Source organism: Nonomuraea sp. NPDC050691 (assembly GCF_040654455.1).
Lineage (GTDB): Bacteria > Actinomycetota > Actinomycetes > Streptosporangiales > Streptosporangiaceae > Nonomuraea.
Window position 1 is genome coordinate 1 of sequence record NZ_JBFAIA010000049.1, and the last position, 48,351, is coordinate 48,351.

General features: G+C 72.7%; 42 protein-coding genes. 25 read left to right on the forward strand and 17 right to left on the reverse strand.

Annotated features, from left to right (window positions below; translation table 11 throughout):
- The 6 genes from AB0H81_RS19700 to AB0H81_RS19725 all read left to right on the forward strand — a co-directional run.
- Positions 1-316 (forward strand): hypothetical protein (locus tag AB0H81_RS19700; RefSeq protein ID WP_358376227.1); only part of this gene is annotated, 316 nt, incomplete at its 5' end.
- A 31-nt stretch (positions 317-347) separates the two neighbouring features.
- A complete protein-coding gene (locus AB0H81_RS19705; protein ID WP_358376228.1) occupies positions 348-1,175 on the forward strand; it encodes a DUF3027 domain-containing protein in 828 nt (275 codons plus the stop codon).
- Positions 1,176-1,279: 104 nt separating this feature from the next.
- Complete coding sequence (locus AB0H81_RS19710; protein WP_358376230.1) at positions 1,280-4,426, forward strand: hypothetical protein; 3,147 nt, start codon at positions 1,280-1,282, stop codon at positions 4,424-4,426.
- 937 nt (positions 4,427-5,363) lie between these two features.
- Positions 5,364-5,858: an RICIN domain-containing protein gene (locus AB0H81_RS19715; RefSeq protein ID WP_358376232.1), complete on the forward strand. Its 495-nt coding sequence runs from the start codon at positions 5,364-5,366 to the stop codon at positions 5,856-5,858.
- A gap of 22 nt (positions 5,859-5,880) precedes the next feature.
- The gene (locus tag AB0H81_RS19720) at positions 5,881-6,285 is read left to right on the forward strand and encodes a hypothetical protein (RefSeq protein WP_358376234.1); all 405 of its coding nucleotides are present in this window, start codon (positions 5,881-5,883) and stop codon (positions 6,283-6,285) included.
- 83 nt (positions 6,286-6,368) lie between these two features.
- Entirely contained in the window at positions 6,369-8,054 is a 1,686-nt protein-coding gene (locus AB0H81_RS19725) for a hypothetical protein (protein ID WP_358376236.1), read from the forward strand.
- Positions 8,055-8,190: 136 nt separating this feature from the next.
- Here the strand turns inward: AB0H81_RS19725 and AB0H81_RS19730 are convergent, their stop codons facing one another.
- Both AB0H81_RS19730 and AB0H81_RS19735 read right to left on the reverse strand, forming a co-directional pair.
- Positions 8,191-9,702, reverse strand: coding sequence for an alpha/beta hydrolase (locus AB0H81_RS19730; protein ID WP_358376238.1), 1,512 nt, complete (start codon positions 9,700-9,702; stop codon positions 8,191-8,193).
- A 114-nt stretch (positions 9,703-9,816) separates the two neighbouring features.
- Positions 9,817-10,032 carry a DUF2530 domain-containing protein gene (locus tag AB0H81_RS19735; RefSeq protein ID WP_358376240.1) on the reverse strand — a complete coding sequence of 72 codons (216 nt, stop codon included), beginning with the start codon at positions 10,030-10,032 and terminating at the stop codon, positions 9,817-9,819.
- A gap of 81 nt (positions 10,033-10,113) precedes the next feature.
- On the opposite strand from AB0H81_RS19735, the gene AB0H81_RS19740 reads away from it, so the two are divergent.
- The 4 genes from AB0H81_RS19740 (at position 10,114) to thpR (ending at position 14,035) form a co-directional block, all read left to right on the forward strand.
- A complete protein-coding gene (locus AB0H81_RS19740; protein WP_358376242.1) occupies positions 10,114-11,556 on the forward strand; it encodes an NCS2 family permease in 1,443 nt (480 codons plus the stop codon).
- A 139-nt stretch (positions 11,557-11,695) separates the two neighbouring features.
- Positions 11,696-12,148, forward strand: a complete 453-nt coding sequence (locus tag AB0H81_RS19745; protein WP_358376244.1) for a MarR family transcriptional regulator — start codon at positions 11,696-11,698, stop codon at positions 12,146-12,148.
- A gap of 23 nt (positions 12,149-12,171) precedes the next feature.
- Positions 12,172-13,395: an MFS transporter gene (locus tag AB0H81_RS19750; protein WP_358376246.1), complete on the forward strand. Its 1,224-nt coding sequence runs from the start codon at positions 12,172-12,174 to the stop codon at positions 13,393-13,395.
- Between the two features lie 82 nt (positions 13,396-13,477).
- Positions 13,478-14,035: an RNA 2',3'-cyclic phosphodiesterase gene (thpR, locus tag AB0H81_RS19755; protein WP_358376248.1), complete on the forward strand. Its 558-nt coding sequence runs from the start codon at positions 13,478-13,480 to the stop codon at positions 14,033-14,035.
- Positions 14,036-14,156: 121 nt separating this feature from the next.
- On the opposite strand, the gene AB0H81_RS19760 is transcribed toward thpR, so the two are convergent.
- On the reverse strand, positions 14,157-15,125 hold the full coding sequence (locus tag AB0H81_RS19760) for an aldo/keto reductase (RefSeq protein ID WP_358376250.1): 969 nt from the start codon (positions 15,123-15,125) through the stop codon (positions 14,157-14,159).
- A 180-nt stretch (positions 15,126-15,305) separates the two neighbouring features.
- On the opposite strand from AB0H81_RS19760, the gene AB0H81_RS19765 reads away from it, so the two are divergent.
- Both AB0H81_RS19765 and AB0H81_RS19770 read left to right on the forward strand, forming a co-directional pair.
- Positions 15,306-16,580, forward strand: coding sequence for an MATE family efflux transporter (locus tag AB0H81_RS19765; RefSeq protein ID WP_358376252.1), 1,275 nt, complete (start codon positions 15,306-15,308; stop codon positions 16,578-16,580).
- A 7-nt stretch (positions 16,581-16,587) separates the two neighbouring features.
- Positions 16,588-17,658: a hypothetical protein gene (locus tag AB0H81_RS19770; protein WP_358376254.1), complete on the forward strand. Its 1,071-nt coding sequence runs from the start codon at positions 16,588-16,590 to the stop codon at positions 17,656-17,658.
- A gap of 15 nt (positions 17,659-17,673) precedes the next feature.
- Here AB0H81_RS19770 and AB0H81_RS19775 read toward each other — a convergent pair whose 3' ends face one another.
- From AB0H81_RS19775 to AB0H81_RS19785, 3 genes are all read right to left on the reverse strand, one after another.
- The gene (locus AB0H81_RS19775) at positions 17,674-18,048 is read right to left on the reverse strand and encodes a hypothetical protein (RefSeq protein ID WP_358376256.1); all 375 of its coding nucleotides are present in this window, start codon (positions 18,046-18,048) and stop codon (positions 17,674-17,676) included.
- A gap of 51 nt (positions 18,049-18,099) precedes the next feature.
- Positions 18,100-18,552, reverse strand: coding sequence for a DUF1801 domain-containing protein (locus tag AB0H81_RS19780; protein ID WP_358376258.1), 453 nt, complete (start codon positions 18,550-18,552; stop codon positions 18,100-18,102).
- Positions 18,553-18,633: 81 nt separating this feature from the next.
- Positions 18,634-19,089, reverse strand: coding sequence for a carboxymuconolactone decarboxylase family protein (locus AB0H81_RS19785; RefSeq protein ID WP_358376260.1), 456 nt, complete (start codon positions 19,087-19,089; stop codon positions 18,634-18,636).
- A gap of 175 nt (positions 19,090-19,264) precedes the next feature.
- On the opposite strand from AB0H81_RS19785, the gene AB0H81_RS19790 reads away from it, so the two are divergent.
- Positions 19,265-21,712, forward strand: a complete 2,448-nt coding sequence (locus AB0H81_RS19790; protein WP_358376261.1) for a tetratricopeptide repeat protein — start codon at positions 19,265-19,267, stop codon at positions 21,710-21,712.
- 18 nt (positions 21,713-21,730) lie between these two features.
- On the opposite strand, the gene AB0H81_RS19795 is transcribed toward AB0H81_RS19790, so the two are convergent.
- Together AB0H81_RS19795 and AB0H81_RS19800 are read right to left on the reverse strand one after the other, a co-directional pair.
- Positions 21,731-22,921 (reverse strand): CU044_5270 family protein, encoded by a 1,191-nt coding sequence (locus AB0H81_RS19795; protein WP_358376263.1) that lies wholly within the window; start codon positions 22,919-22,921, stop codon positions 21,731-21,733.
- Complete coding sequence (locus AB0H81_RS19800) at positions 22,914-23,480, reverse strand: RNA polymerase sigma factor (RefSeq protein WP_358376265.1); 567 nt, start codon at positions 23,478-23,480, stop codon at positions 22,914-22,916. Before AB0H81_RS19800 ends, AB0H81_RS19795 begins: the two co-directional genes overlap by 8 nt.
- Before the next feature lie 166 nt (positions 23,481-23,646).
- On the opposite strand from AB0H81_RS19800, the gene AB0H81_RS19805 reads away from it, so the two are divergent.
- From AB0H81_RS19805 to AB0H81_RS19835, 7 genes are all read left to right on the forward strand, one after another.
- On the forward strand, positions 23,647-24,654 hold the full coding sequence (locus tag AB0H81_RS19805) for an NAD-dependent epimerase/dehydratase family protein (RefSeq protein WP_358376267.1): 1,008 nt from the start codon (positions 23,647-23,649) through the stop codon (positions 24,652-24,654).
- Positions 24,651-25,841, forward strand: coding sequence for an L-2-hydroxyglutarate oxidase (gene lhgO / locus AB0H81_RS19810; RefSeq protein WP_358376268.1), 1,191 nt, complete (start codon positions 24,651-24,653; stop codon positions 25,839-25,841). Before AB0H81_RS19805 ends, lhgO begins: the two co-directional genes overlap by 4 nt.
- Positions 25,842-25,858: 17 nt before the next feature.
- Positions 25,859-26,551 (forward strand): response regulator transcription factor, encoded by a 693-nt coding sequence (locus AB0H81_RS19815; RefSeq protein ID WP_235995810.1) that lies wholly within the window; start codon positions 25,859-25,861, stop codon positions 26,549-26,551.
- The gene (locus tag AB0H81_RS19820) at positions 26,551-27,972 is read left to right on the forward strand and encodes a HAMP domain-containing sensor histidine kinase (protein WP_358376270.1); all 1,422 of its coding nucleotides are present in this window, start codon (positions 26,551-26,553) and stop codon (positions 27,970-27,972) included. Before AB0H81_RS19815 ends, AB0H81_RS19820 begins: the two co-directional genes overlap by 1 nt.
- A gap of 65 nt (positions 27,973-28,037) precedes the next feature.
- Positions 28,038-28,694 (forward strand): response regulator transcription factor, encoded by a 657-nt coding sequence (locus tag AB0H81_RS19825; RefSeq protein ID WP_358376301.1) that lies wholly within the window; start codon positions 28,038-28,040, stop codon positions 28,692-28,694.
- Positions 28,695-28,703: 9 nt separating this feature from the next.
- Positions 28,704-30,488 (forward strand): ABC transporter, encoded by a 1,785-nt coding sequence (locus AB0H81_RS19830; protein ID WP_358376272.1) that lies wholly within the window; start codon positions 28,704-28,706, stop codon positions 30,486-30,488.
- Positions 30,485-32,695: a YfjP family GTPase gene (locus AB0H81_RS19835; protein WP_358376274.1), complete on the forward strand. Its 2,211-nt coding sequence runs from the start codon at positions 30,485-30,487 to the stop codon at positions 32,693-32,695. The genes AB0H81_RS19830 and AB0H81_RS19835 overlap by 4 nt, the downstream gene beginning before the upstream one ends.
- Before the next feature lie 213 nt (positions 32,696-32,908).
- Here AB0H81_RS19835 and AB0H81_RS19840 read toward each other — a convergent pair whose 3' ends face one another.
- Together AB0H81_RS19840 and AB0H81_RS19845 are read right to left on the reverse strand one after the other, a co-directional pair.
- Complete coding sequence (locus AB0H81_RS19840; RefSeq protein WP_358376276.1) at positions 32,909-33,787, reverse strand: hypothetical protein; 879 nt, start codon at positions 33,785-33,787, stop codon at positions 32,909-32,911.
- Positions 33,784-34,752, reverse strand: a complete 969-nt coding sequence (locus AB0H81_RS19845; protein ID WP_358376278.1) for an RNA polymerase sigma factor — start codon at positions 34,750-34,752, stop codon at positions 33,784-33,786. Before AB0H81_RS19845 ends, AB0H81_RS19840 begins: the two co-directional genes overlap by 4 nt.
- Before the next feature lie 90 nt (positions 34,753-34,842).
- Here AB0H81_RS19845 and AB0H81_RS19850 point away from each other — a divergent pair, with 90 nt between their 5' ends.
- Both AB0H81_RS19850 and AB0H81_RS19855 read left to right on the forward strand, forming a co-directional pair.
- Positions 34,843-35,271 carry a hypothetical protein gene (locus AB0H81_RS19850; RefSeq protein WP_358376280.1) on the forward strand — a complete coding sequence of 143 codons (429 nt, stop codon included), beginning with the start codon at positions 34,843-34,845 and terminating at the stop codon, positions 35,269-35,271.
- Positions 35,268-35,519, forward strand: coding sequence for an ATP-binding protein (locus AB0H81_RS19855; protein WP_358376282.1), 252 nt, complete (start codon positions 35,268-35,270; stop codon positions 35,517-35,519). The genes AB0H81_RS19850 and AB0H81_RS19855 overlap by 4 nt, the downstream gene beginning before the upstream one ends.
- A gap of 225 nt (positions 35,520-35,744) precedes the next feature.
- On the opposite strand, the gene AB0H81_RS19860 is transcribed toward AB0H81_RS19855, so the two are convergent.
- Complete coding sequence (locus AB0H81_RS19860; protein WP_358376284.1) at positions 35,745-36,638, reverse strand: hypothetical protein; 894 nt, start codon at positions 36,636-36,638, stop codon at positions 35,745-35,747.
- Positions 36,635-37,213 carry an RNA polymerase sigma factor gene (locus tag AB0H81_RS19865; protein WP_358376286.1) on the reverse strand — a complete coding sequence of 193 codons (579 nt, stop codon included), beginning with the start codon at positions 37,211-37,213 and terminating at the stop codon, positions 36,635-36,637. The genes AB0H81_RS19860 and AB0H81_RS19865 overlap by 4 nt, the downstream gene beginning before the upstream one ends.
- 175 nt (positions 37,214-37,388) lie before the next feature.
- Between AB0H81_RS19865 and AB0H81_RS19870 the strand changes: the two genes are divergently transcribed.
- The gene (locus tag AB0H81_RS19870) at positions 37,389-40,664 is read left to right on the forward strand and encodes a S8 family serine peptidase (protein WP_358376288.1); all 3,276 of its coding nucleotides are present in this window, start codon (positions 37,389-37,391) and stop codon (positions 40,662-40,664) included.
- A 66-nt stretch (positions 40,665-40,730) separates the two neighbouring features.
- On the opposite strand, the gene AB0H81_RS19875 is transcribed toward AB0H81_RS19870, so the two are convergent.
- The 5 genes from AB0H81_RS19875 to tdh form a co-directional block, all read right to left on the reverse strand.
- Positions 40,731-41,600 (reverse strand): hypothetical protein, encoded by an 870-nt coding sequence (locus AB0H81_RS19875; protein ID WP_358376290.1) that lies wholly within the window; start codon positions 41,598-41,600, stop codon positions 40,731-40,733.
- On the reverse strand, positions 41,597-42,178 hold the full coding sequence (locus AB0H81_RS19880) for a sigma-70 family RNA polymerase sigma factor (protein WP_358376291.1): 582 nt from the start codon (positions 42,176-42,178) through the stop codon (positions 41,597-41,599). Before AB0H81_RS19880 ends, AB0H81_RS19875 begins: the two co-directional genes overlap by 4 nt.
- Before the next feature lie 81 nt (positions 42,179-42,259).
- Positions 42,260-43,165: a LysR family transcriptional regulator gene (locus AB0H81_RS19885; RefSeq protein ID WP_358376293.1), complete on the reverse strand. Its 906-nt coding sequence runs from the start codon at positions 43,163-43,165 to the stop codon at positions 42,260-42,262.
- Between the two features lie 100 nt (positions 43,166-43,265).
- On the reverse strand, positions 43,266-44,435 hold the full coding sequence (locus tag AB0H81_RS19890; RefSeq protein ID WP_358376303.1) for a glycine C-acetyltransferase: 1,170 nt from the start codon (positions 44,433-44,435) through the stop codon (positions 43,266-43,268).
- Positions 44,435-45,538 carry an L-threonine 3-dehydrogenase gene (gene tdh / locus AB0H81_RS19895; RefSeq protein WP_358376295.1) on the reverse strand — a complete coding sequence of 368 codons (1,104 nt, stop codon included), beginning with the start codon at positions 45,536-45,538 and terminating at the stop codon, positions 44,435-44,437. The genes AB0H81_RS19890 and tdh overlap by 1 nt, the downstream gene beginning before the upstream one ends.
- Positions 45,539-45,737: 199 nt before the next feature.
- Here tdh and AB0H81_RS19900 point away from each other — a divergent pair, with 199 nt between their 5' ends.
- Positions 45,738-46,871 (forward strand): ROK family transcriptional regulator, encoded by a 1,134-nt coding sequence (locus AB0H81_RS19900; RefSeq protein ID WP_358376297.1) that lies wholly within the window; start codon positions 45,738-45,740, stop codon positions 46,869-46,871.
- Positions 46,872-47,017: 146 nt separating this feature from the next.
- Positions 47,018-48,277, forward strand: a complete 1,260-nt coding sequence (locus AB0H81_RS19905) for a sugar ABC transporter substrate-binding protein (protein WP_358376299.1) — start codon at positions 47,018-47,020, stop codon at positions 48,275-48,277.
- Positions 48,278-48,351: the final 74 nt, after the last annotated feature.

The window sequence follows — 48,351 nt, forward strand, 5'->3', positions numbered from 1 at the left end:
CAACCGGGCGCTGCTCGGCAAGTACCCGCCCGGGTCCACGTTCAAGGTCGTCACCGCCTCCGCACTGGTCGCGGACGGCGCGAAGCCCGACGCGCCGCGAGACCCGCCGCGCCCTGTCCCAGCCACCCTCCACGGTTACCAGTCATACCCGATGGACGTCGGCTGCCGGGCGATCACGGTTCACCGTTGGGTCTTCCGGCGCTATCGACATCTTTTGCCGAACATCGCTCACGGCCCGGACAGAAACCGGGTTCGCCTGGGGAGATCCGCGCAGTCGGCACCTTCAGGTCCGGTCATGGGTGAGAATGAGGTGTGAGCGAACAGCACCTTTCGGCGGAGGCGGTCCGATGAGCCGCACCCGGACCCGCGTCTCCGCCCCCGACCAGGCCTGCGCCGCCGCGGTCGACCTGGCGCGCGCCGCCGCGGAGGAGCTCGCGCGACCCGGCGAGCCCGGCGAGCACCTCGGCTTCGAGGCCGAGGGCGACCGGGTCGTCACTCACTACTTCGCCTGCCTCGACCGCGCCTACCGGGGCTGGCGCTGGGCGGTCACCGTCACCCGCGCCTCCCGCGCGAAGAAGGTCACGGTGAGCGAGGCCGTCCTGCTGCCCGGCGCGGGGGCCCTGCTCGCGCCCGAGTGGCTGCCGTGGAGCGAGCGGCTGCGCCCCGGCGACCTCGGCGTGGGCGACCTGCTGCCGACCTCGGACGACGACGACCGGCTGGAGCCGGGTTTCACCGAGACCGACGAAGACGTCGATCGCCAGATGGTTTTCGAGTACGGCCTGGGCCGGGCACGTGTGCTCTCGGCCATCGGCAAGGACCAAGCTGCCAGGCGCTGGCACTCGGGCGAGCACGGGCCGCACACTCCGATCGCACACGCCGCTCCCGCGCAGTGCTCCACCTGTGGCTTCTACTGGCTGCTCGCGGGTGGGCTCCGGCACATGTTCGGGGTCTGCGCGAATGAGTACGCCCCCGACGACGGCAAGGTGGTGGCCGCCGACCACGGGTGCGGGGCCCACTCCGAGGCGGCGGTCATGCCGCCGCCGGTCGAGCAGGCCACGCCGATCCTCGATGACCTCGGCTACGACCTGATCGAGGACGAGCAGGGCGTGAAGGAGCAGGACGAGGAGAAGGGGGCGGCGGACGAGCCGGCCTCTGAGGAGCCGGGCCACTCCTGAGCCGCCCCGGCGGCTCCGGTCCCGTGATCGTCCACGGGACCGGGAGTGTCGGTGAGGGCCGCTAACCTACGGTGGCCCCCTACTCCCAACCAGGATCGTGATCCATGACCGACACCTTCGGCACCGACCGGATGCGGGCCGCCGTGCTCGCCGCCTGGACGGCCTCGCCCGCCCGTTTCCGCGAGGATGCCAACGCCGAGGAGGACTTCGCCCTCGGCGGCTACCGCGACCGGCTGATCGTCGAGCTCGCCCAGAACGCCGCCGACGCGGCCCTGCGCGCCGGCGTGCCGGGAGTGCTCCGGCTGACCCTGCGCGACGGCGTGCTGACGGCCGCCAACACCGGCGCGCCGCTCGACGCGACCGGCGTGGAGAGCCTGTCCACGCTGCGGGTCTCCGGCAAGCGGGGCGAGACGGGCACCGCGGGCCGGTTCGGCGTCGGGTTCGCCGCGGTGGTGTCGGTGTGCGACGAGCCGTCCGTCGGCTCGCGGGAGACGGGCGCCGTCCGCTGGTCGCGGGCGGAGACGGCCGCGCTGGTGTCGCAGACGCCCGCGCTCGCCGACGAGCTGGTCTCCCGCGCCGGCCACGTGCCCCTGCTGCGTCTGCCGTTCGCCGCCGGGCCGCTGGAGGTGCCGGAGGGCTTCGACACGCTCGTCCGCCTCCCGCTGCGCGACGAGGCGGCGGTCACTGCCGTACGCCGCATGCTGGAGGAGACCAGCCCGGCGCTGCCGCTCGGCATGCCCGCCCTGACCGCGATCGAGATCGACGTCGACGGCGCGACCCGCACGGTGGCCGCCGACGGCTGGCACGTGGTGTCCGACGCGGGCGACTTCGGGCCCGAGCAGGTGGCCGAGCTGTTCGCCGACCGGCCGACCGAGGAGCGCGCCCGGCCGTACTGGTCGGTCCGCTGGGCCGTGCCCGTGGCGGCCCCCAGCGGGGCCGGGTCGGGGGGCGTCGGGGAGCCGAGGCCGCTGCCCGGCACGGTGCCGCCCGTGGTCCACGCGCCGACGCCCAGCGACGAGCCGCTCGACCTGCCGGCGCTGCTCATCGCCTCGTTCCCGATGGCCACCGACCGGCGCCACGTCGCCAAGGGGCCGCTGACCGACTTCCTGGTCGAGCGGGCCGCCGACGCCTACGTCCGGCTGCTCCAGGAGCTGCCGCGCACGCCCGCGCTGCTCGACCTCGTGCCCGCGCTCATGGGCAAGGGCGAGCTCGACGCCCGCATCCGCCGGGCCATCCTGCGCCGGCTGCCGGGCACGCCGCTGCTGCCCGCCCTGTCCGCGCCCGCGCCCGCCGTGCAGACGCCGTCGTTCGCGGACGCCGAGGTCTACGAGCCCGACGCCGAGTGGCAGGTCGAGCACCCGGCGCCGGAGCGCGAGGGCGACGGCTGGGTGGTCGCGGGCCGCGAGGCGGCCGTGGTGGCGGGCTCCGGCGAGCTGCTGGCGGCCGTCGCCGACTTCGTGCCCGGCCTGCTGCCGACCGGCTGGCCCGCCCGGCACCCGGCCATGGCCTCGCTCGGCGTGCGCCGGGTGGAGCTGGCCGAGGTCGTCGACCTGCTGTCGGGCGAGGCCGTGGAGGGGCGCGAGCCGTCGTGGTGGCGCTCGCTGTACGACGTGCTGCCCGCCGACGACCCCGAGTCGCTCGGGGCGCTGCCGGTGCCGCTGGCCGACGGCCGCCTGGTGCGCGGCCCGCGCGGCACCCTCATCCTCGACCTGGGCGGCTCGGGCGGAGGGAGCTCGGCCGGTGCCGCCGGTTCCGGCGGCGGGTCCGGATGGGGCGACCGCGGCTCGGGCGCTCCCGGCGGCTCGGCGGGAGCGGGGCTGGACCTGACGCCGCTGGGCCTGCGCATCGTCCACCCCGAGGCCGCCCACCCCGCGCTGCTGCGACTCGGGGCGGCCGAGGCCACGCCGCGCACGATCCTGGAGGACCCGCTCACCAGGGAGGCCGTCTCCCAGTCGCTCGACAGCCCCGATCCCGAGCCCGTGGCCCGAGCGGTGCTGTCGCTCGTCGAGGCCGCCGGCCTGGCTCCCGGCGAGGCGCCGTGGCTGGCGGAGCTGGCCCTGCCCGCCACCGACGGCGAGCTGTACCCCGCGGGCGAGCTCATGCTGGCCGACGGCGCGCTGGCCCGGCTCGTCGAGCCCGGCGGCCACCTCGGTGTGGCCGCGGCCGAGCTGGAGGAGACCTACGGCTCGCGCGTGCTGGCCGCCGCCGGGGTGCTCGACGGGTTCGCCGTGGTCCACGACTCCGACGTGCTGCTCGACCACGACGACTGCGACCACGACCTCGACGGCGAGGACGACTGGCTCGACCACGTCCTCGACCTGCTGCCCGACCTCGACGTGCCGCCGGTCGTGCCGGAGTTCGCGGCGGTGCGCGACCTGGAGCTGGTCGCCGACTGGCCGGCCGCGCTGGCGCTGGTGGCCAGGCCGCCGCTGCGGGCCGCGCTCCACCCGCTGCGCGTCGAGGGCGTCGAGGTGCCGTCCTACACGGCGTGGTGGCTGTCCAACCATCCCGTGCTGGACGGGCGGCGGCCGCGCGAGCTGCGGCTGCCCGGCGCCGACCCGCTGCTCCAGGGCCTGTACGCCGACGCGCCGGCCGGGCTCGACGAGGGCGCCCTGGCCATGCTCGGGGTACGCACCACGCTGCCCGAGCTGCTCGCCTCCCACGGCGGTCCGGAGGAGCTGCTCGACCTGATGGCCGACGCGTCCGTCGAGGTCGACCGGGCCCAGCTGCGGGCGCTGTGGATGGCCCTGGCGACGGTCGACCCGGCGCGGGTCGAGCCGCCCTCGCGGGTGCGGGCGGTGCTGCGCGGCGACATCGTGGTGGCCGCCGCCGACGACGCCGTGGTGGTGGAGGCGCCCGACCTGCTCCAGCTCGTCACGGACCGTCCCCTGGTGCTGGCCTCGTACGACATGGCCGAGGCGCTGTCGGAGCTGCTCGACCTGCCGCTGGCGGGCGAGCTGACCAGCGGGGAGGTCACCTCCGTGGGGGAGACCCGGCCGGTGCCGCCCGAGGTGCGCTCCCTGCTGCCGACGGCGCCCGAGACGTACGTGGAGCACGAGAAGCTGCTGGTCGACGGGGTGGCCTGCGCGTGGCGCTACTTCGAGGGCATGGTCCACTGCACCGGGGTCGAGGGGCTGGCGCGCGGGCTGGCCTGGGCGACGGGGCAGTGGAACGACCGGCTCGCGGTCGCCGCACTCCTGCGTGACCCGTCCGCCGTCCCCCTCCTGCTCGCCGAGGCCGACCTGTCCTGACATGTCCCGGCGCTCCGGCCCGCCCGGTCGGAGCGCCCCTGGTGGCCTCTCGGCCCAGCGCGTGCTCTGCCGTTCTTCGGTCCGGGCCTCGGCACGGCACGCGGCTCGCTGGGCGGGCCGGGAACCCCGCCGTGAGCCATCACGGCGGCCCGCCCCGCTCCGGCCTGGTGGTGGCGGGGCCCGGATCGACGGTGATCTCATATAACGTCCCGTCGTCGGATGAGACGACGAGAGCCGCAGCTCCAGGTCGTCGAGCGCCTCTCTGTCATGCGGGTCCGGGTTGAGCGGGATGAAGGCAACGGTCCTGCCGTCGGGGGAGACGGTCGAGGACCTGACTCCGTCGGCTCCCTGGCTTCGGACGCGGAATGCGCCGATGCCGCGGCCGTTCGTGACGTCCCAGGTCGCCATGTGACCGCGAGGGGGCGCCCATCGGGGCTGAACGTCCAGGACGTTCACCGTGCCGTACTGGGCAGTCACCCGGAGAACCCGGCGGGGAAGCCAGACGCTCAGCCGCCGCCACCTGCGACAGCGTGGTGACCGAATACCCACTGCCGGATGCACCGGACCTTCACGACGGCCCACCACCGATACGGGACTCCGTCCGCTGGACGACGAAGACGTTCGGACGCGCTCGTTGAGCACATCAACGGTGGACCCCGGCTCGCCGATCGCGGCGAGAAAGTAGCCATTCGCCGAGAAAAGCCTTGTTTGCCTGCCTGATGAGGGGTGCCGAACAATCCTGCCGTCACGATCCTGGTGTCACAGGCCTCGGCGGGCAAGCGGTCATGGGACCGCCTGCCGCCGAGAACCGCGGGGAGCCGGCACGCGCACGTATGACCCCGTCCCGGACTGCTCGCAGGCCGGGGATCCGCGCCTGCTGATGATCGCGACCCACCTCGTGATCCCCCTTCCATCGACCACCTGTGAAAGGACACCCATGCGCACGAGTTCCAAGACCGCCGCCGTGGTCGTGACCGCTCTGACCCTGCTGTCCCTGTCGCCCGCCGCGTCCGCGCGAGCCGCCGTCGCCTCTGCCGCGCCCGGCCTGGAGTACGTCAACGGCGCGACCGGCATGTGTCTGGCCGTGGGCCAGGGAGAGGTGAGGGCCGGCAAGCCGGTGATCCAGTGGCCCTGCATCGGGAGCAAGTCTCAGCGCTGGATCCACCGGTCCGACCACCGGCTCGTGAACGCCAAGACCGGGCTGTGCCTGGCCATCGGGCGCGGCGAGAAGAAGCAGGGGAAGGTCGCGATCCAGTGGCTGTGCACGGACGGCGGACCGGCGCAGCAGTGGGATTACGACGGTCGGCAGCGGGTTCGGAACAGGGCCACCGGCATGTGTCTCGCCATCGGGCAGGGCGAGGCGCGCGAGGGCAAGAAGGCGATCCAGTGGCCCTGCACGAGCTCCGCTTCGCAGGCATGGCGCCGGTGGTGAGCGATCCCGCGCAGCTACTCGTATGACAGCCTCGCAGCCCCTGGCGGACTACCTGGCGGAATGGTCGCTCCAGAGCGGGATCTCGGTGGAGGTATGGGCTCTGCCGAAACAGCCGCTTCCCGCCCTGATCGCCGAGATCGTCCATGGCACGATCCGTGACGTCCTGCAGGAGGTGGAACGGCAGCCCTCGGCCCGCACCGTGTCCATCGCCCTCACCGTGGCTGCCGGCAGGCTGCGCCTGACCGTCCGCGATGACGGCTCCGGGATGTCGGCGGAGGTGCTCGAGGCCCGTCTGCGCGGCCGGCGGGCTGAGGTCGCCGGACTGGGCGGCCGCCTCACCGTCAACGGCCTACGGGGAGAAGGCACCACGACAAGCGCCGTCTTTCCGTTGGGAAGGCGTCCGCGGATGCCGTCTTTCCTCGCCTGATTCACCAATCCGGCGAACCGACTACGAAAGGCGCACGTATGCATGCTGTCCCTGCTCGCCCGCCCGGGCGTGCCGTCACAGCGGTGGCGACCGTCCTCGTCCTGCTGGCCTCGTTGATGGCGGTGCTCTCGTCGGCCCGGCCGGCCAGAGCCGACGAGGCTGCGGACAACCAGTTCGTGGCCGTGCCCCCGGCCGTGCTCGCGGACACCCGCGACGGGACCGGTGGTGTCGGCTCCGCCAAGGTCCCGGGCAAGGGCCGGATCACCTTCCGGGTCGCCGGCCAGGCGGAGGTGCCGGCTTCCGGGGTGTCGGCGGTCGCCCTGAATCTCACCGTGGTGGGAGCGGAGCAGGCCGGCTGGCTGACCGTCCACCCGTCTGACGTCCCGGCCACCGTGTCGGCGCTGACCTTCTACCCGGGCGAGAACGTCACGGGCGAGGACTTCACCCGCCTCACCGGTACGGGCATGGTGTCCGTCGTCAACAACAGCGACAGCCCGGTGCACATCGTCGTCGCGGTCCGCGGCTACTTCCTCAGCGCCGCCGACACCCAGGCGGGCAACGAGTACTACCCGGTCGAAACCGAGTACCTCTACGACACCAGGCCCGGGCATGTCACGGGCTCCCCGGCCCGGGAGGCGATCCCCATCCCGGCCAACTCGTCGGTGACGATCGACGTCGCCGGACAGCGGAGCATTCCGGCCACCGGCGTCAACGCGGTCGCGCTGAACGTCGTGGCCTGGTCCCAGGGCCAGAAAGGCTGGCTGAGCCTCCACCCGTCCGATCAGCCGGCCGGCAACGTGGCGACAGTGGACTACGTCCCCGACGAGACCGACAGCAGCTTCACCGTGGCCCAACTGACCGGCAGCGGCAAACTGATCCTTGAGAACCGCGGCAGCGGCCCGGTCCACGCAGCCCTCACCCTCCGCGGTTATTTCGGGGGCACCGCGGAGGAGGGCGGCGCGGGGTACACCGCCGTCCCGTCCAAGGTCATCGTCGAGACCCTCACCGGCACCGGCGTGCCGGGCGGAAGCACCCAGGCCCTCGCCCCGGGCCAGTCCGTCACCTTCGACGTCACGCAGGGCATCGACCTGGGCGAGAAGATCATGGCTTCGGCGGCGCTCACCATCCAGGCTCGCCAGCCCACGGACAAGGGCTGGCTCACCGCCTACCCGGCCGAGGACGGCGACCCTGACATCTCCAGCGTCAACTACGACGCGGCGGAGAGCACCACCGGCTTCGACCTGGTCATCCCCGACTCCCAGGGACGTGTGACCGTCACCAACCGCGGCCCGGGCACCACCCACGTCCAGGTGTCGATGCGCGGCTACTTCACCGACCCCCCGATACCCGCCGAATACGACAACCCCCCGGAACTGCCCGTCACGGAAACCATGCCCGAAGAGGACGAGGCGGCCACCACGGGCGCACCAAGCCGCCACTTCGAGGCAAGGGCTCGACTGGGATTCGATCGACTCACGCTCCCCGGCGTCTTCGACGGCAGGGTCTGGTGGCATGGAAGAGCGCCCTATGAGCTCTACATCAACGCCGAGGTCACCGACAACCGGGCCGACGGGCGCTGCATCGGCGCGCTCGTCCGGATGGACGGCAAGGTCTACAGCAGCTGGAAGAATTGGGTGGCCTGCGGCAACCAGAAGAGTCGAACACTCAAGGGCTGGTTCCCGAGGACCGCCAGCCGGATCGACTTCAAGGCCTGCCAGGTCCACCCGAAGACCCGGCGCTACACCTGGTGCACCACCCAATGGAAATAAGAGTCCGGATCTCCCGGACAGGACCCGGTCGGGCCTCTGAGGCCGCGTCCGCGGGCCTCCGCCCGGAGGCCGGGCACGCGTAGATCGGCCGGTGAGCGCGGGGGCGCGCTCACCGGCCGATGCGAGAACCAGGAGGTCAGGCGGCGGGGCAGCTCGTGTCGCGGGCCGGGAGCTTGCCCGTCAGCAGGTACGTGTTGACGTGCTGCGCGACGCAGGCGCTGCCGCTGAGGTAGGCGCCGTGCCCCTCGCCCTCGTACGTGAGCAGCGAGCCCGTCTTGAGCCGAGCCGTCAGGCTCACCGCCCACCGGTACGGCGTGGCCGGGTCACCCTTGGCGCCCACCACCATGATGGGCGCCGAGCCCGTCGCGTCGATCCGCTTGGCCTCGTTGTCTCCCCGGACCGGCCAGTGGGCGCACGGCGCGACCGTGCCGTTCATGGCCAGGATCGGGAAGATCTTCTTGATCTTGCGGTTGACCGCGGCGGCCTGGGCGGAGGTGGGCCGCTCGGACGTGTCCGCGCAGGTGATCGCCTGCATGCTGGTGAGCGTGGTGGCGTACGTGCCGTCGGCGCGGCGTCCGGTGTAGGTGTCGGCCAGCGCGAGGAGCATGGTGCCGTCGCCCTTGACGGCGGCGGCGACCGCCTGCTCCAGCACCGGCCACGTGGCCTTGGCGTACAGCGGGGTGATGACGCCGAGCTGGCCCAGCGCGTGCGGGAGCGTGCGCTTGCCGACCTTGAGCGGCTTGTCCCGCAGGCCGTCCACGAACGTCTGGACGGTCTTCTTCACCTCGGCGGTGTCCTGGCCGAGGTCGCAGCCCTTGGCGACGCAGTCCTTGGCGAAGGCGTCGAAGGACTTCGCGAACCCGGTGGCCTGGATGACGGCCCGGTCCGCGAAGGTGCCCGTCGGGTCGTAGGCGGCGTCCAGGACGAGCCGGCCGGTGTTCTTGGGGAAGTGGGTGGCGTAGACGGCGCCGAGCTGCGTGCCGTACGAGAGGCCGAAGTAGTTGAGCTTGGCGTCGCCGAGCGCGGCGCGGATCCGGTCCATGTCCCGGGCGGCGTTGACCGTGCCGACGTACGGCAGCACCTTGCCCGAGTCCTTCTTGCACGCGGCCACGTACTTCTTGACCGCCTTGTCGCCGCCCGCCCCGTCGGTCGCTTCGAGGATGGCCTCGAGGTCGCCGCCGCAGCGGACGCCGGCGCTGCGCTCGACGCCGCGCGGGTCGAAGCTGACCAGGTCGTAGCGAGTGCCGAGGGCGGCGAACGCCCGGGCGGCCATGGCGAGCGTGTCGACGCCGGAGCCGCCGGGGCCGCCGAAGTTGAAGACGAGGGAGCCGAGCCGGTCGCCGGTGGCCTTGATCCGGATCAGCGCGAGGTCGATCCGCTTGCCGCCGGGCCTCGAGTAGTCGAGGGGCACGGCGAGCGTGCCGCACTGGAGGGCCGGGTCGGGGGCGGCGGGCTTGCCGTCGGGGCCCGTGAGGCCGGTGCAGGTCTTCCAGGCGATCGCGCCGCTTCCCTGCCCGGCTCCCGCGGTCGTCGCCGCCGCGGTCTTCGCGGTGGTCGTCGCGGTGGTCGAGCCGGCGGCCGCGGTCGGGCCGGCGCATCCGGCGAGGGCGGTCAGGCAGAGGGCGGAGACGAGGGCGGTCTTCTTCATGCCCATCAGCATGGTCTTGCCGATCTCGCCCAGGTAGTGCCGGGAAACAGCTCTTAGGGGTGACTTCGGGGACGACCGGGACATGACGAATGTCAGCCCGGGGAGCCGCTGATGTCAGCTCCGGGAGGCCCGCCGGTGGACGTACCAGAGGCCCATCAGGCCGAGGACGACGCCGGCGACGCACGTCCAGACCCACCACATGCGGGCCGGATCGGGACGCAGCACGAGCAGCACGACCAGCGCCAGCGCCCACAGGCCGGTGCCCACGGCGACGGTCACGGTGTCGTTGGTCTCGATCGGCTCAGGGTCGGGGTGCCACTCCTGCTTCACGGGTCCAGCCTAGCTTCCAATCCGGTCTCGATCCGATCACCAGCACTTTTACCGGAACGCCGCTGCTGTCACTCTTCGCCCGTGAGTGACAGAACTACCGCTATTGACAGATTCTTCGCAATCTCCGCACGAGGCTCGACGGTCTCCCGAGAGGTACGCGGCGGCCTGGCCACCTTCTTCACGATGGCCTACATCGTCGTGCTGAACCCGATCATCATCGCCAACGGCCAGGACGTCGAGAAGCAGTTCATCGGCGACGGGTCGGCGCCGAACGTGGCGCTCGTGGCCGCCGGGACGGCGTTCGTGGCCGGCGTCATGACGATCCTCATGGGCGTCGTGGGCCGCGTGCCGTTCGCCATGGCGGCCGGGCTCGGGCTGAACACCTTCGTCACCTTCAACATCGCCGGGGTGATGAGCTGGGAGGAGGCCATGGGCCTGGTCTTCCTCGAAGGTGTCATCATCGCCCTGCTCGTGCTGACCGGCTTCCGGGTGGCGGTCTTCAACGCGATCCCCGCCCAGCTCAAGACGGCCATCAGCGTGGGCATCGGCCTGTTCATCGCGTTGATCGGCTTCGTGGACGCGGGCTTCGTGCGCCGGGTCGCCGTGGGGCCGCCGCTGGAGATGGGGATCAGGGGCACGCTCACCTCGTGGCCGATCCTCGTGTTCGTCGTCGGCCTGCTCGCGACGGCCGCGCTGGTGGCCCGCAAGGTCAAGGGCGCGATCCTCATCGGCATCGTCGGCACGACCGTGCTGGCCGTGATCGTGGAGGCGCTGGCCAAGGCGGGGGCGGCGTCGGCGAAGAACCCGGGCGGCTGGCAGCTCAACGTGCCGGTCATGCCGAAGAAGATCTTCGACTTCCACAACCCGCTCACGCTCTTCACCGAGTTCGACCCGTTCGGCGCGTTCAGCCGCGTCTCGGTGCTGCTCGTCGCGTTGCTCGTCTTCACCCTGCTCATCACGGACTTCTTCGACACGATGGGCACGATGGTCGGCGTGGGCCGCCAGGCCGGCCTGGTCGGCGAGGACGGCGCGCTGCCCCGCACCCGCGAGATCCTGCTCGTCGACTCGCTCGGCGCGGTGGCGGGCGGCGCCGGTTCGGTGTCGTCCAACACCACCTACATCGAGTCGGCCGCGGGCGTCGGCGAGGGCGCCCGGACCGGCCTGGCCAGTGTCGTCACCGGCGCGCTGTTCCTGGTGGCGATCTTCTTCGCCCCGCTCGTCGAGGTCGTCCCCTACGAGGCCGCCACCCCCGCCCTGGTCGTGGTGGGCTTCCTCATGATGACGTCCATCCGCGAGATCGACTTCAGCGACTACGAGGTGGCCATCCCCGCCTTCCTCACGATCGTCGTCATGCCGTTCACGTACTCGATCTCGAACGGTGTCGGTGCCGGCTTCGTCAGCTACGTGCTGATCAAGGTCGTGCGGGGCAAGGTCAGGGAGATCCACCCCCTCATGTGGGTCGTGTCGGCCATGTTCCTGCTCTACTTCGCGCTCGGCCCGATCCGCGCGCTGCTGGGGGTCTGAGCACGTACCATTTGCCGAGCTGACCAGCCATGAGGCCGCCCCTCGCAAGGGGGGCGGCCTCGGTGTATCAAGGGGTGGGACAACTCGTGAGTTGGAGAAATATCTTGGTTTCCCCTATAGTTAGCAAAGGTAATGAGACGTGGTAACAAAAACCCAGCAGCAAGCAGATCTGCGCAGCGACGCGGGCTTGGCATCGGCCCTGCGCGTATCGCTCGCCCGACTGACCCGACGACTGCGCCGGCAGGCGGCGGCGCACACCCTGACGCCCACCCAGTTCGCGACCCTCGCCGCCGTGGAGCGACACTCTGGAATAACGCCCGGCGAGCTCGCCGAGCTGGAGAAGGTGCAGCCCCCCTCGATGACGCGCGTGATCGCCGCGCTAGAGGAACGCGGGCTGGTCTCGCGCACACCGCACCCGACCGACCGGCGCCAGGTGACCGTGACCGTGACCGAGGCCGCCCAGAAGCTGCTGAAGGAGGAGCGCCGCCGCAAGGAGGCGTGGCTGACGCAGCGGCTGAAGGAGCTGACACCCGAGGAGAGGTCGATCCTCAGGCAGGCGGCGCCGATCCTGGAGAAGCTCAGCAGGATATAGAGCCTGAACAACCTGGGACCGGGATGTTCCGGTCGCTCAGAAATCGCAACTACCGCATGTTCGTGGCCGGTGGCGCCGTCTCCAACGTCGGCGGCTGGCTGCAGCGCACGGCCCAGGACTGGCTGGTCCTGGAGCTCACCCACGGCAGCGCGGCGGCGCTGGGAACAGCGACCGCCCTGCAGTTCCTCCCCATGCTCTTCTTCGGCCTGTTCGGCGGCGTGCTGGCCGACCGCTACCCCAAGCGGCCCATCCTCATCGTCGCCCAGTCGCTGATGGCCCTGCTCGCGCTCACCATCGGCCTGCTCACGGTGACCGGCTCCGCCGAGGTCTGGCACGTGTACGTGATGGCGTTCACGCTCGGCGTGATCTCCTGTGTGGAGGTGCCGACCCGGCAGGCGTTCGTCGTCGAGATGGTCGGCCGGCGCGACCTGTCCAACGCGATCGCGCTCAACAGCTCCTCCTTCAACCTGGCCCGCGTGGTCGGCCCGGCCATCGCCGGTGTGCTGATCTTCGTGCTGGGCGGCACGGGCCCGCTGTTCCTCATCAACGCGCTGACCTTCGCCGGGGTGATCTCCAGCCTGGTCTTCATGCACAAGTCGGAGCTGCACCTGTCCGAGCCGGTGCCGAGAGCCAAGGGCCAGCTCCGCGAGGGGCTGCGGTACGTGATGGAGCGCGAGGAGCTCCTCATGCCGGTGCTGCTGATCGGGTTCGTGTCGATGTTCTCGCAGGCGTTCTCGATGTCGATCGCGCTCATGGCGCGCGAGGTCTTCGCCGCGGGGGCGTCCTCGTTCGGCCTGGCGTCCAGCATGTTCGCCGTCGGCGCGCTGGGCGGCGCGCTGCTCGCGGCCCGGCGGTCACGGCCGTCGCGCAAGGTGCTGATGGCGGGCGCGATCGGGTTCGGCCTGTTCCAGGTCGCCACCGGGCTCGCGCCGTTCTACCCGCTGTACCTGCTGCTGCTCGTCCCCGCGGGCGTCGCGCTCATCACGGTCAACACGGCCGCCAACGCCAGCGTCCAGCTCGCCTCCTCGCCCGAGATGCGCGGCCGGGTCATGGGCATCTACATGCTGGTGTTCACCGGCGGCGCGCCGGTCGGCGCCACGCTGGTCGGCTGGCTGTCCGACCTGGGCGGTCCCCGGGCCGGCGTGATGCTCTCCGGTGTGCTCGCGCTCGCGGGCACCGGCCTGGCGCTGCTGGTGACGAGGCTGATCGGGTCCCGGGTACGCCGCACGGTGCCGGCCACCGCCTGAGCGTCCCGGGAGTCGGCGCAGAACCGGCCCGGAGTCGGCGCGGAACCGGCTCGGCGTGGAACTCGGTGCAGAATCGGATGGCATGAGGCTCTTCGCGGCCGTGGTGCCGCCCGCCGAGGCGCTCGACGAGCTCGAACGCGCCATCGCGCCGCACGTCGGCGAGGTGCCCGGGCTGCGTTGGCCGGACCGTGCCACCTGGCACATCACGCTGGGCTTCTTCGGTGAGGTGCCCGAGGCGGTCGTGCCCGAGCTGGAGACGCGCCTCGCCCGCGCCGTACACCGCCATCACGCCCTGGACCTGGCCTTCACGGGGTTCGGGGCGTTCTCGTCCGTACGGCGGGCCCGGGTGTTCTGGGCCGCCGTCTCCGGCGACCCCATGCATCGGCTGGCCGACTCGGTCAGGGCCGGCGCCCGCCGGGCCGGGGCGGTGCAGGTGGACGACAAGCACTTCCACCCGCACCTCACGCTGGCCCGGTCGCGGGCGGAGACGGATCTCCGCCCGCTCGTCGAGGCGCTGTCGGGCTTCAGCGGGTCGCCGTGGCGGGCCGAGGCGGTCCGCCTGGTGCGCAGCCACACCGGGCCCCAGGTGAGGTACGAGTCACTGGGGGAGTGGGCGCTGGCACCCTCGCGGCCCGATTAGGCTCCAGAGCGTGGACCGTCCTCGCTCCTGGCTGCTGCCGACCGTACTCGGCCTCCTGCTGCTGATCGTCGTCATCGGCGCCCTGCTCCGCTGACGCGCCCTCCGGCGCGACCCGGCGGGTCTACCAGGCGTAGTCCTCCGGCGCGGGGCGGTGCCCCGGGAACAGCTCGTCCAGCCGCGCCAGCGCCTGCTCGTCCAGCGTGATCTCCAGGGTCCGCAGGCTGCCGTCGAGCTGCTCGATCGTGCGCGGGCCGATGATCGGCGCGGCGACCGCGGGGCGCGTCAGCAGCCAGGCCAGCGCCACGTTCGCGGGCTCCTCGCCCAGCTCGTCGCAGAACTTCTCGTACTGCTCGATCGCGTCGCGGTACTTCTCCAGCTGCTTGACCATGTGGTCGCTGGCCGAGCGGCCCTTGTCGATCTTGCGGAGCACGCCGCCGAGCAGGCCGCCGCCGAGCGGGCTCCACGGGATGACGCCGAGGCCGTAGTCCTCGCAGGCCGGCAGCACCTCCAACTCGACCGCGCGGGTGAGCAGGTTGTAGTGGCTCTGCTCGCTGACCAGGCCGAGCGTGTTGCGGCGGGCCGCGGTCTCCTGGGCCTTGGCGATGTGCCAGCCCGCGAAGTTGGACGACCCGACGTAGAGGATCTTGCCCTGCTGGCGCAGGATCTCCATGGCCTCCCAGAACTCGTCGAACGGGGTGTCCCGGTCGACGTGGTGGGCCTGGTAGATGTCGATGTAGTCGGTCTGCATGCGCTTGAGCGAGGCGTCGCAGGCGCGGCGGATGTTGAGCGCGGAGAGCTTGTCGTCGTTGGGCCAGTCGCCCATCGAGCCGTAGAGCTTGGTCGCGATGACCGTCTTCTCCCGGCGCCCGTCGCCCTTGGCGAACCAGTTGCCGATGATCCGCTCGGTGACCCCCTCGCCCTTCTTCCAGCCGTAGACATTGGCTGTGTCGAAGAAGTTGATGCCCAGCTCATGGGCCCGGTCCATGATCGCGAAGGAGTCCTCCTCGCTGGTCACGGGACCGAAGTTCATGGTACCGAGGCAGAGCGGGCTGACCTTGAGCCCGCTACGTCCGAGGTTCACATAATCCATAGGTCTCAGGCTAAATACCTGGAGCGCACTCCAGGCTAGGACCCCGGGAGGACTTCGACGAGGACGTGGGAACGGCCGCCCTCACTCTCGGCCGTGGGCCACGTCCACGGGCGTGGCGCATCGGGCGCCGCCGCTCGGCCCCTGACGGGCTCGAGAACGCCGCCTGTTAGGGTGACGCGGGTGGGTGCGGGGATCATCAGATCGGCGGTTCCCCTGTTCCTGTCGATGGTGACCGGAATGATCGGCACCCTCGTCGTCACCTCGGTGCTCGGCCGGCACGCCACGGTCACGCTGGCGGCCTTCGCGGTCATGACCGCCGTGCTCAACCCCGCCACCGCCGCCGTCACGGGCGCGTTACGCGGTCTCGCGCCGTTCGTCGCGCCCCACCGCGACGAGCCCGCCCGCGCCGTCCCCGTCCTGCGCGACGCCCGCTGGCTCACCCTCCTCGTCGGTACGGCCGGCGCGCTGGCCGTCCTCGCGGTGCCCCCGCTCGCCCGGCTCACCGGCGTGCCGCCGGAGGTGGTCGCCGAGCTGGGACCGCTGCCCTGGCTGCTCGCGCTCTACCTGCTCGTGTACGCCTCCAGCGGCGGCGCCACCACCGTGCTCGTCGCGCTCGGCCGCAGCCGGCAGGTGCTCTGGTCCAGCCTGGCGGGGACCGCCGTGATGGCCGGCTGCGCGCTGGTCCTGGTGCCGCGCCTCGGACTCACGGGCGTGGGCGTCGCCTGGCTGTCGTGGGGAGTGGTCGGCGTGGTGGTCGCCAACGTCTGCCTGCGGCGCGCCATCGGCGTGCGGGTGGGCCGGGCCCGGCCCCGGCCCGCCAAGATCGCCGAGCTGGGCAGGGTGAGCCTGCCGCTGGCCGCCACGGTGCTGATCAAGTTCGGCGGGCTCGGCGTCGTCACGTTCGCCGCGAGCACGACCAGCGCCCGGGACGCCGCCGCCCACGCCGTGCTGACCACGCTCACCGGCCTCATCATGCTCGCCTCGCTGTCCGTGGCGCAGGCCTCGGTGCCGGAGGTGGCCCGCGCCGGGGACCCCGCCGGGGCGCGGCGCGCCAACCGGATCGCGGCGCTGGTCGCGCTCGGCGGCACGGCCGTGGGCGCGCTCGTGCTGCTCGTCCTTCGTGACCCGGTGCTGGCGGCGTTCACCGACGACCCCGGCGTGCGGGAGCGGGCGGGCGAGCTGCTGCCGCTCATGCTGCTCGCCTCGGCCGCCGACGGCGCGCAGGCCGTGCAGGGCATCGGGCTGACCGCGCTGAAGAAGTCGGCGGCCAGCATGCTCTACTTCGCCGCGGGCTACGGGCTGATGGTGCTCGCCGCCGTGCCGGTGGCCGCCACCTGGGGGATCACCGGGCTGTGGACAGCCGTGGCCGTGACGAACCTCGTCCTGGTCGTCCTGCAGGGCACGGGTTTCCACCGGCACAGCGCTCAGGTCGGAAAGGTGGCCGTTGAGGCATGATGGCGGCGTGGGGGACCTGAGACGCGCGGTCATGACGGCCGCGGCGACATGTGCGGTGCTGGGTGCCTTTGCGGCGCCCCCGGCGGCCGGAGAGACGGGGAGACCGCGATCCGCGGCCGACGACGTGGGGGAGCGGCTGTTCCGGTTCAAGGACAAGAGGATCACCGAGTCGAGCGGCCTGGCGCTGTCGCCGACGCACGCCGACGTCTACTACACGCACAACGACAGCTCCGCCGCCCCGGTCTTCTACGCGGTGGGCGGCGACGGGCGGACACGGGCGACGTTCCACGTGAGCGGGGCGAAGGCGCGCGACTGGGAGGCGATGGCCGCATCCAAGGACCCGGCGACCGGACGCGGGGTGCTCTGGTTCGCCGACATCGGCGACAACCTCGACGGCGCGTGGCCCGACGTGTCGGTCTACAAGGTGATGGAGCCGGAGACCCTGCGGGACGCCACGCTGCCCGCGGTCCGCTACCGGTTCCGCTACGAGGACGGCGCCCGCAACGCCGAGGGCCTCATGGTCCACCCGGTCACCGGGCGGCTGTACGTGGTGTCCAAGGAGTTCGCCGGGTCGGTGTACGCCGCACCGGCCAAGCTGCGCACCGGCCGGGTGAACGTCCTGCGCAAGGGGGCCGCCGCACCGCTGATGGCCACCGACGCCGCGTACGCGCCCGACGGCTCCTCGTACGTGGTCCGCACCTACTTCTCGGCCACCGTCTACCGGCCGAACGGCGACATGATCGCCAAGGTGTCGATGCCGGAGCTCGACCAGGCCGAGTCGATCACGTACACGGCCGACGGCCGGGCGCTGCTGACAGGCAGCGAGGGGGTGTCGAGCCCGGTCTACCGGGTGCCGCTGCCGGAGGCGGCGCTGCGCGGCGTCCGCGCGTCGGCGCGGCCGTCCACGACCCCGAGCGCCCGGGCGCCGCAGCGGGCGACCCGCACGGCCTCGCCCCGGCCGGAGGCCTCGGGCAGCGGGGCGGAGCGCGGCTTAACCGTCCGCGACGTGCTCATCTGGCTGCTCGCCGCCGCGGGCGCGACCGGCGTGATCACCTTCATCGCCCGCCGTACCCGCTGACCGCCCGGGACGGGGTCAGCGGTGGTGGCGCATCGTGGCGGTGAACATGTCCCCGCGCAGGGCCTGCTCGACGACGCTGATGGCGCGGGCCAGACGGACCAGGCGTGGTCCCTCCGCGCGATAGACGTCGAGCACCGCCTCGACGGCGTGCGGCGGCAGATGACTCTTGAGATCGACCGCCGCGCTCCGGTATCCCGCCCTGGCGGCTTCGACGTCCGCGTTGACGTGGTGGATCGCCATCCTGGCCAGGGCGATCGGATGGCGCCTGAGAACCTCGTACGCGCGGTAATCGGGCGGGACGGCGTCAAGGAGCCAGGCCACTGCCGAGGTCTCCCAGTCGGGAACGCTGGGCGGGCGGACCTCGGCCGGCCACTCCGGCGGCAGGTACATGAAGCCATCGTACTCACGTTCGATTGACTGCCGCCGTGGTGGCAGGCGGCCTCAGCTCGCCGCTCGCTTCACGAGCTCGGCGATCCGCGCCTCCTCGGCGGCGTTCAGCCCGGTCAGGGCGAAGGCGGTCGGCCACATGGTGCCGTCGTCGAGGTTCGCCGGGTCGTTGAAGCCGAGCGTGGAGTACCTCGTGTTGAACTTCTGCGAGGGCTGGTAGAAGCAGACGATCTTGCCGTCCTTGGCGTACGCGGGCTGGCCGTACCAGAGCTTCGCCGCGAGCTCCGGCGCGTTCTCCTTGACGATGGCGTGGATCCGTTCGGCCATGTCCCGGTCCGAGCCCTCCATCTCGGCGATCTTCGCGACCACGGCGGCCTCGTCCTCCGCCGCCTTGTCACGCGATCCGCGGCGTGCGGACGACGCCCGCACCTCCTTGGCGCGCTCCTTCATCGCGGCGCGCTCCTCGGCAGTGAAGCCCTCGGACGTCGTGTCGGTCTTCTTGGTCATTGCGGGGTCCTTCCGGTATGTGGATTGATGGGGGGCAACGTCATGCTAGGGAATGGCGCTGGTGTAGCGGGGGGAAGCCCGTCAGCCCCACGCGCCGGCGATCTGACGGGTCGTGGCGTTGAGCCGGTTGAACAGGTTGGTGAGGCCGATCATCATGACGATCGCGGCGAGCTGCTTCTCGTCGAAGAAGGTGGCGGCCCTGTCCCAGACCTCGTCGCTCACCGGGTCCGGACGGTCGGCCAACCGCGTCGCGGCCTCGGCCAGCGCGAGGGCCGCCCGCTCCGCGTCGGTGAAGTAGGGGGTCTCACGCCAGGCGGCGACCGTGGCCAGCCGCTCGTCGCTCACCCCGGCCTTGCGGGCCGTCTTGGCGCCGCCGTCGACGCAGGCGCTGCAGCCGTTGATCTGGCTGACCCGCAGATGCACCAGCTCCAGCGTCTGCGCGTCCACCCCGCCGGAGTGCACGGCCTTGAAGATCTCCTGAATGGGCTGCATCGCACCGGACAGCACGACGGCGGGGTTCTGCATACGAGACTGCATTTCTGTCTGTCCTCTTCCCGTCAGTGCCCCGTTCCGTCGGGGCGTGACACCATGACAGCCGAACCGGATCGCCACGACCACGGCGGTGGGACACCGTGGGACAGCCGGAACGGTGTTGACCAGCGACGACCAGGCCCGGGAAACTTCTGTCGGAATGGGACAAGAAGGCGGGGGAATGGTGGATGTGCAACAGCGGTCGGTGAAGGCCGACCCGCAGGACGAGCTGGCCGAGCAACTGCGCCTGCTCCAGAAACTGTCCGGGCTCGGCGTCCGGGCCCTCGCGAAGGACACCGGCCTCAGTTCCTCGTCGCTGTCGCGCTACCTCAACGGCCAGATCGTGCCGCCCTGGCCGGCGGTGATCGCGCTCTGCCGCCTCGTCAAGCGCGACCCCCGGCCGCTGCGCCCCCTGTGGGAACGGTCCTCGAACCCCCTGCCGGCGCCCCCGAAGGCCAGCCGCCAGGTCCACCCGCAGCCCCGCAACGACCTGCCGCGCGACGTGGCCGACTTCACCGGGCGCGAGGCCGAGCTCGCCGCCGTGCTCGCCGCCGTGGACAGCCACCGGATCGTCGCCGTCGACGGCATGGCGGGCGTCGGCAAGACCTGCCTGGCGGTGCACGCCGCGCACCGGCTCGCCACCCGCTACCCGGACGCCCAGCTGTATGTGGACCTGCACGGGTTCACCGAGGGCCGGCCGCCGCTCGATCCCGACTCCGCGCTGCGGATGCTGCTCGGCGCGCTCGACGTCCCGTCCGAGAGGGTCCCGCAGGAGGGCCTCGAACAGCTCGCCGCCTGCTGGCGCTCCGAACTGGCCCGCCGGCGGGTCGTCGTGGTCCTCGACAACGCCGCCGACGCCGAGCAGGTCCGCCCGCTGCTGCCGGGCGCCGGCCCCTCCGTCGCCCTGGTCACGAGCCGCAACCGGCTGCTGGGCCTGGAAGAGGTGCCCCCCGTCTCGCTGGACGTGCTGAGCCCGCAGGAGAGCGCGGAGCTGCTGGCCCGTGCCAGCGGCGACCCCAGCGGCCCCGACGGCCGGCTGGCCCGCGACCCGGAGGCCGCCGCAGAGGTGCTGCGGCTGTGCGGCCATCTGCCGCTGGCCCTGCGGCTGGCCGCGGCCCGGCTGCGGCACCGTCCGGGCTGGACCGTGGGCATCCTCGTCGAGCGTCTGGCCGAGGGCGCCAGCGAGTTCGACACCGCGTTCGCCATGTCCGTGCGGCAGCTGGACCGGGCCCAGGCCCGTCTGTTCCGGTTGCTGGGCCTGCTGCCCGGGGCGTCCTTCGACGAGTACGTGGCGGCGGCCCTGGCCGACATATCGCTGCGCAGCGCCCGGGCGATGCTGGAGGACCTGCTCGACGCGCACCTCGTCCAGCAGCCGACCCCCGGCCGCTACCGGCTGCACGACCTGGTGCACCAGCACGCGCGCCGGAGCACCGCGGAGCAGGACTCGCCCGCCGAGCGGGAGCGGGCGCTGGGAAGGGTGCTCGACTACTACGTGCACGCGGCGGCCGCCGCCGACGCCGCGATGCCGTTCCTGTCGGCGGGCCGGCCGGCCTCCGCGGGGCGGCCTCCGGCCGAGCTGCCGCGGTTCACGGACAAGAACGCGGCCTTCTCCTGGCTGGTCGCGGAATACGGCAACCTGATCGGCGTCTTCGAGACGGCGGCGGCGACCGGGGCCGACGCGCACGTGTGCGAGCTGCCGCGCTTCCTGCGCGCGTACTTCGCGCGGCGCTGCGGCACGACGCATCTCAACGTCCTCTTCGAGCGGTCGCTGGTGGCCGCCGAGCGCCTGGGCGATCCGCTGCAACTGGCCGAGGCGCACAGCGACCTGGGCTTCGCGCGCTACAACGCGGGCCGGATGGCGGAGGCCGCCGCCGCGTACGAGGCGGCCGGCCTCCTGGTGTCCCAGGCGGGGGACAGGCGCGCGGAAGCCGAGCTGGCCATGCGCCGCGGCTACCTGAGCTGGGACGAGGGGCACGTCGAGGAGCCGCTCGAACTCTTCCGGCTGGCGGGGAGCCTGTACGAGGCGGCCGGCAGCGTGACGGGCGCCGCCCACGCGGCCGCGGCGGAGGCCTGGGCGATGCTGCAACTGGGACACCGCGAGGAGGCGGCCCAGCGGGCCCGGGAGGTGCTGGACATCCCGCACACCGACCCCGCGTGGCCGCCCACCCTGACGGCCCGGATCACCCTCGGAGTGGCCATCGCCCACGAGGAACCCGACGAGGCGACCGAGCACCTTCGTCAGGCGCTGGAGCTGGCCCGCGAGGACGGGCACCTGAACAACCAGGCGTGGTGCCTCAACTGCCTGGGCGTCGCGCTGCGGCAGATGGGCCGCTACGAGGAGGCGCTGGCCAGCCACCGGGAGGCCTTCGCGCTGTTGGACGAGCTGTTCGAGGAGCACTGGAAGATCCGCTTCCTCAACGGGTACGGCGAGACCTGCCGGCTCGCGGGCCTGCCCGAGGAGGCCCTGCGGCTGCACCGGGAGGCGCTGGAGCTGGCCCCGAGGCTGGGATACCGGTACGAGGAGGCGCTGGCCCACGAGGGCATCGCGGTCGTGCTGGAGGAGACGGATCCGGCCGCGGCCGCCCAGCACCGCGCGGCGCGGCAGGCCGTCCTCAAGGAGCTCGGCTGATCGTCAGGGAGCCAGGCGTCAGTCCGGCGCGGTGTCGGTCCACTCGGCGACCTCGAACGTCTCGTACCCGGACACCTCGCCGGACTTGTGGAACCGGTCGGGCCGGCTGCCGGCCGTCAGACGGCGCGGCTTGCCGTCGTCCCCCGGGGGGAGTGCCCGTGAGCCTCGCGGCGGCGTCGCGACGAGATCACGCATGGCCAGCAGCGTCCCGTTGCCCGGGTCGATGATCCATTGGCGTCGGTAGGTGCCGAGCTGCTTGGGCGCGGTGGAGAGGCCGAGGGGGATGGTCGTCTCCAGCGGCAGGGAGATCACCACCCCGGGGCGGCCCAGAGGGTCGGTCGTCCTGCCCTCGGCCTCGACGCCGGGCAGGGTGGCGAGCATCCGGTACGCGGCCGCCCGCACCGCCGGAGGGACGGGCGCGCCGGCCAGCAGGGTGCCGGCCACATCGCTCAGCGCCCGGACGCGCTTCTCCCCCCGCAGGGTCCGCATCGGCTGCCTCGTGACCTTCGGGGCATACGCCTCCCAGTCGCCCTCGAGGTTCAGCAGGGCGTTCTCCAGTTGCTGGGGCTCGGTCGGCAGCGCGGCGAGCTGTCGCGGCGTCATGCCGAAGAACCGCTGATCTTCGATCTTGCGGCACGTCGGCGCCCTGTTCGGAGCCTCCAGGAAGAGGGTGCCCGGCCCCTCCTCGGTCCGGACCTCCACCTTCATGGGCGCCCCCGCCTTCCGCCATTTCCGCGTGTCACGGTCGGTCCATGGGCGGGCGGGCAGGTCCTGGTGGGTGAGGCAGGCGGTGCCGTTCTGATCGGTCCAGGCGTCGTAGCGCATCCTCGCCTCGATCTTGTAGTGATCCGCCGCGCTCGCGCCGACCGCGTAGATCTGCCCGGCGACGCGCGTGGTGTGCCAGTACGCGGCGGTCGGCCCCTTCCGCACATTGGCGGCCGCCACCAGCAGCGCGTTGCCCAGCACGGGAGGGCTCCCGCTCTGTCCGGGACGGGCGGGCCGGTCGTCGTCCGGTGCCGGATGGACGACGGCCAGGGTCACCGCGACCAGGGCGGCCGCCGCCAGCATGCTCACCATCGGGACCCGGAAGGCGCGGCGGGGGCGTGGCGGCGGTCCGGTCCGCCAGTCGGTGCGCAGGGCGAGCCGGCCGGGGCTCTCCTCGTGGGCCAGCGTCGTCCGCATCCGCCGCAGCGCGTCGAGTTCATCCATCGTTGTTCTCCCTGGGCAGGGCCTTGCGGAGCTTCGCGCGGGCCCGGTGGATTTTGGCCTTGACGGTGCCGAGGGGCAGATCCAGAGCCGCCGCGATCTCGGCGTACGACAGCTCGCCCCAGGCGAGCAACAGGACGGCGCCGCGATCCTGGGAGCTCAGCGAGGCGAGGGCCTTCGCCAGGTGAGGGCCGTACGCCGCGGCGGCCACACGATCGTCGACCGGCTCGGCGACTCCCTCCTCGGCGGGGTCCACACCCGTCCGGGCGAACGCCCGGTACATCCGGGTCTCCTGCCGGTGGTGCCTGGCGATCACCTTGCTGGCGATGCCCCACAGCCACGCGGCGAACTCCGACCGCCCGTCGAACCGCTCGCGTTGCCGGAACGCGGTGGCGAACGCCTCCGCCACGACGTCGTCGGCGAGCGTGGGCCCGAGGCGGCGCCTGATGTAGGCGTGGAGCCGCGGCGAGTGGCGGCGGAACAGCTCGCCGAACGCCTCGGGGTCGGTCAAGGAGACGGCGATGACGCCCGCGTCGTCGAGCGTCTCCGCGGGGCGACTCACCGCTCTCGCCGTGGCCATGAGGTGGCGTGCCCCTGAAGGGCGGTTTTCCGAGTGATCCAAGGTACTGACATACCTCTTATCTCCCGAAAGCCGCTCCCGGGTTGCGTCCGCATTCGCCGGTGCCCGCCTGTTGATAGCGAACCAAGTGAGCGCTAGTTTGGCTGACATGCGCGTGCTGGTCACCGGTGCCTCCGGGTTCGTCGGAGCGCACGCGGCCGTCGCCCTGGCCCAGGCCGGGCACGAGCCGCACCTCCTCGTCAGGGATCCGGCCAAGGCCGCGCGCTCCCTCACGGGCGCGGGAGCCCCCGACGCCGACTGGCCGCTCCACCGGGCCGACATCCGCGACGCCGCGGCCGTCCGCGACGCGCTCAAGGGCTGCGACGCCGTGCTGCACGCCGCCGCCGACATGGGCGTCACCGGGCACGGCGCCGACCTGCGCGGCTCGAACGTCGTCGGCCTGCGCAACGTCCTCGACCAGGCCGTGGAGCTGAGGCTGGACCCGGTCGTGCACGTGTCCACGGTCGCGGTGTTCGTTCCGCCGGCCGGGCCGCGCATCACCCCCGACAGCCCGCTGGCCAGCCCGCGCAACGCGTACGGCCGCTCCAAGGTCGAGGGCGAGCGCCACGCGCGGAGCCTGGACGGCGTCACCATCGTCTACCCCGGCGGCCTCCTCGGCCCCGGCCAGCCCCGGCTGGACGCGCTCAACGAGGGCTTCCGGGCCGGGGCGCGCTCCGGCTGGCTGGTGATCCCGGGCGGGGTGGGCATCCTGGACGTGCGCGACCTGGCTGCGGCGCTGGCGCGCTGCTTCACGCCGGGACAGGGCGCGCGCCGATACCTCATAGGTGGACATTTCAGGACCTGGGGGGAGCTGGCCGCGCTCTGCGCCGACCTGACCGGCCGCCGCCCCCGCACGTACCGGCTGCCCACCGGCCTGCTGCGCGCCGTCGCGACGGCCCTCGACGGCGCCAAGGCGCTCGGCGCCCCCGTCGCCTACCCGCTGACCCGCGACGCCGCCGACATCATGCTCACCATGGTCCCCACGGACGACACCCCCGCGCTGGAGGCGCTGGGCGTCACATTGCGTCCGGTAGAAGACACCGTTTCGGATACATTGCGGTGGCTGTGTGCGGAAGGGCACCTGGATCGGCGGGAAATCGGCAGACTGTCGCCGTGACGGAGAAGATTGGGATCGTCGGCGCCGGCATCGTCGGCCTGGCGGTCGCCCGCGAGCTGGCCACGGCCCGGGGCGCCGAGGTGACCGTGCTGGAGAAGGAGAGCCGGGTCGCGGCCCACCAGACGGGACACAACAGCGGCGTGGTCCACGCCGGCATCTACTATCCACCCGGGTCGCTCAAGGCCCGGCTGTGCCGCGAGGGCGTCGCGCTGCTCAAGGACTACTGCGCGCGGCACGCGCTGCCGTACGAGGAGGTCGGCAAGCTCGTCGTGGCGAGCACCCGCGCCGAGCGGCCGCTGCTGAAGGCGCTGGCCGAGCGGGCGAGGGCCAACGGCGTGCCCGGCATCGCCGAGCTCGACGCGCTCGGCCTGCGCGAGATCGAGCCGCACGCCGTCGGCGTCGGCGCCGTCCACTCGCCGCACACGGCGATCACCGACTTCCCCGCGGTCGCCCGCCGCCTCGCGCTCGACGTGGAGGAACAGGGCGGATCCGTACGGCTGGAGCACCCGGTCCGCGCGATCAGGGAGACCGCCTCGGGCGTGGAGGTGGTCGCGGGCGGGCGGCGCTTCGCCTTCGACCGGCTGGTGGTCTGCGCCGGGCTCGGCACCGACGCGGTCGCCGCGATGGCCGGCCGCCGGGGCGACATCAGGATCGTGCCGTTCCGCGGCGAGTACTACGAGCTGGCCGGCCCCGCCCGTGACCTGGTGCGCGGCCTGATCTACCCGGTGCCCGACCCGCGCTACCCGTTCCTCGGGGTCCACCTGACCCGGCACATCGACGGCGAGGTGCTCGTCGGGCCGAACGCCGTGCTGGCCCTCGCGTACGAGGGCTACCGCCGGCGCGACGTGCGCGACGTGCGGCGGATCGTCGGCTGGCCCGGCACCGTCCGGATGGCAGGCCGGCACTGGCGCACCGGCCTGCGGGAGATCTACGGCTCGCTCGCCAAGCGCGCCTTCCTCAAGGCGGCCCGCCGCTACGTGCCCGAACTGACCGCCGAGGACCTGCGCCGGACCGAGGGCGGCGTGCGCGCGCAGGCCGTGGCCAGGGACGGCCGCCTGGTCGACGACTTCGCCGTGGACGTGGACGGGAGGGTGGTGCTCGTCCGCAACGCGCCCTCTCCCGCGGCCACGTCCAGCCTGGCGATCGCCCGGCATATCGCCGCACATGTTCCAGCACTCGTCCGATGAGTGCATCCTTGGGTGTGATGGAAGCGCGCCTGCTGATCGTCGAGGACGACCCCAACATCCTCGAACTCCTCGCCGCGAGCCTGAGGTTCGCGGGATTCGACGTGACCACGGCCAAGAGCGGCCACGACGCCGTCGCCGCCGTGCAACGGCACCGGCCGGACCTCATCGTGCTCGACGTCATGCTGCCCGACCTCGACGGATTCGAGATCGTGCAGCGGCTGCGCGGCGGTGGGACGCACACCCCGGTGGTGTTCCTGACCGCCCGCGACGAGACCGAGGACAAGATCCGCGGGCTCACCCTCGGCGGCGACGACTACGTGACCAAGCCGTTCAGCCTCGAAGAGGTGGTGGCCCGCATCCACGCGGTGCTGCGCCGCACGACCGGCGACGGCCCCGCGCCGCCGCCGCGGCTCACGTTCGCCGACATCGAGCTCGACGAGGAGAGCCACGAGGTGTGGCGCGGCGGCACCGCGGTCCCGCTCTCGCCCACCGAGTTCAAGCTGCTGCGCTACTTCATGACCAACGCGGGCCGGGTCCTGTCCAAGCCGCAGATCCTCGACCACGTCTGGGACTACGACTTCAGGGGCGAGGTGGGCATCGTCGAGTCGTACGTGTCGGTGCTCCGCCGCAAGATCGACAACCGGAGCCCGCGCCTCATCCACACCCTGCGGGGCGTCGGCTACGTCCTGCGCCTGCCGCCGAGTCCCTGATGGCCGGGCTGCCGCTCAGGATCAAGCTGATCGCCGCGATGCTGGCGCTGCTGGCGCTCGGCCTCACCTTCATCGGCCTGGTCAGCGTCTCGGTCCTGCACGGCTACCTCCTCGACCGGCTGGACGGCCAGGTCAACCTGGTCGCCGTCCGCATGCAGAAGAAGCTGGAGTACGACTACCAGCGGCGCGAGAAGGGCCGCAAGGTCGGCGACAAGCCGCTGCTCATCGAGTCCGACACGATCGTCCTGGTACGCGACAAGAGCGGCCGCTACCAGCCGCTCCAGATCGACCGCGACGTCGACTTCAAGTCCAAGCCGGCGCTGGCGCCCTCGCCCGGCTCCGGCATCTACACCGCGAAGGCCGTGAACGGCGAGGGCAAGTGGCGGGTGCTGCACACCGTGACCCCGTACGGCGCCTTCGTCGTGGCCGCCGACCTGACCGAGGTCGACGAGATCACCCGCCGGCTCGGCCTCATCGAGCTGCTCGGCGGCGGCGGCATCCTGATCATCCTCACCGTCGTGGGCGTGACCACCGTGCGGGCCAGCATGCGGCCGCTGGTCCAGATCGAGCGCACCGCCGAGGCCATCGCCGAGGGCGAGCTGGGCCGGCGCGTGCCCGACGGCGACCCGCGTACCGAAGTGGGCCGCCTGGCCCGCTCGCTCAACGGCATGCTCGCGCAGATCGAGGCCGCCTTCGCCGCCCGCTCGGCCTCCGAGGCCGCGGCGCGCCGCTCCGAGGACCGCATGCGCCAGTTCGTCGGCGACGCCTCGCACGAGCTGCGCACGCCCCTCACCTCCATCCGCGGCTTCGCCGAGTACGCCCGGCAGAACCCCGGCGCCGACCCCGCCGAGCTCATGCAGCGCGTGGAGAAGGCGGCCGGCCGGATGAGCCTGCTCGTGGACGACCTGCTGCTGCTCGCCCGCGTCGACCAGCAGCGCCCGCTCAGCATGCGGCCGGTGGACATGCTGGCGCTGGCCGCCGACGCCGTCCACGACGCCCGCATCCTGCAGCCCGACCGGCTGATCACCCTCGACGTCGTCGGCGGCGCCGCCCTCATCGTCTCCGGCGACGAGGTACGCCTGCGTCAGGTGATCGGCAACCTCGTCACCAACGCCCTCGTCCACACCGACCAGGGCGCCCCGGTCACCGTCCGCGTCGGCGCCGGCGAGGACACCCTGTTCCTGGAGGTCGCCGACAAGGGCCCCGGACTCCCCCCGGAGCAGGCCGAGAAGGTCTTCGAGCGCTTCTACCGGGCCGACAGCGCCCGCTCGCGGCGGCGGGCCGGCGACGACCGGGGCAGCGGCCTCGGACTCGCCATCGTGCAGGCCCTCGTCCAGGCCCACGGCGGAGCCGTCACGCTGAGCACCGCGGTCGGCGCCGGCTGCACCTTCCGCGTCGAACTCCCACTCGCCTTGGAGTGACCCTTCAGCTATTCCTCAGCTCCCTGGGTAACGCTATGTAGGTGACCAAACCCGAGGCGCTGATCATGGTGGTGGACGACGAGCCCAGCATCAGGGATCTGCTGTCCGCCAGCCTGCGCTTCTCCGGGTTCGAGGTGCTGACCGCCGCGGACGGCTACGAGGCCGTCGAGGTGGCCGAACGCTCCTCGCCCGACCTCGTCGTGCTCGACGTGATGCTGCCCGACCTCGACGGGTTCGAGGTGGCCAGGCGGATCACCGCTCCCGTGCTGTTCCTCACCGCCCGCGACAACACCGAGGACAAGATCGCCGGGCTCGGCGTGGGCGACGACTACGTCACCAAGCCGTTCAGCCTGGAGGAGGTGCAGGCCCGCATCCGCGCGGTGCTGCGCCGCACGCGCGGCGAGAACGCGCCCACCAGCCGGCTGAAGGTCGCCGACCTGGAGCTGGACGAGCAGGCGCGCGAGGTGTGGCGCGGCGGGCAGCCGGTGCGGCTGTCGCCGACCGAGTTCAAGCTGCTGCACTACTTCATGTCCAACGCCGGGCGCGTGCTGTCCAAGGCGCAGATCCTCGACCACGTGTGGAACTACGACTTCGGCGGCGACGCCGGCGTGGTCGAGTCGTACGTCTCCTACCTGCGGCGCAAGGTCGACGCCGTCGAGCCGCGGCTGATCCACACGCTACGGAGTGTCGGATATGTGCTTAGGGAGCCGCCTGCGGGCTAGTTTCAGGACATGGACCTGCCAGGTGCGCTGGAGGCGCTGCGGCGCCGGCTCGACGGTGAGCTGTTCCCGCTGGCCATCGGCCGTGCCGAGGAGGACCGCCGGCTGCTCAGGGAGATGACCGGGCAGCTCGACGACTACCTCCTGCCACGCCTGCGCGCCATCGACGCGCCGCTGCTCGCCGTGGTGGGCGGCTCCACCGGGGCGGGCAAGTCCACGCTGGTCAACTCGCTGGTCGGGGCCGATGTGGCCGAGCCCGGCGTGCTGCGTCCCACCACGCTCGTGCCGACGCTCGTCGCCAGCCAGGCCGACCACGACTGGTTCATGGGCCCGAACGTGCTGTCCGGGCTGTCGCGCGCCGGCGGCCCCGCCCAGGGCAGCGGCGGCGCGGCGGGTGCGCTGCGCGTCGTCACCTCCGGCGCGCTCGGGGCCGGGCTGGCCCTGCTGGACGCGCCCGACATCGACTCCGTGGTCACCGCCAACCGGGAACTGGCCGCGCAGCTCCTCGCCGCCGCCGACCTGTGGCTGTTCGTCACGACCGCCGCCCGCTACGCCGACGAGGTGCCGTGGAGCTTCCTGCGCCTGGCCCGGGAACGGAGCACCGCGCTGGCCGTCGTCCTCGACCGGGTGCCCCCGGAGGCCGCCGAGCCGGTCACCCGCGACCTCGAACGCCTCCTCGTCGCCAACGGGCTCGACGGCACCCGCCTGTTCACCGTGCCGGAGGCGGCGCTGCCCTCGGAGAAGGCGCGGCTGCCCGCCCCGCTCGTCGAGCCGATCGCCGCCTGGCTGGCCGGGCTGGCCGACGACGCCGCCGAGAGGGCCCGGGTCGTGCGGCAGACGCTGTCCGGGGCGCTCGACAGCCTGGCGGCGCGGGTGCCCGAGCTGGCGGAGGCCGTGCGGCGGCAGCAGACGGGCTTCGATGGGCTGCGCTCCATCGTGTCCGGGGCGTACGCGGGCGCGATGGCCGACTTCGACGAGGGTATGCGCGACGGGTCGCTGCTGCGCGGCGAGGTGCTGGCCCGCTGGCAGGACTTCATCGGCACCGGTGACCTCATGCGCTCGCTGGAGAGCCGGGTGGGCTGGCTGCGCGACCGGCTCGTGTCGTTCTTCACCGGCCGCGTGCCCGCCGCCGAGCTGCGCGACGCGCTGGAGAGCGGGGTCGAGGCGCTGATCAGGGGCGCCGCCGACGCCGCCGCCGAGCGGGCGCTGGACGGCTGGTCCGCCGCGCCCGGCGGGCCCGGGATCATCGAACGGGTCGGCGCCGTCGAGGCCGCCCGGCTCGGCCGCGCCTCGCCGGACCTGGGCAAGCGGGCCGAGGCGGCGGTGCGGGGGTGGCAGGAGTTCGTGATGGACCTCGTACGGCAGGAAGGCGGTGAGAGGCGCACCACGGCGCGGCTGGCGTCGTTCGGGGTGAACGGAGCGGGCCTGCTGCTCATGCTGGCGGTGTTCGCCTCGACGGGCGGGCTGACCGGCCTGGAGGTGGGCATCGCGGGCGGCACCAGCGTGCTGTCGCAGAAGCTGCTGGAGGCGATCTTCGGCGACCAGGCGGTGCGGACGCTGACGGTCCGGGCGCGGGAGGACCTGCGGGAGCGGGTGCGGGCGCTGATGGACGAGGAGGCGGCCCGGTACACGGCGCTGCTGGAGCCGATCGAACCGCCGCCGGGGGCGGCCGACGCCCTCCTGGAGGCGGCCCGCGCCGTCCGGACCCACCGCACGGAACTCCCGGACGCGCCGGGGACTTCGCGGCCGGATGTGTCGGGGGCTTCCCGGCCGGATGTGTCGGGGGGCGGGGAATGAGGCTGCTGCGCCGCAAGGAGGGGCCGTCGCTGGACTCCCGGCTCGACGCCCTGCTGGAGGCGGCGACGCTGGCGGAGGGACGGCTGCCGGGCGGCGTCGTGGAGTCCGCGCGCGGCGTCGCCGAGCGGGCCGGGGCGCGCCGCAGCCTGTCGGCCGAGCACACGGTCGTCGCCCTGGCCGGGGCCACGGGAAGCGGCAAGTCGTCGCTGTTCAACGCCCTCACGGGGGCCGAGGTGGCGGCGGTGGGCGTCACGCGGCCGACGACGTCGGCGGTGCAGGCGGCGGTGTGGGACGGCGACGCGGGCGCGGGCCCGCTCCTGGACTGGCTGGACGTCTTCACCCGCCACCAGGCGGGCGGCCCTTCGGAGGCGAGCACCCCGAAGGAGTCCGACTTGTCCGGACTCATCCTCCTCGACCTGCCGGACCACGACTCGATCCAGCTCGGCCACCGCCTGGAGGTGGACCGCCTCGTCGAGCTGGTCGACCTGCTGGTGTGGGTGCTGGACCCGCAGAAGTACGCCGACGCCGCACTCCATGAGCGCTACCTGCGCCCGCTGTCCGGACACCGCGACGTGATGGTCGTGGCGCTCAACCACGCCGACCGCCTGCCGTCCGACGCGGTGGACCGCTGCCTGGGCGACGTACGGCGCCTCCTGGACGAGGACGGCCTGAAGGGCGTGCCCGTGCTCGCCACCTCGGCCCGTACGGGGATGGGCCTCACGGAGCTGCGCGCGTCGCTGGCGCGGCGGGTCGCCGACCGGCGCGCCTGGGCGTCCCGCCTGGCGGCCGACGTCACCACCGCCGCCGACCTCCTGGCGGCCGCTTCGGTCGACCCTCCGGAGGTCCCAGTCCTCGCGGCGGAGAAACGGCCCGCCCCGGCGCTCGCCTCCACGGAGACGCCGGTGACAACGGGCACGCCGGGAGCTTCCGGGACGCCTGGAGCGCCGGCTCCCGGCGAGAGTCGGGCGCGGACGACCGGGGATCACGGCATCCCTGCTCCTTCCGCAGGCCCTCCGACAGGCCGCTCGGCGGGTTCTTCGGGCGCCGGGGCGGCGAGTACCTCGGCGGGCGTGTCCGGCGCGACTCGTGCGGCGGGTGCGGGGGCGTCTCAGGAACCGGGTGGCCAACCCTCCGGTGCAACGGCGTCACCATCACCGGCCGGGGTGGAGGCGCGTGAGGAGAGGGCCGGGCTCGGCGTCCTGGCGGCGGGCAGGGAGATCGTGCGCTCCGCCGAGCTGCCGGAGGTGGGCCCGGCCGGAGACGTCACGGCGCGGCTGGGGCGGAGGCTCACGCCGGCGCTGGAGGAGGCGGCCGGGGTTCCGCTCGTCCTGGAGGCCGTGGCGAAGGGACACCGGCACCGCGCCGTGGTCGCCACCGGCTGGCCGGTCACCCGGTGGATCCGCCGTCTCAGACCCGACCCCCTGCGCCGCCTCCGCCTCGGCATGGGCGTGAGCACCGGCACACGGAACGGCACAACCGGCGGCACACGGAACGGCACGAGCGGCGCCATCGCGGGCGCAGGAGGCGCGATCGCCGCGCGAGGCAGGACGCCCGCCGCCGGAACGCCCGCCGCGCGAGGCGGGACACCCGCCGCCGGAACACCCGCCCTGCGCGGCGAGAGCCAGGAGATCGTGGGCCGTACGTCCCTGCCCGCGGCCTCGGCCGTGCAGAAGGCGCGGGTCGAGACCGCGATCCGCGACGTCGGCGAGGTCGCCGCGACCGGGCTGCCCGGCCCCTGGGAGGCGGCCGTGCGGCGGGCGGCGCGGGCGCGCTCCGGCGAGCTGACCGATGCCGTGGACCGGGCCGTGGGGCGGACGTCCGTCCAGGCGGCCCGGCCGCCCCGCTGGTGGAAGGCCGTCGGGGCGGTGCAGTGGCTGGTGTTCGCCACGATGGTGGTGGGCGCTCTCTGGCTCGGCGTGCTGTTCGGGCTGGACTACCTGCGGCTGCCTGAGCTGCCGGTGCCCACGCTCGGGGTGGTGCCGTGGCCGACCGTGCTGCTCGCCGGGGGAGCGCTGGCGGGGGTGCTGGTGGCGTTGCTGTCCCGGCTGGCGGCCTGGCTGGGCGGCCGGCGTCGTGCCCGCCGTACGGCCAAGGCCATGCGCGCCGCCGTCGGCGAGGTCGGCGCCGAGTACGTGCTCCGCCCCGTGGAGGCGGAGATCGACGCGTACGCCCGCTTCCGCGACGCCGTCGAGCGGGCCCGGGCCTGATCCCGGAACCGGGCACGCCGGGAGGTGGCGTGCCGGGCCCCGGGATGGACGGTCGGACCACCGCCCGCGAGCGGGTGATCGCCTGGATCAAGCCGACGGCCGCCCGGCGCACGTGGATCCCGCGCGCCCCTGAGCGCGGGAGCCCGGCCCTCGGGCGCGCCTCGGTGACGAAGGGATGTCCCTATGACCCGGTGGCCCGCGTCACGCCCGCGTTCATGACGTCGGGCATCCATCGATCCCGAGCAGCTTCTTCACCAGGGCGCCGGCCAACGGCTCCTCGCCGACCACCAGGGTGGCGTGGCCGTAGCTGCTCAGGCTGCCCCAGTGCACGTACATGGAGTCCGGGACGCTCGTCGTGGCCTGCGAGTCCTTGCCTCTCCGGCCGGGCTTGTGGACGACGTACTCGTCGACGACCACGCCTCGCCTCTGGAGCTCGGCCCGCACCTCGCCCACGGGCCGGTTGTAGAAGGGCACGCAGTTCATCGGCTCACGGGCAGCGGTGATGGAGCCGATGATCTGGTACTCCTCGCCGGGACGGCCCGCGCGGCCGAGCCGCACGTCGGCCGAGCCGGTGAAGCTCTTGTCGATCTTGAGGCCGATCGGGCAGGTGCGGCCGATGCCGACGCAGCCCTCGGGCCGGTCGATGCTCACGATCTTGTCCCGGTGCGGGAACGGGGTCATCGGCTGCCAGCCGGGCGTGTCCATGGACAGCTCACCCTCGGCGTTCGGCGTGACCGGCACGACGCGCAGGTTCACGTTCAGGCCGACGCTCTTGAGCTGGCTCTCGTACACCTTCGGAGAGGCGTACAGGTCCTTGACCTCGATGACGTAGTAGCCGCCCTCCTCCTTGACGTCCAGCGCGGCGGCGGGTGTGCTGTTCAGGGCCGACGGGACGATCCAGGCCGCCGCCGCGAGGGCCGCGGCCACCGGCAGGGCGACGAGCGGGCGCCACCTCCGCCGAGGCGGGGCGGCGGGCGCCGGTGCCGCGTCCATGATCTCGTTCATCAGGTCCCGCGCGAGCGGCGTCAGCGGGGGCGCGGGCACCGGGGCGGGCGCCAGCCGCTCGACGACGTCGTCCAGGTTCGTGGTCACGCGCTCTCCTTGGCGAGACGGGCGGCCCGCGGGCCGTATGGGGTGAGGTCCTCGTCGGCGGCGGCCAGCTCGGCCGCGAGCCGCTTGCGCGCGCGGTGCAGGCGCTGGCGGGCGGCGATGCGCGAGCAGCCCAGCACCCTGGCGATCTCGACGCTGCCGAGGCCCTCCCAGCCGGCCAGCGCCAGCAGTTCCCTGTCGTCGTCCGACAGGCGCAGGAAGGCCGCGCGCGCCGCCCCGGGCGCCCGGTCCGCCGGGGTCCCGGCCCAGGCGGCCAGTTCCTCGCCCAGCCGCTGGGTCAGCGCCGTCCTGCGGGTCTCACCGCGGCGGTGGTTGGCGAGGGTGCGCCGGGCCACGCCGTACAGCCAGAACAGGGCGCGCTCGCCGGCCGGCACCTCGCCGAGCCGCCTCCATGCGGTGGTGAAGGTCTCCGACAGCAGGTCGGCGATGTCGTCCGGCGAGTCGGCGCGCCGCCGCACGTAGGCGGCGACGGCCGCGTAGTGCTCCGTGTAGATCTGCTCGAAACGGCGGCGAGGATCGGGTGGGCCCACGTCGTCGTCCTTCCGGTACGGGAGTGTCACGTGATGATCAGTGTCCGGCCCATGGCGGGTGTGACATCCCTGGCGAAAAGGCTCAGAATCGCACGGGGGGCGACCGGAGCCGCGGGCGCGGCCGGGCCGCCCGGCAGCCGGGCGCCGTGGGGCAGCAGCGGCGCGCAGGCCCGCCGCCGCGCCGTACCTCGCCGACCGGACATCGACGTCCTCGCCCTTGATCTCCAGGTTGACCAGCCTGTCCGACGAGAACGCGGTGTCGGGGAAGTCCGGCAGCCCGTGGGCGCGCATGCACGCGGTGAACGTCTTGCCGTCCCCGCCCGAGGGGCCCGCCGGCGCCGCCGAGGCCGTCACCGCCGCCACGACGGTCACTGCCGCGGCGACGATCCCGACCCGGAGCGTGGTGTTGTGGATCATGATGGTTCCTCCTGTCCCGACTTGTGGGACCCAGTGAAGACGTGACCCGGTTACCGGGCCGGAACGGCGGCGGTTACCCCGCTGTAACCGGTGGCGCGGCATGCTGGCTGCACCACCGACCCGGACGCCGGCGCCCCGGCGCTGCGTACCGTCGTGGAACGGCTGCTCGCCGCGGGCAAGCACCAGGAACGGCTGATCGAGGCGCTGCTTACACTGGCCCGCAGTCGCCAGGGGCCGGAACGGCGCCGGCCCCTCGACCTGGCGGAGATCACCCGGCACGCCCTCGACGAGCGCGGCGGCGCCGGCGATCCCCGCCCGGGCGCGGAGGCGGAGCCGGGTGCCACTGGTCACCGCCCGGGCGTCGAGGCGGATCCGGACGCCACCGGTCACCGTCCGCGGGTGGAGGCGGACCTGCGGCCCGCGCCGGCGGCCGGTGACCGCGCCCTGGTCGAACGGCTGGTGGCCAACCTCGTGGCAACGCCGCCCGGCACAACGTCCCGGACGGCTGGATCAGGGTGACCACCGGCGTGGAGGCCGGCCGGGCCGTGCTGCGGGTGTCCAACAGCGGCCCCGTGATCCCGCCGGAGCGGGTGGACACGCTCCTGCAACCGTTCCAACGCCTGGAGACCGGCCGCCGCGCCATGGGCGACGGCCTGGGCCTCGGCCTGTCGATCGTCGCCGCCATCGCCGAGGCCCACCACGGCACGCTGGAACTGAGCGCCCTGCCGGACGGCGGCCTGGAGGTCACCGTGACCCTGCCGCGGTGACGGGGCGCCGTGACCCCGTTGACGCTGTCCGGGCTCGCCGAGAAGCGGGGCGTGCCCCAGATCGACCGGATCGGGACCGGCTCGACGCCGTCCGGGCGCCACGCTCACCGAGCCGGCCGCGCTGGCCAAGCCCCTCGGCGAGCGGAGAGTGCCGCTGACCGGCGCCCCGTGCGGGCAGCGACACTCGTACGCCGAGAAGCAAGGCCGATCGGCGATCCGGCCTTGCTAGGAGGTCGGGCAGTTCTCGCCGCGGCGGCCCCCCGGCTCCTGCGGCTCGGAACCCTCGTAGACGTTCAGGGACGCCTTGCCCGGCTCCCGCATGCTGCCCCCCTCCACCAGCCACGAGTCCGGTACCGACTCCTTCGTCCCCCCCGACACCGGGTCCATGTCATCGAAGACCAGGTCGGTCACCCCACGCTCCCGCAGCATGCCGCGCACCTCGGCCACGGTGCGGCCGATGTAGGGCAGGCAGTGCAGCGGCTCGCCGAGGGCGTCGATCGCGGTGCCGTTCTGGAACGGCTCTCCGGGCCGGGCCTCGCGGCCGATCGTGATCTCGGCGTGCCCCTGGAAGTTCTCCGGAATCTTCACCCCGATCGGGCAGCCGCCCATCTTGTCGCATTCACCGGGCCGGTCGATGGTCTTGATCGCGTCGAGGTACCGGTCTTCGGTGAGGGAGGTGGGGAAGACCGAGCCCACCAACGCCGGGGTCGAGGGGATGACGTTGAGGGTCACGTCCAGACCGGCGTCGCGGAGCTGGGCCTCGTACGTGGCCGATTCGGCGTACAGGTCCTTGACCTCGATGACGTAGTAGCCGTCCTCCTTCTTGATGTCGAGCGCCGCGGCCGTCCCCGGGCCGAGGCCGAGCCCGGCGGGCAGCAGCCAGCTCAGCCCGAGGAACGCGGCGGCCAGCAGGGCCACGCCCGGCACCGCGGCGCGCAGGACCAGTGACCGGCGCCCGCGCCGCCCGACCGGTGCGCCGGCCCCGGTCGATGCGACGGCCCTGGCGGGGCCGGGCTCGGCGGCCATGATGTCGCGCATGAGCGCGTGGGCCCCCTCGGTCATGCCGGGCCCGGCGCCCGGGGACAGGTGGGCGACGACGCGGTCCACGTCGGTGTTCATGATTTTCCTTCCGCGAGTGCGACGGCGCGCAGGCCGTAGGTGGTGAGGTCGAGGTCGGCGGCGGCCAGCTCCTTGGCCAGCCGCTTGCGGGCGCGGTGCAGGCGCAGGCGCGCGGCTCCGCGCGAGCAGCCGAGCACCCTGGCGACCTCGGCGCTGCTCAGACCCTCCCAGCCGACGAGGGTGAGCAGCTCCCGGTCGTCGGGTGACAGGCGCCGGAACGCCTGGTAGGTGGCGTCGCCGTCCCGGTCCGCCGGGGGCCGGGACCAGGTGGCCAGCTCCTCGCGCAGCCGCACGGCCAGCGCCGAGCGGCGTTCCTGGGCGCGGAAGTGGTTGGCGAGGACCCGCCGGGCGACGGCGTACAGCCACAGCCGGGCCTCGTCCCCCTGCGGGATGTCGTCCAGCCGGCGCCAGGCGGTCGTGAACGTCTCGGCGATCACGTCGGCGATGTCGTCCGTGGACTCGGTACGTCGCGTGACGTAGGCGGCGACCGCGGGATAGTGCGCCAGGTAGAGCCGCTCGAAGCGGTGCTCCGGCGCAGGAGGCCCGATGTCGCCTTCTTTCCGTTGTTTGGACACATCACAGCAGATGTCCGGCTCGGCGGTTCTGTTTCACGGGAAGCGCAGGTCTCTGCTTTCCCGGAAGCCTCAGTAACACCCCGCTTCATCCGGACATTTGCTCATGCGTTGCCGCCGTACGCACCCGAGCGTCGCCGGCGGCGACCGTTTCATGCAGCCGATGGAGAGGAAGCGCATGAGGTTAGGCAAGGGCCTGGTGGCCGCCATCCTGGCCGGATCGGCCGGCGTCACGGCCGCCCAGGCGCCCGCCGCCGCGACGCCCGCGACGTCCCCGACGCCCGCGACGTCCCCGACGCCCGCGACGTCCGCCGCCGCGACGCCCGCCGATACGCCAGGAGCCGCGACATCCGCGACACCCGCAAGACCCGAGCAGCCGGGGAACGAGCCGACCGGCACGGTGACCCTGATCACCGGCGACCGGGTCGTCGTCACCGCCGCCGGGCACCGCGTCGAGCCGGGACCGGGCAGGCAGGAGAGTTACACGACCCAGCGCCGCGACGGCCACCTGTACGTCTATCCGTCCGACGCCCGTCCGCTGGTGGCCCAGGGCGTTCTGGACGAGCGGCTGTTCGACGTCACGCAGCTCCTGGAATGGGAGTACGGCGACGCGAAGCGGAACGACATCCCGCTGATCACGCAGTCGCCCCAGGGGGACGTGCCCGCGCTCCGGAGCGCCCGTCAGGTCCGGCGGATGTCCGCTCTGGGCATGGCCGCGGTGCAGGTGCCCAAGGCGAGCGTGGCCGAGACGTGGAAGGGCCTGGCTTCCGGTGCCCGGGCCCTGTCCGCCGGGCGGACGAAGCTGTGGCTGGACGGGCGGCGTCCCTTCACCCTCGACCGGAGCGTCAAGCAGATCGGCGCGACGGAGGCGTGGAAGCAGGGCTTCACCGGCAAAGGCGTCACGGTGGCGGTCCTGGACTCCGGCTACGACCCGGACCACCCGGACCTGAAGGACGTGGTCACGCAGTCGCGGAACTTCAGCGAGGAGCCTGACATCCGCGACAACCTCGGCCACGGAACGCACGTGGCGTCGATCGTCGCGGGCGCGGGGGAGAAGTACCGGGGAGTCGCGCCGGACGCGAAGATCGCGCTCGGCAAGGTGGGCGGCGTCCGCGGTCCGGCCGACTCGGCCATCCTGGCGGGCATGGAGTGGGCCGCCGTCGAGGTCAAGGCCAAGGTGGTCAATCTCAGCCTCGGCGCCCCGGACACGCCGGAGCTCGACCCCTTGGAGCAGGCGGTCGCCACGCTGTCGGAGCGAACCGGCGCCCTCTTCGTCGTGGCGGCGGGCAACGACGGCTCGCCTGGCACGGTGAGCAGCCCCGGTAGCGCCGACGCCGCTCTCACCGTCGGCGCCGTCGACCGCGACGACCGGATGGCGGACTTCTCCAGCGCGGGTCCCCGTCGCGGCGATCACGCGATCAAGCCGGACGTCACCGCTCCGGGCGTCGGGATCACGGCCGCGGCCGCCGCCGGCACGGCCGACGGTCCGTACGTCGCCTACAGCGGCACGTCGATGGCCACGCCCCACGTGGCCGGTGCCGCCGCGATCCTCGCCCAGCGACACCCGGACTGGAGCGGTCAGCGCCTGAAGGCGGCGCTCATCGGGGGCGCCTCGCCCCAGGAGGGCGCCATGTTGTATCAGCAGGGGGCCGGGCGGGTCGACCTGGTCCGCACGCTGGCCCAGCAGGTCACGGTGACGACGCCGAACGTCTGGGCCGCGTTCCCCTGGGACGGCACGGGCGAGCGGGTGGTGACCAAGGACGTCACATACGCCAACTCCGGTGACACCCCGGTCACCCTGGACCTCAGCGCGGACAGCGAGGTGCTGGAGCTCGGGGCCAAGAGGCTGGAGGTGCCCGCGAAGGGGGAGGCTTCGGTCAAGCTGACGATCCGGGGGGAGGGCAGGGCGCCCGGCGACTATCCCGGCGTCGTGACCGCCCGATCCGGTGACACCGTGGTCCGCACCCTGGCCGGCGCCTATGTCGAGCCGGAGTCCTACGACCTCACCGTCAAGGCCGTCGACCCGGAGGGCAACCCGCCCGACGCCCGCGTCTCGGGTGAGGTCTACGACAAGGCCGGCGACCGGCGTCTGCTGGCCTTCGACGACCAGGGCAAGGCCACCGTCCGGCTGCCGAAGGGTGAGTGGAATCTCTACGTCGACATCTGGGGTGGTCACGCCGCCCTCGGGCACCGATCCGTGACCATCGACAACGCGGACCGTGAACTGACGTTCGACGTACGTGAAGCCAAGAAGGTCGAGTTCACGCTCGACGAGCCGACGGCCGAGCGCGACCGCCTCATCAGCTTCACGCTGGCCAACGGGGCCTGGAACACGGCCTGGGTCTCCTTCGGCAAGAGCCGGGGTTACTACGTGTTCCCCGTACGTCAGCCCGGCCTGCGGTACATGTCCACCACCGTCTGGCACAAGAAGGACGCCAAGCCGAGCCCGTACCGCTACGACCTCGTCGACTACGAGGTCGGCGGGATCCCGGACGACCCCACCTACACGGCGCGGACCCGCGAGCTGGTCAAGGTGAGCGCGGCCTACCGCGCGCCGGGCGGCGCCGCCAAGGCCAGGACGTCGGTGGGGCCGCAGTTCCCTGGCCTCCCCTGGACGGATGTGTGGATCTCCGTCAGCCCCGAGACGGACCTGCCGGCGACCATGACGCACTACCGTACCCCCGGCTTCGCCTGGATCACGCAGATCGAGACCGGCACCCACACGGTGGCCGGCCTCAGCGCGGTGCTCGGGCGGCGGCCGGTCACCGAGGTGTGGAACGCCGCCGTGACCGGCCCCGCGTTCGGCACGCCGGCCGGCGACCGCGACGGTGACCGGCTGCGTTTCACCGCCGACGGCCTTCTCACCGCCGGGAGGGCCGGACTGAACGGCGGTGACTCCACCACCACCGGGAAACTCGCTCTGACCCGCGGCGCCGAGGTGCTGGCCGAGGCTGACCTGACGGGCTGCGTGCCCTTTGAGCCCGAGAAGTGCCTGCTGAAGGCCCGGCTGCCCGCCGAGGCGGCGACCTACACGCTGACCGCGTCGGCGCAGCGGCCGTCGATGCTGTCGACCAAGGTCGAGGCGGCCTGGACCTTCCGGTCGGAGCGGACGGACAAGGCCCGGCCGCTGCCCCTGACCGCGGTCCGCTACGCCCCCGAGGGCCTGGACGACCACAACCGCGCCAAGCCGGGGTCCACGACCGTGATGCCGGTGAGCCTCCAGCGCAACCCCGGCGCTCCCATGGCGGCGCGTGCCACGTCGATCACGGTGGAGGCGTCCTTCGACGACGGGGCGAGCTGGCGGCCGGTCCGGCTGGTCCGCTCCGGCTCCGGATGGACGGCCCGGGTCGCCAACCCGGCCGCGCCCGGGTTCGTCTCGCTGCGCGCCAAGGTCACGGACACGGCGGGTGACCAGGTGACGCAGACCGTCACCCGGGCGTACGCCATCGGGTGACGGGTCAAGCCGTCCGCCGCGCGGGGAAGGGGATCCCCCCGCGCGGCCGGACATGCGGTCAGACGGTCAGTAGCCGGGCGGCGGGGTGGCGCCGGGGCCGGGCTCGACGCCCAGGACGATCCCCCCGTCGTTGTAGCTCTCCGCCTCCGCCACCTTCCAGCCCTGATCGACCCGGGAGGCCGGGACCGGCTCCTCGGCCCGGTATCCGACCCCCTCGTGCAGAGGCCAGCGGAGCTGGTAGGTCACCTTCAGATCGTGCTCGCGCACGACACGCGTCGCCTCGGCCACCGTGAGTCCCCCGAGCTTGGTCCCGGCCAGAGCCTCGCCCTCCAGGCTCGCGTCGATGGGGAAGGCGTACTTCTCGCCGGGCTTGGCCGGCCGGCCCAACCGCAGCGTCGCCGGTCCCTTGATGTCGGCCGTGATGCTGAAAGCCGTCAGGCATCCCTCGACCCGCACCTTGCAGTCGGACAGGGTGGAGGTCATCTTGGCGTTCGGGTCCGAGTGCTCCCAGCCGTCGACGGGGTTGCGCTGCCGCGGCGACACGGGCATCAGCTCCACCTTCACGTTGTCCAGGCCGACCTTCTGGAACGCCTTCTGCAGCTCAGCCGGGTCGGGGTCGCCGTCGGTGATGTAGAAGTCGTACTCGTCGCCGTCGCGATCGATCGTGACGGCCTGGCTCGCGTACACCTGCCCCGACTCCTTGAACAGGGACGGCCCGACGACGAGGGTGCCGGCCAGGACGACCGAGGCCGCCAGGCCCAGCAGGAGGCGGGACGGGGCCGGCCCGCGGCGGGGCCGCCGGACGACCGGGGCCGGGCTCCGCTCCAGCAGGAGGATCTCGGTCAGCAGCGCGTCCGCCCCCGCGGTGGTCGCGCTGCCGGACAGGTCCGCGTCCAGCACCCTCGCCTGGTCCCTGAACACCTGGTCGTTGCTCATCGTGCCTCCTCGTTGGTCAGTGGTCGCGGGCGGACGGCCGCCGGGCGGCCCTTCTCCAGGGCCCGGGCGAAGCGCCTGCGGGCGCGGTGCAGCCGGATCCGGACGGCGTTGCGCGAGCAGCCGAGCACCTCGGCGATCTGGCCGGGGTCCAGCTCCTCCCAGACGGCCAAAGCCAGCAGCTCGCGGTCGTCGCCGGAGAGCGCGTTCATGGCCTGGTCCACGTGGTCGTACCTGCTGGGGGCGGACATGGCGTAGCGGCGGCGGGTCTCGGCGGTCAGTTCGGCGTGCCCCGTCTCCCTGCGCCGCTCGCCGCGGCGGTGGTTGGCCAGGACGCGCCGCGCCACGCCGTAGAGCCACAGCCTGGCGGTGTCGCCGTGCGGGATCTCCGTCACGCGCCGCCACGCGATCACGTACGTCTCGGCCACGATGTCGGCGGCGTCCTCGGGGGAGGAGCACCGCCGCATGACGTACCCGAGGATCTGGTCGTACGTGCGCCGGTACACAGCCTCGAACCGTGACTGGTCATCGGTTTCGTCCACTTCGTCCTCGTCGGTGTGCTGTTTGTCGGTCTCGATCACGTACGTGTCCGCGGGCGGGCGCGGAATTTCACGTGATGTCACGCGGAGACCGGCAGAACGCCGGATCGGGGGAAGGCGACCTCAGGCCGGGGCGATGGCGCGGAGGGTGTCGAGCACCTGCCGCAGGAGGGGGTGAGCGGCGGTGCCGCGGCGTACGGCGGCGAAGACGCGCCGCTCAGGCCCGGGAGCCGGCCGTACCGTGACACCCGACAGCGTCATGTCGCGCAGCGCCAGCCGGGGCACGAGCGCGATCCCGGCGCCCGCCCCCACCAGCGCCACCACGGCGCGGAAGTCGTCGGAGCAGTGGGCGAACTCGGGGGTGAAGCCGGCCTGCTCGCAGGCGAAGGCGATCACGTCGCGGATCGGGTTGCCGGGGTGGGGGCCGATCCAGGTCTCGCCGTCCAGGTCCGCGAGCGCCACAGGCTCGTCGGACGGGCCCGCGGCCAGGGGGTGGTCGTCGGGCAGGACGAGGTCGAACGGCTCGGCGTACAGCGGGATCCGGGACAGGCGGCGGTCCGCCGCGTCCGGCCAGCCGCGGTACTCCACGACGACGGCCAGGTCCGCGCGCTCGTCGAGCAGCATGGCGAGCCCCTGGTCGCCCTCCACGTCGCGGACGCGGACCTGCAGACCCGGGGCCTTGAGCCGGAGCGCCGCCACCGCGGGCGCGAGGACGGCGCTGATCGCGGTGGCGAAGCAGGCCACGGTGACCTCGCCCGCCTCCCCGGTGGCGTAGGCGGCGACCTCCGCCTCGGCGCGTTCGAGCTGCGCGAGCACCTCGTCCGCGTGCCTGAGCATGATCGTGCCCACGGCGGTGAGCCGCACGCCGCGGCCGTCGCGGGTGAAGAGCCGGTGCCCGACCTCGTGCTCCAGGGCGACGAGCTGCTGCGACACGGCCGAGGGGGTGAGGTGCAGGGTGGCCGCCGCGGCGGTGACCGTGCCGTGGTCGGCCACCGCGCGCAGCGTGCGCAGCCGGCGCGTGTCTATCACGCTGGTGAGGATACCTACGGCGCCCGCCCGGCCGCGGGGCCGGACGGGTCCGCCGCCCGCCCGGCCACAAGCCTGGGCGGCCGGCCGCGGGCCAGGACGGTCAGCCGCGGGCCTGGACGAACGCCTCCACGGCGCGGTCCACGTCCTCGGCCGAGTGCGCGGCCGAGAGCTGGACGCGGATGCGGGCCTGCCCGTGCGGCACCACCGGGTACGAGAACCCGATGACGTACACGCCGAGGTCGAGGAGCCGCTCGGCCATCGCCGACGCCTTCGCCGCGTCACCGATCATGACCGGGACGATCGGGTGGTCGCCGGGCAGGATGTCGAACCCGTTGCGGGTCATCTCGCCGCGGAAGCGGGCCGTGTTGGCGCGCAGCTGCTCGCGTGCCTCCCCGGTGGTCTCCAGCAGGTCGAGGATCCGCAGCGAGGCGGAGGCGATGACGGGGGCCAGCGAGTTGGAGAACAGGTACGGCCGGGACCGCTGGCGCAGCAGCTCGCAGATCTCCTTGCGGGCCGCGACGTAGCCGCCGCTGGCCCCGCCGAGCGCCTTGCCGAGGGTGCCGGTGATGATGTCGATCCGGTCGGTCACGCCGTGCAGTTCGGGTGTGCCGCGTCCGGTCGGGCCGACGAAGCCGACGGCGTGGGAGTCGTCCACCATGACCATGGCGTCGTAGCGCTCGGCCAGGTCGCAGATCTCCCGCAGCGGGGCGAGGTAGCCGTCCATGGAGAACACGCCGTCGGTGACGATCAGCCGGCGCCGGGCGTCGGCCGCCTCCTTCAGGCGGGACTCCAGCTCGTCCATGTCGCGGTTGGCGTAGCGCAGGCGGCGGGCCTTGGACAGACGGATGCCGTCGATGATGCTCGCGTGGTTGAGCGCGTCGGAGATCACCGCGTCCTGGGCGTCGAGCAGCGTCTCGAACACGCCGCCGTTGGCGTCGAAGCACGAGCTGTACAGAACGGTGTCCTCCATGCCGAGGAAGGCGGACAGGCGTCCTTCGAGCTCCTTGTGCACCTCCTGGGTGCCGCAGATGAACCGGACCGAGGCCATGCCGAAGCCCCACCGGTCGAGCGCCTCCTTGGCCGCCGCGACGACCTCGGGGTGGTCGGCCAGGCCGAGGTAGTTGTTGGCGCAGAAGTTCAGTACCTCGTTGCCGGCGACGCGCACGTTGGAGCTCTGCGGGGTGCTGATGACGCGCTCGGGCTTGAGCAGCCCGGCCTCGCTGATCTCGTCGAGCGTCGTACGCAGCTGCTCGCGCACGTTCGTGAACATCAAGCACGACTCCTGTTCATGGTCGCGGCCGCTTCGGCCTTCGTTGGCTCGTCCCTTGTGCTCTCCGGCCGAGCTCCTCCGCTCCAGTCAAGAATGACCTTGCCCGTGCGGCCGCTGGCGGCCGTGTCGAAGGCGGCGTCGAACTCGTGGTACGGGAACCGGTCGGTGATCACCGGGGTCAGGTCGAGGCCCTTCTCCAGGAGGACCGACATGTTGTACCAGGTCTCGAACATCTCACGGCCGTAGATGCCCTTGATGGTGATCATCGAGGTGACGATCGTGGCCCAGTCGACCGCGAACTCCTCCGCGGGCAGGCCGAGCATGGCGATCTTCCCGCCGTGGGTCATGCTCGCGATCATGTCGCGCATGGCCCGCGGGTTGCCGGACATCTCCAGCCCCACGTCGAAGCCCTCGCGCATGTCGAGGCGGCGCATGCCGTCGGCGATGGAGTCGCGCGCGACGTTCAGCGCGAGGGAGACGCCGAGCTTGCCGGCCAGGTCGAGGCGCTCGTCGCTGACGTCGGTGATGACGACGTTGCGGGCGCCGACGTGGGTGGCCACGGCCGCCGCCATCAGCCCGATCGGGCCCGCGCCGGTGATCAGCACGTCCTCGCCGACGAGGGGGAACGACAGGGCCGTGTGGACGGCGTTGCCGAACGGGTCGAAGACGGCCGCCACGTCGGGGTCGACGGGGGTGCGGTGGACCCAGGCGTTCTCGGCGGGGAGCGTCACGTACTCGGCGAACGCCCCGTCGCGGTGGACGCCGAGGCCGACGGTGTTGCGGCACAGGTGGCGGCGGCCGGCCATGCAGTTGCGGCACCGGCCGCACACGATGTGGCCCTCGCCGCTGACCAGGTCGCCGACGGCGACGTTCTCCACGCCGGGGCCGGTCTCGACGACCTCGCCGCTGAACTCGTGCCCGACGATGAGGGGGAGCTTCAGGGTGTTACGCGCCCAGTCATCAAATTTCCGGATATGGAGGTCGGTGCCGCAGATGCCGGTACGCAGCACCTTGATCAGCACCTCGCCGGGCCCCGGCGTCGGCTCCGGAACGTCGACCAGCCGGAGACCGGCCTCGGGCCTCTCCTTGACCAGCGCTTTCATCGCACATTCCCCCTCATCCCGAACCTAACGCACTGTGCCGTCCAGGCTCCGGACATGTCCATCGAGGGATTCTTAAGTGCCCCCACAGCTTCGCTTCACGCCGCCGCCCGGCGTGTTCCCGTCCCGCCCGGCCGCCCCGTGATTACGTAACCAAGTTTGTTAAGTAAGATGTCGATCTGACGGTTTCCCTGGAGGTTCGGTGCGACAGCAGAGCGGCGACGCCTCCCTTCTGCGCAAGCTCAACTCCGCCGCGGTGCTGCGCATCCTGCGTGAGGCCGGGGTGGCCACGCTGAGCGAGCTGGCCAGGGCCGCCCGCGTCTCCAGGCCGACGGCCGAGGTGATCGTCGAGGACCTGATCGCCGAGGGCTGGGCCGAGGAGTGCGGAGAGGAGCAGGGCGACCGCCAGCGCGGCCGGCCGGCCCGGCGCTTCCGCTTCCGCGCGTCGGCGGGCCACGTGGCCGGGGTCGGCATCGGGGCCTCCCACGTACGCGCCATGGTGGCCGACCTCAACGGCGAGGTCGTCGCCTCGCACAAGGCGCCCACCCACGAGACGATGACCGCGGCCGAGCGCCTCGACGTCGTCGCCGGCCTGGTCTCCGCCGTCGCCGGCCGGGCCGGGCTGTCCATGGCCGGCCTGGCGGCCGTCGGCGTGGGCACCACCGGCGTGGTGGACAACGCGGGCCGCGTGGTCAAGAGCACCGTCCTGCCCGGATGGACCGGCCTCGACCTGCGCGCCGAGCTGGGGCGGCGGCTCGCGCCGCCCGTGCTGGTCGAGAACGACATGCGGCTCGCGGTGCTCGCCGAGCACTGGCGGGGCGCGGCGCGCGGCCATGACGACGTGGTCTACCTCTTCACCGGCCACCGGCTGGGTCTCGCCCTGCTGATCGGCGGCCGGCCGCACCGGGGCGCCAACGCCGCCGCCGGCGAGATCGGCCGGCAGGCCCGCGACCACTGGTCGGCCTTCAGGCACGTCTTCGACTACGCGATGGAGGCCGAGCCGGGCGAGCTGCGCTCGCACCAGCAGGCGGCCGACTTCGCCATCGGGCGGGCGCGCGGCGGCGACGAGCGGGCGCTGGCGGCCGTCACCGCGTTCGCCCGGCACCTGGGCGAGGGACTGCTCACCCTGGTCAACCCGCTCGACCCGGAGATGGTGGTGGTCGGGGGCCGCCTGGCCCGGGCGGGCGACCTGCTGGTCGAGCCGATCCAGCGCTACTTCGACGAGGTGTGCTACTACCCGCCGAGGGTCGTGGCCTCCGGCCTGGGCAGCGACTGCGTCACGCTGGGCGCCGTCCGGTGGGCGCTGGACCGCGCCGACGACCTGCTCTTTTCATAGATCGTTTCGATAATTCTGTCACGAAGCTGTCACGCCGAGGTCGCTTGCGCGCATCTTCTGCTTGATCATGCGTGATTATCTATAGTTCTTTTCATAAATGAGCGCTATCTTCCAGTCACGCACAGACCCGGACAGATGGGGACGACATGACAGAGAAGATCAGGGCGCTGGTGTGCGCCGGCGCGCTCGTGGCCGGGCTCGCGGGTTGCTCCTCGTCCGACGGGGACGGCTCCGGCGGCAAGGTCACGCTGACCTACGCCTACTGGGACAACGAGAACCAGGGCCCGGCGATGACCAAGATCGCGCAGGAGTTCACGAAGAGCCACCCGAACATCGAGGTCAAGCTCCAGTTCACCCCGAACAAGGAGTACTGGACCAAGCTCCAGACCGCCGCCGCCGGCGGCACGGCCCCCGACGTCTTCTGGATGAACGGCCCGCGCATCGGCCTGTACGCCTCCCAGGGCGCGCTCCTGCCCCTCTCCGACAAGATCGCCGCCGACAAGGTGGACCTCGGCAAGTACCCCAAGTCGCTGGTCGACCTCTACACCCTCGACGGCAAGCAGTACGGCATCCCCAAGGACTTCGACACCATCGGCCTCTGGTACAACAAGGCACTGTTCGACGCCGCCAAGGTCAAGTACCCCGACGCCTCCTGGACCTGGGACGACGTCCGCGCGGCGGCCAAGAAGCTGACCGACCCGGCCAAGGGCGTCCACGGCATCGGCGCGATGGCCTGGTCCCAGGAGGCCTACTACAACACGATCTTCCAGGCCGGCGGCTACGTGATCTCCGACGACAAGAAGAAGTCGGGCTTCGACGACCCCGCCACCATCGAGGGCCTCAAGTTCTGGAAGGACCTGCTCGACCAGAAGCTCTCGCCGACGGTCCAGCAGATGACCGACAACGACCCCATCGAGATGTTCAAGAGCGGCAAGCTCGCCATGTGGTACGACGGCTCCTACGACGCCGCCCAGTACTTCAAGACCGAGGGCCTCAAGGCCGGCGTCGCCCCGCTGCCCGCCGGGCCCAAGGGCAAGGCGACCGTCATCCACGGCCTGGCCAACGTCGTCTACGCCAAGACCAAGCACCCCGACGAGGCGTGGGAGTTCGTCAAGTTCCTCGGCTCGGAGCAGGCCAACCGCATCCAGGCCGAGTCCGGCGCCGTGATTCCCGCCTACGAGGGACTCCAGGACTCCTGGGTCAAGTCGATGCCCGGCCTGGACCTCCAGGCGTTCATCGACCAGCTCCCGGACGCCCGGCCGTACCCGGTCTCGAAGAACACCGCCGCCTGGGCGCGCCTGGAGACCGACGCGATCACCAAGGCGTTCACCGAAGGCCAGGACGTCGAGGCGGCGGCCAAGCAGCTCGCCACGGCCATGAACGCGGCCCTGTCGCAGGAGAAGTGAGCACCCTCGGAAGGGCGGCCGCCCCCCAGGCGGGCGCCCCCCCCCCCCCCCCCCCCCCGCGGCCCGGCCGCCGC

Excerpts from the sequence above, each read along its gene's own strand:
- AB0H81_RS19815 (WP_235995810.1), top strand. The coding sequence starts at position 25,859 with ATGGAAGCGCGCCTGCTGATCGTCGAGGACGACCCCAACATCCTCGAA.
- AB0H81_RS19870 (WP_358376288.1), top strand. The coding sequence starts at position 37,389 with ATGAGGTTAGGCAAGGGCCTGGTGGCCGCCATCCTGGCCGGATCGGCC.
- AB0H81_RS19795 (WP_358376263.1), bottom strand. The coding sequence starts at position 22,921 with ATGGATGAACTCGACGCGCTGCGGCGGATGCGGACGACGCTGGCCCAC.
- AB0H81_RS19775 (WP_358376256.1), bottom strand. The coding sequence starts at position 18,048 with ATGTACCTGCCGCCGGAGTGGCCGGCCGAGGTCCGCCCGCCCAGCGTT.
- thpR (WP_358376248.1), top strand. The coding sequence starts at position 13,478 with ATGAGGCTCTTCGCGGCCGTGGTGCCGCCCGCCGAGGCGCTCGACGAG.
- AB0H81_RS19760 (WP_358376250.1), bottom strand. The coding sequence starts at position 15,125 with ATGGATTATGTGAACCTCGGACGTAGCGGGCTCAAGGTCAGCCCGCTC.
- AB0H81_RS19715 (WP_358376232.1), top strand. The coding sequence starts at position 5,364 with ATGCGCACGAGTTCCAAGACCGCCGCCGTGGTCGTGACCGCTCTGACC.
- AB0H81_RS19720 (WP_358376234.1), top strand. The coding sequence starts at position 5,881 with ATGACAGCCTCGCAGCCCCTGGCGGACTACCTGGCGGAATGGTCGCTC.
- AB0H81_RS19820 (WP_358376270.1), top strand. The coding sequence starts at position 26,551 with ATGGCCGGGCTGCCGCTCAGGATCAAGCTGATCGCCGCGATGCTGGCG.
- AB0H81_RS19750 (WP_358376246.1), top strand. The coding sequence starts at position 12,172 with ATGTTCCGGTCGCTCAGAAATCGCAACTACCGCATGTTCGTGGCCGGT.
- AB0H81_RS19790 (WP_358376261.1), top strand. The coding sequence starts at position 19,265 with ATGGTGGATGTGCAACAGCGGTCGGTGAAGGCCGACCCGCAGGACGAG.
- AB0H81_RS19835 (WP_358376274.1), top strand. The coding sequence starts at position 30,485 with ATGAGGCTGCTGCGCCGCAAGGAGGGGCCGTCGCTGGACTCCCGGCTC.
- AB0H81_RS19710 (WP_358376230.1), top strand. The coding sequence starts at position 1,280 with ATGACCGACACCTTCGGCACCGACCGGATGCGGGCCGCCGTGCTCGCC.
- AB0H81_RS19890 (WP_358376303.1), bottom strand. The coding sequence starts at position 44,435 with ATGTTCACGAACGTGCGCGAGCAGCTGCGTACGACGCTCGACGAGATC.
- AB0H81_RS19805 (WP_358376267.1), top strand. The coding sequence starts at position 23,647 with ATGCGCGTGCTGGTCACCGGTGCCTCCGGGTTCGTCGGAGCGCACGCG.
- AB0H81_RS19860 (WP_358376284.1), bottom strand. The coding sequence starts at position 36,638 with ATGAACACCGACGTGGACCGCGTCGTCGCCCACCTGTCCCCGGGCGCC.
- AB0H81_RS19785 (WP_358376260.1), bottom strand. The coding sequence starts at position 19,089 with ATGCAGTCTCGTATGCAGAACCCCGCCGTCGTGCTGTCCGGTGCGATG.
- AB0H81_RS19905 (WP_358376299.1), top strand. The coding sequence starts at position 47,018 with ATGACAGAGAAGATCAGGGCGCTGGTGTGCGCCGGCGCGCTCGTGGCC.
- AB0H81_RS19830 (WP_358376272.1), top strand. The coding sequence starts at position 28,704 with ATGGACCTGCCAGGTGCGCTGGAGGCGCTGCGGCGCCGGCTCGACGGT.
- AB0H81_RS19705 (WP_358376228.1), top strand. The coding sequence starts at position 348 with ATGAGCCGCACCCGGACCCGCGTCTCCGCCCCCGACCAGGCCTGCGCC.
- tdh (WP_358376295.1), bottom strand. The coding sequence starts at position 45,538 with ATGAAAGCGCTGGTCAAGGAGAGGCCCGAGGCCGGTCTCCGGCTGGTC.
- AB0H81_RS19730 (WP_358376238.1), bottom strand. The coding sequence starts at position 9,702 with ATGAAGAAGACCGCCCTCGTCTCCGCCCTCTGCCTGACCGCCCTCGCC.
- AB0H81_RS19845 (WP_358376278.1), bottom strand. The coding sequence starts at position 34,752 with ATGATCCACAACACCACGCTCCGGGTCGGGATCGTCGCCGCGGCAGTG.
- AB0H81_RS19825 (WP_358376301.1), top strand. The coding sequence starts at position 28,038 with ATGGTGGTGGACGACGAGCCCAGCATCAGGGATCTGCTGTCCGCCAGC.
- AB0H81_RS19875 (WP_358376290.1), bottom strand. The coding sequence starts at position 41,600 with ATGAGCAACGACCAGGTGTTCAGGGACCAGGCGAGGGTGCTGGACGCG.
- AB0H81_RS19780 (WP_358376258.1), bottom strand. The coding sequence starts at position 18,552 with ATGACCAAGAAGACCGACACGACGTCCGAGGGCTTCACTGCCGAGGAG.